The 53933-nt window shown below is 69.5% G+C and carries 54 protein-coding genes, 1 tRNA gene and 2 riboswitches (1 of these 57 only partly in view); of the genes, 37 read left to right on the plus strand and 18 right to left on the minus strand.

The genetic code is table 11. The features are described 5' to 3' along the window. From Mth01_RS14025 to Mth01_RS14065, 9 genes are all read left to right on the plus strand, one after another. Positions 1–435: the 3' portion of an acyl-CoA mutase large subunit family protein gene (locus Mth01_RS14025; RefSeq protein WP_204016278.1), read on the plus strand. The gene continues 1260 nt to the left of window position 1, outside the view; the window shows 435 of its 1695 coding nt (coding positions 1261–1695); its start codon lies off the left edge, out of view; it ends in the stop codon at positions 433–435. A 106-nt stretch (positions 436–541) separates the two neighbouring features. Then, positions 542–1474, plus strand: a complete 933-nt coding sequence (locus tag Mth01_RS14030) for a tetratricopeptide repeat protein (protein WP_204016279.1) — start codon at positions 542–544, stop codon at positions 1472–1474. 115 nt (positions 1475–1589) lie between these two features. Then, positions 1590–2999, plus strand: a complete 1410-nt coding sequence (locus Mth01_RS14035; RefSeq protein ID WP_204016280.1) for an NAD-dependent malic enzyme — start codon at positions 1590–1592, stop codon at positions 2997–2999. 128 nt (positions 3000–3127) lie between these two features. Further along, positions 3128–3703 carry a YqgE/AlgH family protein gene (locus tag Mth01_RS14040; protein WP_204016281.1) on the plus strand — a complete coding sequence of 192 codons (576 nt, stop codon included), beginning with the start codon at positions 3128–3130 and terminating at the stop codon, positions 3701–3703. Between the two features lie 446 nt (positions 3704–4149). Continuing rightward, the gene (locus Mth01_RS14045; protein WP_407695944.1) at positions 4150–5721 is read left to right on the plus strand and encodes a DHA2 family efflux MFS transporter permease subunit; all 1572 of its coding nucleotides are present in this window, start codon (positions 4150–4152) and stop codon (positions 5719–5721) included. A 33-nt stretch (positions 5722–5754) separates the two neighbouring features. Further along, the gene (locus tag Mth01_RS14050) at positions 5755–6012 is read left to right on the plus strand and encodes a DUF3039 domain-containing protein (RefSeq protein ID WP_204016283.1); all 258 of its coding nucleotides are present in this window, start codon (positions 5755–5757) and stop codon (positions 6010–6012) included. An 83-nt stretch (positions 6013–6095) separates the two neighbouring features. Continuing rightward, positions 6096–7124, plus strand: a complete 1029-nt coding sequence (locus tag Mth01_RS14055) for a zinc metalloprotease (RefSeq protein ID WP_204016284.1) — start codon at positions 6096–6098, stop codon at positions 7122–7124. Between the two features lie 357 nt (positions 7125–7481). After that, positions 7482–8117 (plus strand): hypothetical protein, encoded by a 636-nt coding sequence (locus tag Mth01_RS14060; protein ID WP_204016285.1) that lies wholly within the window; start codon positions 7482–7484, stop codon positions 8115–8117. A 268-nt stretch (positions 8118–8385) separates the two neighbouring features. Beyond that, complete coding sequence (locus Mth01_RS14065; RefSeq protein ID WP_204016286.1) at positions 8386–10140, plus strand: DEAD/DEAH box helicase; 1755 nt, start codon at positions 8386–8388, stop codon at positions 10138–10140. 7 nt (positions 10141–10147) lie between these two features. Here the strand turns inward: Mth01_RS14065 and Mth01_RS14070 are convergent, their stop codons facing one another. The 3 genes from Mth01_RS14070 to Mth01_RS14080 all read right to left on the minus strand — a co-directional run bounded on the left by Mth01_RS14070 (position 10148) and on the right by Mth01_RS14080 (position 12846). Then, positions 10148–10753, minus strand: a complete 606-nt coding sequence (locus Mth01_RS14070) for a hypothetical protein (RefSeq protein WP_204016287.1) — start codon at positions 10751–10753, stop codon at positions 10148–10150. A gap of 115 nt (positions 10754–10868) precedes the next feature. Further along, positions 10869–11456, minus strand: a complete 588-nt coding sequence (locus tag Mth01_RS14075) for an isochorismatase family protein (RefSeq protein ID WP_204016288.1) — start codon at positions 11454–11456, stop codon at positions 10869–10871. 100 nt (positions 11457–11556) lie between these two features. After that, positions 11557–12846 (minus strand): nicotinate phosphoribosyltransferase, encoded by a 1290-nt coding sequence (locus Mth01_RS14080; protein ID WP_204016328.1) that lies wholly within the window; start codon positions 12844–12846, stop codon positions 11557–11559. A gap of 45 nt (positions 12847–12891) precedes the next feature. On the opposite strand from Mth01_RS14080, the gene clpS reads away from it, so the two are divergent. The 5 genes from clpS (at position 12892) to Mth01_RS14105 (ending at position 15780) form a co-directional block, all read left to right on the plus strand. After that, positions 12892–13179 (plus strand): ATP-dependent Clp protease adapter ClpS, encoded by a 288-nt coding sequence (gene clpS / locus Mth01_RS14085; RefSeq protein ID WP_239089645.1) that lies wholly within the window; start codon positions 12892–12894, stop codon positions 13177–13179. 75 nt (positions 13180–13254) lie between these two features. Continuing rightward, positions 13255–13779 (plus strand): DUF2017 domain-containing protein, encoded by a 525-nt coding sequence (locus tag Mth01_RS14090; protein WP_204016290.1) that lies wholly within the window; start codon positions 13255–13257, stop codon positions 13777–13779. A 21-nt stretch (positions 13780–13800) separates the two neighbouring features. Next, positions 13801–14214, plus strand: a complete 414-nt coding sequence (locus Mth01_RS14095; RefSeq protein ID WP_204016291.1) for a Mov34/MPN/PAD-1 family protein — start codon at positions 13801–13803, stop codon at positions 14212–14214. A 321-nt stretch (positions 14215–14535) separates the two neighbouring features. Beyond that, on the plus strand, positions 14536–14832 hold the full coding sequence (locus Mth01_RS14100; RefSeq protein WP_204016292.1) for a MoaD/ThiS family protein: 297 nt from the start codon (positions 14536–14538) through the stop codon (positions 14830–14832). After that, positions 14833–15780, plus strand: a complete 948-nt coding sequence (locus Mth01_RS14105; RefSeq protein ID WP_204016293.1) for a PLP-dependent cysteine synthase family protein — start codon at positions 14833–14835, stop codon at positions 15778–15780. 57 nt (positions 15781–15837) lie between these two features. On the opposite strand, the gene Mth01_RS14110 is transcribed toward Mth01_RS14105, so the two are convergent. Further along, entirely contained in the window at positions 15838–17253 is a 1416-nt protein-coding gene (locus tag Mth01_RS14110; RefSeq protein ID WP_239089646.1) for a DUF3352 domain-containing protein, read from the minus strand. Positions 17254–17600: 347 nt separating this feature from the next. On the opposite strand from Mth01_RS14110, the gene Mth01_RS14115 reads away from it, so the two are divergent. The 7 genes from Mth01_RS14115 (at position 17601) to Mth01_RS29695 (ending at position 23876) form a co-directional block, all read left to right on the plus strand. Continuing rightward, positions 17601–18413, plus strand: a complete 813-nt coding sequence (locus Mth01_RS14115; RefSeq protein ID WP_308440797.1) for a thioesterase family protein — start codon at positions 17601–17603, stop codon at positions 18411–18413. A gap of 29 nt (positions 18414–18442) precedes the next feature. Continuing rightward, entirely contained in the window at positions 18443–19321 is an 879-nt protein-coding gene (murI, locus tag Mth01_RS14120) for a glutamate racemase (RefSeq protein WP_239089647.1), read from the plus strand. Beyond that, positions 19318–20076, plus strand: a complete 759-nt coding sequence (locus tag Mth01_RS14125; RefSeq protein WP_204016296.1) for an MBL fold metallo-hydrolase — start codon at positions 19318–19320, stop codon at positions 20074–20076. Before murI ends, Mth01_RS14125 begins: the two co-directional genes overlap by 4 nt. A 10-nt stretch (positions 20077–20086) precedes the next feature. Beyond that, positions 20087–20803, plus strand: coding sequence for a ribonuclease PH (gene rph / locus Mth01_RS14130; protein ID WP_204016297.1), 717 nt, complete (start codon positions 20087–20089; stop codon positions 20801–20803). Between the two features lie 20 nt (positions 20804–20823). After that, on the plus strand, positions 20824–21426 hold the full coding sequence (rdgB, locus tag Mth01_RS14135; RefSeq protein WP_204016298.1) for an RdgB/HAM1 family non-canonical purine NTP pyrophosphatase: 603 nt from the start codon (positions 20824–20826) through the stop codon (positions 21424–21426). Positions 21427–21889: 463 nt separating this feature from the next. Beyond that, positions 21890–22393 carry an ATP-binding protein gene (locus tag Mth01_RS14140; RefSeq protein ID WP_204016299.1) on the plus strand — a complete coding sequence of 168 codons (504 nt, stop codon included), beginning with the start codon at positions 21890–21892 and terminating at the stop codon, positions 22391–22393. A gap of 193 nt (positions 22394–22586) precedes the next feature. Continuing rightward, a complete protein-coding gene (locus tag Mth01_RS29695; protein ID WP_239089648.1) occupies positions 22587–23876 on the plus strand; it encodes a toxin glutamine deamidase domain-containing protein in 1290 nt (429 codons plus the stop codon). A gap of 61 nt (positions 23877–23937) precedes the next feature. Here the strand turns inward: Mth01_RS29695 and Mth01_RS14150 are convergent, their stop codons facing one another. The 6 genes from Mth01_RS14150 to bcp form a co-directional block, all read right to left on the minus strand. After that, entirely contained in the window at positions 23938–26430 is a 2493-nt protein-coding gene (locus tag Mth01_RS14150) for an ABC transporter permease (protein ID WP_204016300.1), read from the minus strand. Between the two features lie 3 nt (positions 26431–26433). Next, positions 26434–27180: an ABC transporter ATP-binding protein gene (locus tag Mth01_RS14155; protein ID WP_204016301.1), complete on the minus strand. Its 747-nt coding sequence runs from the start codon at positions 27178–27180 to the stop codon at positions 26434–26436. A gap of 114 nt (positions 27181–27294) precedes the next feature. Beyond that, on the minus strand, positions 27295–27981 hold the full coding sequence (locus Mth01_RS14160; protein ID WP_204016302.1) for a response regulator: 687 nt from the start codon (positions 27979–27981) through the stop codon (positions 27295–27297). A 36-nt stretch (positions 27982–28017) separates the two neighbouring features. Beyond that, positions 28018–29202 (minus strand): sensor histidine kinase, encoded by a 1185-nt coding sequence (locus Mth01_RS14165; protein ID WP_204016303.1) that lies wholly within the window; start codon positions 29200–29202, stop codon positions 28018–28020. Between the two features lie 107 nt (positions 29203–29309). Then, positions 29310–29383 (minus strand) — tRNA-Leu (locus tag Mth01_RS14170). Positions 29384–29535: 152 nt separating this feature from the next. Continuing rightward, a complete protein-coding gene (gene bcp / locus Mth01_RS14175) occupies positions 29536–30006 on the minus strand; it encodes a thioredoxin-dependent thiol peroxidase (RefSeq protein ID WP_204016304.1) in 471 nt (156 codons plus the stop codon). Between the two features lie 142 nt (positions 30007–30148). On the opposite strand from bcp, the gene Mth01_RS14180 reads away from it, so the two are divergent. Further along, entirely contained in the window at positions 30149–30475 is a 327-nt protein-coding gene (locus Mth01_RS14180; protein ID WP_204016305.1) for a DUF3618 domain-containing protein, read from the plus strand. Between the two features lie 21 nt (positions 30476–30496). On the opposite strand, the gene Mth01_RS14185 is transcribed toward Mth01_RS14180, so the two are convergent. Next, complete coding sequence (locus Mth01_RS14185; RefSeq protein WP_204016306.1) at positions 30497–31699, minus strand: amino acid deaminase/aldolase; 1203 nt, start codon at positions 31697–31699, stop codon at positions 30497–30499. Positions 31700–31890: 191 nt separating this feature from the next. On the opposite strand from Mth01_RS14185, the gene Mth01_RS14190 reads away from it, so the two are divergent. Together Mth01_RS14190 and Mth01_RS14195 are read left to right on the plus strand one after the other, a co-directional pair. After that, a complete protein-coding gene (locus Mth01_RS14190) occupies positions 31891–32508 on the plus strand; it encodes a DUF6286 domain-containing protein (RefSeq protein ID WP_204016307.1) in 618 nt (205 codons plus the stop codon). 2 nt (positions 32509–32510) lie between these two features. Continuing rightward, positions 32511–33014 carry a hypothetical protein gene (locus Mth01_RS14195; RefSeq protein WP_204016308.1) on the plus strand — a complete coding sequence of 168 codons (504 nt, stop codon included), beginning with the start codon at positions 32511–32513 and terminating at the stop codon, positions 33012–33014. On the opposite strand, the gene Mth01_RS14200 is transcribed toward Mth01_RS14195, so the two are convergent. The 7 genes from Mth01_RS14200 to Mth01_RS14230 all read right to left on the minus strand — a co-directional run bounded on the left by Mth01_RS14200 (position 32943) and on the right by Mth01_RS14230 (position 41159). Beyond that, positions 32943–34358 carry a hypothetical protein gene (locus tag Mth01_RS14200; protein WP_204016309.1) on the minus strand — a complete coding sequence of 472 codons (1416 nt, stop codon included), beginning with the start codon at positions 34356–34358 and terminating at the stop codon, positions 32943–32945. The genes Mth01_RS14195 and Mth01_RS14200 overlap by 72 nt on opposite strands. A gap of 61 nt (positions 34359–34419) precedes the next feature. After that, positions 34420–35790: an L-serine ammonia-lyase gene (locus tag Mth01_RS14205; RefSeq protein WP_204016310.1), complete on the minus strand. Its 1371-nt coding sequence runs from the start codon at positions 35788–35790 to the stop codon at positions 34420–34422. 25 nt (positions 35791–35815) lie between these two features. Next, positions 35816–36205: a glycine cleavage system protein GcvH gene (gene gcvH, locus Mth01_RS14210; RefSeq protein ID WP_204016311.1), complete on the minus strand. Its 390-nt coding sequence runs from the start codon at positions 36203–36205 to the stop codon at positions 35816–35818. After that, positions 36202–37344 carry a glycine cleavage system aminomethyltransferase GcvT gene (gcvT, locus tag Mth01_RS14215; RefSeq protein WP_204016312.1) on the minus strand — a complete coding sequence of 381 codons (1143 nt, stop codon included), beginning with the start codon at positions 37342–37344 and terminating at the stop codon, positions 36202–36204. Before gcvT ends, gcvH begins: the two co-directional genes overlap by 4 nt. Before the next feature lie 37 nt (positions 37345–37381). Then, a riboswitch (glycine riboswitch) is annotated at positions 37382–37485 on the minus strand. Further along, a riboswitch (glycine riboswitch) is annotated at positions 37486–37583 on the minus strand. A 46-nt stretch (positions 37584–37629) separates the two neighbouring features. Continuing rightward, positions 37630–38394 carry a 3-oxoacyl-ACP reductase gene (locus tag Mth01_RS14220; RefSeq protein WP_204016313.1) on the minus strand — a complete coding sequence of 255 codons (765 nt, stop codon included), beginning with the start codon at positions 38392–38394 and terminating at the stop codon, positions 37630–37632. Positions 38395–38413: 19 nt separating this feature from the next. Continuing rightward, positions 38414–39805 (minus strand): aldehyde dehydrogenase family protein, encoded by a 1392-nt coding sequence (locus tag Mth01_RS14225; RefSeq protein ID WP_204016314.1) that lies wholly within the window; start codon positions 39803–39805, stop codon positions 38414–38416. Between the two features lie 10 nt (positions 39806–39815). Further along, positions 39816–41159 (minus strand): glutamine synthetase family protein, encoded by a 1344-nt coding sequence (locus tag Mth01_RS14230; RefSeq protein WP_275408941.1) that lies wholly within the window; start codon positions 41157–41159, stop codon positions 39816–39818. 171 nt (positions 41160–41330) lie between these two features. Here Mth01_RS14230 and Mth01_RS14235 point away from each other — a divergent pair, with 171 nt between their 5' ends. The 13 genes from Mth01_RS14235 to Mth01_RS14295 form a co-directional block, all read left to right on the plus strand. Then, complete coding sequence (locus Mth01_RS14235) at positions 41331–41480, plus strand: FCD domain-containing protein (protein WP_407695945.1); 150 nt, start codon at positions 41331–41333, stop codon at positions 41478–41480. A 118-nt stretch (positions 41481–41598) separates the two neighbouring features. After that, complete coding sequence (locus Mth01_RS14240; RefSeq protein ID WP_204016315.1) at positions 41599–42381, plus strand: hypothetical protein; 783 nt, start codon at positions 41599–41601, stop codon at positions 42379–42381. Positions 42382–42442: 61 nt separating this feature from the next. After that, entirely contained in the window at positions 42443–43201 is a 759-nt protein-coding gene (locus Mth01_RS14245; protein WP_204016316.1) for an aminoglycoside adenylyltransferase family protein, read from the plus strand. A gap of 134 nt (positions 43202–43335) precedes the next feature. Next, positions 43336–43530, plus strand: a complete 195-nt coding sequence (locus tag Mth01_RS14250; protein ID WP_204016317.1) for a hypothetical protein — start codon at positions 43336–43338, stop codon at positions 43528–43530. A 78-nt stretch (positions 43531–43608) separates the two neighbouring features. Then, entirely contained in the window at positions 43609–44307 is a 699-nt protein-coding gene (locus Mth01_RS14255; protein ID WP_239089650.1) for a hypothetical protein, read from the plus strand. 95 nt (positions 44308–44402) lie between these two features. Next, positions 44403–44678: a hypothetical protein gene (locus Mth01_RS14260; protein WP_204016318.1), complete on the plus strand. Its 276-nt coding sequence runs from the start codon at positions 44403–44405 to the stop codon at positions 44676–44678. A gap of 61 nt (positions 44679–44739) precedes the next feature. Then, entirely contained in the window at positions 44740–45438 is a 699-nt protein-coding gene (locus tag Mth01_RS14265) for an SDR family oxidoreductase (protein ID WP_239089651.1), read from the plus strand. Positions 45439–45641: 203 nt separating this feature from the next. Beyond that, positions 45642–46577: a sigma-70 family RNA polymerase sigma factor gene (locus Mth01_RS14270; RefSeq protein WP_204016319.1), complete on the plus strand. Its 936-nt coding sequence runs from the start codon at positions 45642–45644 to the stop codon at positions 46575–46577. A gap of 467 nt (positions 46578–47044) precedes the next feature. Further along, positions 47045–50122 (plus strand): sensor histidine kinase, encoded by a 3078-nt coding sequence (locus Mth01_RS30130; protein ID WP_275408942.1) that lies wholly within the window; start codon positions 47045–47047, stop codon positions 50120–50122. After that, complete coding sequence (locus Mth01_RS14280) at positions 50119–50538, plus strand: roadblock/LC7 domain-containing protein (RefSeq protein WP_204016321.1); 420 nt, start codon at positions 50119–50121, stop codon at positions 50536–50538. Before Mth01_RS30130 ends, Mth01_RS14280 begins: the two co-directional genes overlap by 4 nt. Before the next feature lie 18 nt (positions 50539–50556). Then, complete coding sequence (locus Mth01_RS14285; RefSeq protein ID WP_204016322.1) at positions 50557–50916, plus strand: DUF742 domain-containing protein; 360 nt, start codon at positions 50557–50559, stop codon at positions 50914–50916. Positions 50917–50923: 7 nt separating this feature from the next. Next, on the plus strand, positions 50924–51481 hold the full coding sequence (locus Mth01_RS14290) for a GTP-binding protein (RefSeq protein ID WP_204016334.1): 558 nt from the start codon (positions 50924–50926) through the stop codon (positions 51479–51481). 306 nt (positions 51482–51787) lie between these two features. Further along, a partial coding sequence (locus Mth01_RS14295; RefSeq protein ID WP_239089652.1) for a nitrate- and nitrite sensing domain-containing protein occupies positions 51788–53933 on the plus strand: 2146 nt, incomplete at its 3' end.

Raw genomic sequence — 53933 nt, forward strand, 5'->3', positions numbered from 1 at the left:
GAGGCCGTCTTCTCGCGGATCCGTGAGATGGGCGCCGGGGACATGACCTCCGGGATCCTGCGCGGCATCGAGGACGGCTGGTTCACCTCGCAGATCGCCGAGGCCGCCTTCGAATACCAGCGGAAGCTGGAGAAAGGCGACAAGCGGATCGTCGGTGTGAACTGCCACACCGCGACCGTCGAGGAGCCGCTGGAGATCCTCCGCATCGGCCACGAGATCGAGCTGGAGCAGCGCCGCACGCTGGCCGAGCGCCGCGCCGCGCGGGACGTGAGGGCGGTGGACACCGCGCTCGCCGGGCTCGCGAGCGCGTCCAGGACCGAGGAGAACATGATTCCGCCCATGCTGGAGGCCGTCCGGGTGGAGGCGACGCTGGGCGAGATCTGCGACGTGCTGCGCGCGGAATGGGGCACCTACGCCGAGCCCGCCCGCTTCTGAGGTCCCGAGGTCCTGGGCCCGTCCCGATGTCATGAGCCGCCGGGCAGAGCTCCGACGACGGAGGGATGGCACGGATCAGCCGTGAGCGTGCGGCAGGATGGGGACTATGGCAGCGGAGTTCTCTCGACCTGGATCGCTCTACGGAGCGATCGACCTAGGCGCTCGCAAGCAGGCACTGGAGGCGCAGGCACGACGCGAGGCGGCCGGGCCCGCCGGAGCCGGACCCGGCGCCGGAGGAGTGGCCTCGACGGTCGTCGAGGTCACCTCGGCCACCTTCAACGCCGATGTCCTGGAGCGGTCGCTGACCGTTCCCGTCATCGTCGAGGCGACGGTGCGCAGAGCGGAGCAGGCACAGCAGTTCAGCGGCACCCTGGAGAAGCTGGCCGCCGAGGCGGGGGGCGCCTGGGCGCTGGCCAGAGTGGATGTGGAGGCGGATCCCCAGCTCGCCCAGGCCCTGCGGATGCGCGCGATCCCCACCGTCTACCTGGCCCTCCAGGGGCAGCTCATGCCCCTGTTCGAGGGGCCGCTACCGGAGGCGCAGCTCCGGCAGGCGCTGGCGCAGGTGTTCGAGCAGCTCGGCGTCGAGCCGGCCGCCCCCGCGGAGGCGGCCGAGGCGGAGCCGCCCGCCGATCCCGATCTCGTCGCGGCAGAGACGGCCATGGAGCAGGGGGACCTGGACGCGGCGGCCGCCGCCTATGAACGACTGCTGGCGCGCTCGCCCGCCGACGAGGCGGCCAGGATCGGCCTCGCCGGTGTCGGCCTGCTGCGCCGGACCCAGCACCTCGACGAGGCGGACGTGCTCCGCCGGGCCGCCGCGGACACGGCCGATGTGGACCTGCAGTTGCAGGCGGCCGACCTGGAGATGCTGAACGGGAAGGTGGACGAGGCCTTCGAACGGCTGATCGGGTTCGTCCGGCGGACGCGGGACGGCGATCGCGACCGGGCGAGGGTCCACCTGCTCGGGCTCTTCGACGCGCTGCCCTCGGACGACCCATCGGTGTCCAAGTCCAGGCGGGCCCTGTCCAGCGCGCTCTTCTAGACGCGGCCACATGTGAGCATGGGGAAGGCTGAAACACCCGGCCGGGGGTGGCAGGATGGATAGGTTTCAACGCGGCGCCGTCAAGCCGGAAGCACCCGCAAAGGAGCGGATTAACGTGGCCACCGTGCCCAGCGTTTCCTATTCGATCACTGTTCGTCTCGAAGTGCCGGCGGGCGGTAAGGCCGTCAGCCTGCTCACCCACGCCGTCGAGACCGCCGGCGGCGTGGTCACCGCCCTCGACGTCACGAATGCGGGCCACGAGAAGCTCCGCATCGACGTCACCTGCGCGGCCAAGGACACCGATCACGTGCAGGCGATCGTCGACAGCCTCGGCGCGGTCGAGGACGTGACCATCCACAAGGTCTCCGACCGTACCTTCCTGATGCACCTCGGCGGAAAGATCGAGATGCAGTCGAAGGTCCCGCTGCGCAACCGTGACGAGCTGTCCATGGCGTACACGCCGGGCGTGGCACGGGTGAGCCTCGCGATCGCGCGCAACCCCGAGGACGCGCGCCGGCTGACGGTCAAGCGGAACTCGGTGGCCGTGGTGACCGACGGCTCGGCAGTTCTGGGCCTCGGCAACATCGGCCCCGCCGCGGCGCTGCCGGTCATGGAGGGCAAGGCCGCGCTGTTCAAGCGGTTCGCCGGCATCGACGCCTGGCCGATCTGCCTCGACACGCAGGACGTCGACGAGATCGTACGGACCGTCCAGGTGATCGCGCCGGGCTTCGGCGGCATCAACCTGGAGGACATCTCCGCGCCGCGCTGCTTCGAGGTGGAGCGGCGGCTGCGCGGGCTGCTGGACATCCCGGTGTTCCATGACGACCAGCACGGCACCGCGATCTGTGTGCTCGCCGCGTTGACGAACGCGCTGAAGGTCGTGGGCAAGGACCTCGCGCACGTGCGGATCACCCTGGCCGGGGCGGGCGCGGCCGGCACCGCCGTACTGCGACTGCTGCTCGCCGCCGGCGCGCAGCACGTGATCGTCTGCGACTACCTCGGTGCCGTCCACCTGGGACGTGAGGACCTGGACGACTCGCTGCGCTGGGTCGCCGAGCACACCAACGCCGGCGGGTACGCGGGTGATCTGCGCGGCGCGGTGAAGGGCGCCGACGTCTTCATCGGCGTGTCAGCGCCCGGCATCCTCACCGGCGAGGACGTCGCGGCCATGGCGGACGGGTCCGTCGTGTTCGCCCTGGCCAACCCCGAGCCCGAGATCACGCCGGACGACGCCCGCGAACACGCGGCGGTCGTGGCCACCGGCCGCTCCGACTACCCGAACCAGATCAACAACGTGCTCGCGTTCCCGGGTGTCTTCCGCGGCCTGCTGGACGCGCAGGCGACCGTCGTCACGCCGGAGATGCTGATCGCCGCGGCCCGGGCGCTCGCCGCCGTGGTGACGGCGGAGGAACTGGGTCCCAACTACATCATCCCCAGCGTCTTCCACCCCGACGCGGCGAACGCGGTGGCGGCGGCGGTGCGGGAGTCGGCCGGCGGAAAGGCCCGGGGTTTCACCGAAGCCTGAGAGACCGAAGCCGGTGATCGACCGGAGGCCGAACACATTTCGCACATGTCCTGACGCGAAAAGTAATCTGGTGCGTCGAGCAGGGGGCGACGTGCATGATTCGGCATTCCTCCCTCATCATGGGAGGTATGGCGGAGGCGATCTACGTCGGCGGTTTGCTTGTGGCGACGCCACTGCTCGACGACCCCAACTTCCGGCGTAGCGTCGTGCTCGTGCTGGAGCACGACGAGGACGGCGGCACGCTTGGAGTGGTTCTCAACCGGCCCAGCGAGGTCGAGGTGACCCAGGTGCTGCCCTCATGGGACGCCCTGGTCACCGGTCCTCCGGTGCTGTTCGAGGGCGGACCGGTGCAGACCGACAGCGCGCTGGCCCTGGCCGTCGTGCTGAGCGGGGAGGAGCCGCTGGGCTGGCGGCGGCTCCAGGGCAGGTCGGCGGTGTCCCGTCTGGGCACGGTAGATCTCGACGCGCCGCCCGAGATCCTGGCGGGGGAGATCTCGCAGATGCGGATCTTCGCCGGCTATGCCGGATGGACGGCGGGTCAGCTCGAGAACGAGTTGCGAGAGGGCGCCTGGTACGTCGTGGATTCGGAGCCGGGGGACACCTTCCACTCCGACCCGGCCTCGCTGTGGCGTTCGGTGCTGCGCCGCCAGCGCGGCGATCTCGCGCTCGTCGCCACCTTCCCCGACGATCCCATGTTGAACTGACAGATGTGGCCGGACACGGCGTGCGCGCCCGGCCACGGGGATGGGGAGGGATCAGTTCGAGGCGGAGAGTGCCGCGCCCGCGGCGATGAAGCGTGTTTTCATGAGCTACCTCGGTATGGGGGGTCACGCAGTCTGCGGAAGCGCTCGCGCGAACGCTAGGCGCGCCATGAAGCGGCGTACGGACTTAACCGGTCTGGTCGGGTGTCCTCGCCGACCAGACATTGCCTGAGCTGCGGGATCCGGTCTCCGGGCTGAACCGGGTGGGCGGTGTTTCATGAAACGTTCAACAGGCGGCGGCCGGGGCGACGGCCCGGCCGCGACGTTGCGGGGCACCCGAACCCGGAGAAAACCGGTGGGCTTGATGTCGGTCGGCTCCCATAGGATGCCGAAGGTCGCGAGAGCGGCTCGATTGTTTTTTCGAATCACACATCCAAGGGGGACCGTCAATGATGACTCAAGCGGTAGCCGAGCGTGCCGAGGCGCCGCCGCCCGGGCGCGGACAGGGGTCCGCGTGGCTGACGCTGTTCGCGGTCTCCCTCGGTGTGATCATGGTCATGCTCGACGGCACGGTCGTCGCGATCGCCAACCCGGTCATCGCCATGGATCTCCAGGCGTCACTGGCGGACCTGCAGTGGGTCACCAGCGGTTATCTGCTCGCGCTCGCGGTCTTCCTCATCACCGCGGGCAAGCTGGGCGACCTCTTCGGCCACAAGCGGATCTTCCTGATCGGCGTGGTCGGGTTCACCCTGGTCTCGCTCGCGATCGGTTTGTCGTCCTCGGTGGCCATGCTGATCGCCCTGCGCGTACTGCAGGGCCTGTTCGGCGCGTTGCTCCAGCCGGCCGCGCTGGCGCTGCTGCGCATGGCCTTCCCAGGCGAGCGGCTCAACATGGCGATGGGAGCGTGGGGTGCGATCATCGGCCTGTCGAGCGCGGCCGGTCCGATCGTCGGCGGCGTGCTCGTGGAGAACGTGAGCTGGCAGTCGGTCTTCTTCATCAACGTGCCCGTCGGTGCGGCCGCGCTGGTCTTCGGCCTGTGGGCGCTCAGGGAAAGCCGGGCACAGACGCTGTCACGGGTGGACTGGCCGGGTGTGCTGCTCCTGTCGGTCACCATGTTCGCGCTGGTCTGGTCCATCATCAAGGCGCCCGACTGGGGCTGGGGCGACCTCAAGACGATCGGCTTCCTCGCCGTCGCCGTGGTGGTCGGAGCGATGTTCCTGTTCTGGCAGGCCAAGGCGCGCGAGCCGCTGCTGCCGCTGTCCCTCTTCGCCAACGCCTCTGTCTCCATCGGCACCGCACTCATGATCCTCGTGGCGTTCTCGATGATGGGCGCGATGTTCTTTCTCACGTTCTTCTTCCAGGGCGTGCACGGGTTGAGCCCGCTCGATTCCGGCCTGCGCATGCTGCCGATGAGCGCCGGCATGATCGTCGCGTCGCCCATCGCCGGTGTCCTCATCGGCAAGCTCGGCCCGAAGATCACTATCGCGGGCGGCATGCTGGTCACCGCCGTCGCGATGTTCCTGATGTCGCGGCTCAGCGTCGACGCGGCGTTCGTCGACAGCGCGATCCCGTTCGTGTTGCTGGCGTTCGGTCTGTCGCCGGTCTTCGTGGGCGCCACCGAGATCATCGTCGGCAATGCCCCGGAGGAGCTCAGCGGCGTCGCCGGCGGTGTGCAGAACTCCGCCATGCAGGTGGGCGGCGCGCTCGGCACCGCCATCCTCGGGGCGATCGTGGCCGCCAAGGTGGCGAGCGTGCTCCCCGGTCACCTCGGGGAGGCGGCCGCCGCCATCCCGCCCGAGCAGATGGAGGGCCTGAAGCAACTCGCCACCGTGGGCGCGGCCCCGCCCGGGCTCACCGGGCCGGCGGCCGAGGTCATCACGAACGCGGCGCACATGTCCTTCATGGACGGTCTGCACCTGGGCTTCCAGATGAGCACCGGCGTCGCCGTCCTGGCCGCGGTCCTCGCGCTGTTCGTCAGGGCCGGCCGCAAGACCGAGGGCGGTGCCGTCCATGTCGGCTGACGGCCCGGACGGCTCTCGCGCTAAGTAGACTCGATGACCGTGAGCAGCACGAAGATTCTTCCCGAGAGCGAAGTCGCGCCGCGGCTCTCCCATGGCGATGGCGACCACGAGCGGTTCTCTCACTACGCCGACAAGAACAAGATCACAGAGAGTTATGTGACCGGCAGTCCGGTCCGAGCTCTCTGCGGCAAAGTGTGGGTGCCCAGTCGCGATCCGAAGAAGTACCCCGTCTGCCCGGAGTGCAAGGAGATCTACGAGGGCCTGCCGAAGGGCGAACCTTCCGGCGAGTGAGTGTCGATACGGGATCATGACCCCCGGGACGGCTAACGTCGACCTCCTGACCAGCCGTAACGGGGGAACGTATGGCCCGGGGCGTGATCGCCGTCTGCCTTGCTTGTCTCTTCGTGGTGGGCGGCGACCCCGCCGTGGCCCGTGCGTCCATGGCCCGTGCGTCCGCCGCTGCTCCGAGCGAATGCCAGAAACAGGAACGCCAGGCCGGCGGCGGTCGCGTCCGCGGAGTCGTGGCTCCCCACGGAGTGCGCGGCCGTGCCCGCACCCGCGATCGTGGCCGCGCGCTCAGGCTCAGCCATGCCCTGGAGCCGCGTCTGCCGGGTCCCGCGGCGGTCGCCCGGATGAACGCCGACCTGCGCCGTCGGCTCGGCGTACTGTTCGGGGCGCACGCGGCCCGGCATGGCGGCGGATCGGGCTCGCACGCTCCCGAACCGGGTGAGATCCGGGTGCCGTTGTGGGTGCACATCATCAAAGACGGCATGCTCGGCCTCCCGGACAGCGCGGTCGACCGGCAGGTGCAGGCGCTCAACGAGGCCTATGGCGGCAAGTTCGGCGGTGTCGACACCCGCGTCCGGTTCGATCTGAAGGGCGTGACCCACACCGAGAACCACGCATGGTTCCGCGACCCACTGGGCAACGAGGCGGCCTTGAAGGACAAATTGCGCGTCGGCGGTCCAGAGACGCTGAATCTCTACATGGCGCAACTCGGGGAGCTCGTGCTCGGCTACTCCACCTATCCCTACTGGTATGGGGATAAGCCGGGCCTGGACGGCGTGGTGATCGATTGGCGCAGCGTGCCGGGCGGCCCGCTGCGGAACTTCAACAGGGGCTTCACGGCAGTCCACGAGATCGGCCACTGGCTGGGCCTGTTGCACACGTTCGAGAACGGCTGTGACGCCCCCGGCGACTCGGTGGACGACACGCCGCCGGAGGCGCACGCCACGATGGGTTGCCCCAAGCGCAAGGACACCTGCCCGGCGCCGGGAGACGACCCGGTGCACAACTTCATGGACTACTCGCACGACCGCTGCATGCGCGAGTTCACCACCGGTCAGGCCGCGCGGATCCGGAAGATGTGGGCGGCCTACCGCGATCCCGACCGGGCCAGGTAGGTGCCGCGGGAGCCGTCCGAGGCCGTGGCTCGAGGAGCAATCTCCCGTCGCCCGTTGACGAGGCACCGCCGTTGTGACTAACTCCACAACAGCGTTCGTGCGGGAGGTTGCGTGGAGGATCAGTGGACCCGACGGGTCTGGCCACCCCCAAGGCAGGAGGGCTCGGCGCGGGAGACTCCGGCGCTGGAGACGTCGGCGCGAGAGCTCCCGGCACGACGCGCTGTGCCCGCATCGCCCGGTGTTTCCGCATCGCCCGGTGTTTCCGTGTCGCCTGGGATGGCCGCATCGCCTGCTGATCCCGTATGGCACGGTGAACCCGCCTGGCCCGCTGATCCTGTACGGCCTGATGGTCCCGCCTTGTCCGGTGATCCGGCCTTGCCGGACAAGCCGCCCGCGGCGGAGAGGTACGGCATGCCGGTCCGGCCGCCGCGTCGCATGCCGCGCCGGCTGAGCCGCCTGCTCGTCGTCGTCCTCGCGTTCCTATCCGCCGGGACCGTGATCGGTGCGGTGGTGCTGACGGTCCTGGGCCGCGCCGAAAGCGAGCCGCCCAGGGTGGTCGACGATCTGCTCGCCGGAGTCTCGTACGCGCTGCCGCCGGGCTGGAGCGAGGGTGTCGTCGCACCGGTGACCGGTTTCACCTCCGTCGCCGCTCACAGGGATCTGGCAACGGTCATGGCGAGACCGGGGGACCCCGTCGACCCGCCGAACCTCCGGTCCACGGTCATCGACCTGACCGACCTCTACGCCCGGTTGCTGCTTCACGGCGATGACGTCGAGGTGGTGGACGACCACGCCGTCACGGTCAACGGGCGCCCCGGCCACACGCGGGCGGTCCGGGCCGAGTACCACGACGTGGTGAACGAGCCCGCGTTCATGCGCGTGACGTTGCTCACCCGGCCCGACGGCAAGAGCACGGTCATGCTCGCGCTCGCCCATCCCGACGCGCCCGCGACGCGTGCGGAGATCGACGCCCTGATCTCCGGCGTTCACTGAGCCGGCGCCCATCGAGGCGGGCCTCGTGGAGCCGGGGTCGTACGTCGTGCGACTCCCGAATCGGGACCTTTCACCGCAGCCCAGGTTCGTGGTCTTCTTCGGCCCGAACGGCACGTGCTGTCGGTCCGTCCGGCTAATCTGGGGGCACTGTGAGGGAGCGAACCGAGAGCGACAAGCGAACCGGCAGAGGCCGACCAACTCGCGGAGACAGGCGAGACAGGCGAACCGACAGGGACAGCGGTGTCCCGACGAGCTACGGGAGGCGTCGTTGAGCGTTTCTGCCGCATCCCATCTCTCCCCCTCCTATCCCAACCGAGCAGCCTGGGGCACCGCGCCGAAGCTGCGCGCCTGGCAGCAGGAGGCGTTCGAGCTCTACTTCCGGCGTGAGCCGCGAGACTTCCTGGCCGTGGCGACGCCGGGCGCCGGCAAGACCACCTACGCGCTGCGGATCGCCAGCGAACTGCTCAGCCGCGGGATCGTGCGCGCCCTGACGATCGTGACGCCGACCGAGCATCTCAAGCGGCAGTGGGCCGACGCGGCGGCCAGGGTGGGCATCGGCATCGACCCTGAGTTCAAGAACAGCCAGGGCGCCACCTCGCGCGACTACACCGGTGTGGCGATCACCTATGCCCAGGTCGCGATGCACCCGGCGCTTCACCGCGCGCGCACGGAGGCGCGCAGAACCCTGGTGATCTTCGATGAGATCCACCATGCCGGCGACGCCAAGTCGTGGGGCGACGCCGTACGCGAGGCGTTCGAGCCCGCGACCAGGCGGCTCGCGTTGACCGGCACGCCGTTCCGGTCCGACGACAGCCCGATCCCGTTCGTCTCCTATGTGGAGGACGGCGAGGGCGCGCTGCGGAGCGTCTCCGACTACTCCTACGGGTACGGCCCGGCCCTGGCCGACGGCGTGGTCCGGCCCGTGATCTTCCTTGCGTACTCGGGGGAGATGACCTGGCGGACGCGCGCGGGCGACGAGATCAGCGCGACGCTCGGCACTCCGCTCACGAAGGACCAGCTCTCCCAGGCGTGGCGGGCCGCGCTCGACCCCAAGGGTGACTGGATCCGCCAGGTCATCCAGGCGGCGGACCGACGGCTCAGCGAGGTGCGGCACGGCGTGCCGGACGCCGGCGGCCTGGTGATCGCCTCCGACCACGAGTCGGCCCGCGCCTACGCCCGGCACATCCGGACCGTCACGGGTCAGGGAGCCGAGGTGGTGCTCTCGGATGACCCGGGCGCGTCCCAGAAGATCAAGGACTTCGCCACGTCCGACAGGCGGTGGCTGGTGGCGGTCCGGATGGTCTCCGAGGGGGTGGACATCCCACGCCTGGCCGTGGGCGTCTACGCGACGAGCACCTCGACGCCGCTGTTCTTCGCCCAGGCCGTCGGGCGATTCGTCCGGGCGCGCAAGCGTGGCGAGACCGCGTCGGTGTTCCTGCCGTCCGTGCCCGTGCTGATGGGACTGGCGGGCGAGATGGAGGCCGAGCGCGATCACGTGCTCGGCCGCCGCCGCGACGACGACGGTCTGGACGACCTGCTGCTGGAGCAGGCCCGGCAGGAGAAGAAGCAGCCGGACGCCGTCGGCGACGAGTTGCCGTTCCAGACGCTGGAGGCGTCGGCGACCTTCGACCGGGTGCTGTTCGACGGCGGCGAGTTCGGCACGGCCGCCGCGCCCGGCTCGCCTGAGGAGGAGGACTTCCTCGGCCTGCCCGGGCTGCTGGAGCCCCACCAGGTGGCGACGCTGCTGCGCAAGCGCCAGGCCGACCAGCAGGCGGCGAAGCGGAAGACCCAGGCCGATCCGGAGGACGTGCCGGCCCTGGCCCCGCACGAGCAGGTGCACGAGCTGCGCAAGGAGCTCAACGGGCTGGTCGGTGCGTGGAACCACCGCACCGGCCAGCCGCACGGCGTGATCCACGCCGAGTTGCGCCGGGCCTGCGGGGGGCCGGCGATCGCACAGGCGACCGCCGAGCAGATCCGCGAGCGCATCGCGCTGATCCGTAAGTGGGCCACGCAGCGGAAGTGAAGACCGCTCAGCGGTACTGCCCAGGCCGGGCGCTGGGGATCCGACGGCCGGTGTGGACGTTGACGGCGACGTAGTTCTTGTGATGTCCCCGCCGAGGCGTGAAGCGCAGGCGCAGGGAGGCCATGCCCTGTGCGACGTGCACCGGCGCCGTGCGCGTTTCCCCCGGCAGGGGCTCCCCGGCGGCGCCTCCCTCGCGCAGCAGGATGCCCAGCCGCTTCCCGGAGGGGTGCAGCGCCACCGCCGCCTCGTCGCACTGGGAAGTGCCCGCCTTCCAGAAGACGGTCACGTTCAGTGCTTCACCGCTGCGGTGCAGCCGTACGGCCTCGGGCGACAGAATCCGCGGGGGACAGGACGAGGTGGCCCCATCGATGACACCGGCGCCGCCCGCGCCGCCCCCCGTGATCGGCGCCTCCGCGATCGGGGCTTGCCCGGCCGGGCCCGTCGAGGTCGGATGCCGGTTGGCGAAGCCGATGACCATCGTCGCCACCTGCAGCGTTCCCAGGGTGACCACCGCGGCGGCGCGTACGGACCCCGAGCGGTCACGGCCGAAGAGCAGCCAGACGCAGACCGGGGTCAGGATCAGCCAGGCGAGGCCGAGCAGGAGCGCGAACATCCGAGCCGCCTATCCGTGAGGGTTTCGTCACCCTCAGTAATATAAGCATCGCGGCTCGGGTTCCGCGTGTCCTCGGCACGGATCGTCGTGGCGTTCTCAGCCGCTCGGCGGGGGATCAGGGGCGGACCACCGGAGTCCCGACCAGTTCCACCCCTGCTGCATCGAGTTGGCCGAGGGCGGTGTCGGTGGTCTCCCTCGCCACCCCGGCGGTCAGGTCCAGCAGGACCCGTACGGCGAAGCCGGCGTGGGCGCCGTCCAGGGCGGTGGCCCGCACGCAGTGGTCGGTGGCGATGCCGACGACGTCGATGGCGGAGACATCGCGCTCATGGAGCCAGTCGGCGAGGCCGACGCCGTCGGCGGTGGCTCCCTCGAACCCGCTGTAGGCCGCCTCGTGAGCGCCCTTGCTGAAGACCTCCTCCACCTTCCCCCTGTCGAAGGCCGGGTGGAAGTCGGCGCCGGAGGTGCCGACCACGCAGTGGGCCGGCCAGGTGGACACATAGTCGGGTTCGTCGGCGAAATGCGTGCCGGGGTCGATGTGATAGTCGCGGGTGGCCACCACATGGTCGTAGGCACGGGTTGTGGAAGCGCGGTCGGTGACGTGTCGGCTGATGGCCGCCGCCACCGCGGCGCCGCCGCTCACGGCCAGGCTGCCGCCCTCGCAGAAGTCATTTTGGACGTCGACGATGACGAGTGCGGTTTTCACTGCACCACCTTTTCTCCGCGACCATCTCCGCGACCATCTCCGCGACCATCTCTGCGATCGCGGGAGACCGGCGTCGTCCTCATGCGCCGGTCTCCCGCGATCACTTGAAAATAGTAGGGACTGCCGGGTCTCCGGGGGAGAGGCTGTGCGCAATCAGTGGCAATTCGGTCAAAGTTGTTCGGTGTCGCCGCCGGGCGGCGTCCAGGGATTCGCGGCCGACGATCTCGCCGTCGCGGACGAGCTCGGCCAGCAGCGGCCGGTCCTCGCTCTGCTCCGGCTGACGGCTTTCGATCGGGGCGCCGGTGATGATCTCGGCGGTGGCGGTCCCGCCGACGGTGCGCCGGTAGGCCCACTTGCGGCCACCCTTGCTGGGCTTGCCCACCGACCGCTTCGCCACCGGCCGCATCGCGCCCGTGGCGTCCTGTCTGGCCACCAACTTGTAGACGAGGCTGGCCGTCGGGTGGCCCGATCCGGTGACGAGCGCGGTGCCCACGCCGTACCCGTCGACCGGGGCGGCGGCGAGCGCGGCGATGGCGAACTCGTCCAGGTCGCCGGTGACGATGATCTTCGTCTCCTTGGCCCCGAGTCCGTCGAGTGTCTGCCGCACGTCCTCGGCCATCGCCGCGAGGTCTCCGGAGTCGATCCGCACCGCGCCGAGATCCGGTCCCGCGAGTTCGACGGCGATTCGTACGGCCTCCGCCACGTCGTAGGTGTCGACGAGCAGGGTCGTCCCGCGTCCCAGCGAGTCGAGCTGTGCCCGGAACGCGTCCTCCTCCGAGTCGTGGAGCAGGACGAACGCGTGCGCCGCCGTGCCGGCGGTCGGAACGCCGTACCGTTGCCCGGCCATCAGGTTGGAGGTCGAGGCGAAGCCGCACAGGTAGGCCGACCTGGCCGCGGCGACGGCGGCGATCTCGTGCGTGCGGCGGGAGCCCATCTCGATCAGCGGCCGGGCACCGGCGGCGTGCGCCATGCGCGAGGCGGCGGAGGCGATGGCGCAGTCGTGGTTGAGGATCGACAGGATGACGGTCTCCAGCAGCACGGCCTCGGCGAACGTGCTCTCCACCACCATGATCGGCGAGCCGGGGAAGAACGCCTCGCCCTCGCGGTAGCCGTACACGTTTCCGGAAAACCGGTAATCGCGGAGAAACGCCAGGGTCCGTTCGTCGACCACCTGCCGCAGGAAGTCGAGGTCGGCGTCGTCGAACCGGAAACCCTCCAGCGCGTCGAGCACCCGGGCGGTCCCCGCGACCACTCCATAGCGCCGTCCCCCCGGCAACCTGCGGGCGAAGACCTCGAAGACGGCTCGCCGCTGCGCCGCGCCGCTCGCCAGCGCCGCCTCGAGCATGGTCAACTCGTAATGGTCGGTCAACAGGGCCGTGCCCATGGGCATCCGCACGTGTCGAAGACTACGACTCGCTTGGTGCAGGATGGTTACGTGGGTAGTACAGCTCCAGCCGAGGTCGAGCGCCCGTCGGCGGACGTCCGTCCGGATCGGCCGTGGCTCGCCATCGTGTGGAACGACCCGGTCAACCTGATGTCCTACGTGACGTACGTCTTCCAGACCGTGTTCGGTTATCCCCGGCAGAAGGCCGAGAAGCTGATGATGGACGTGCACTACAAGGGCAAGGCCGTGGTCGCCAGTGGCACGCGCGAGGAGATGGAGCGGGATGTCCAGATCCTCCACTCCTACGGCCTGTGGGCAACCGTCCAGCAGGACAAATAAGGCGCTGCCCAGCAGGAAACATGAGCACGCGTCCGAGGGGGACGTGTGGCGGACCAGACCAACGAGAATGGCGGCATGAGCACCGGTTTCCGATCGACGAGCGAAGGCGTCTCGATCCACCTCGACCCGGGCGAGGTGTCGATCCTGCGGTCGCTGGCAGTGCAGATCCTCGGCCTGATCGAGCCCGGCGCCACGGGGGACGACCCGCTGGAGCGGGCGCTCGGCATCGGCTCCCCGGCCGCGCCGTCCGATCCCGTGCTCGCCCGCCTGTTCCCCTCGGCGTACGGCGACGACGAGGAGGCGTCGGCCGAGTTTCGCCGCTACACCGAGGCGACCTTACGGGACGCCAAGCGCGCGGACGCGACGACGCTGCTCGAGACCCTGGCGCCCGGCCAGTTGGAGCTCACGGTGGAGCAGGGCCAGGCGTGGCTGCGTGCCATCAACGATGTACGGCTCGCGCTGGGCGTGCGACTGGAGGTGACCGAGGAGGTCCACGAGGAGATCGCGGAGATGCCCGAGGACGATCCCCGTTATCCGGCCTACGTGACCTATGACTGGCTGACGTACCTGCAGGACACCCTGGTCCGCGCTCTCTGGTAGTCCCTTTGGTAGGTTTCCCGCATGCTGACGATCTCACGCGAGCTGGTCGACAAGATCGTGGCCCATGCCCGGGCCGACCATCCCGACGAGGCGTGCGGCGTGGTGGCCGGGCCGGCGGGGTCGGACCGTCCCGAACGGTTCATCCCGATGGAGAACGCCGAGCGCTCGCCGACGTTCTACCGGTTCGACTCGATGGAGCAGTTCCGCGTCTGGCGGGACATGGACGATCGGGACGAGGCGCCCGTGGTGATCTACCACTCGCACACCGCCACCGAGGCGTACCCGTCGCGTACGGACATCAGCTACGCGTCCGAGCCGGACGCCCACTATGTCCTGGTCTCCACCGCTTCGGACGAACCAGAGTTCCGCTCCTACCGCATCCTCGAAGGTGTCGTCACCGAGGAGGAAGTCAAGATCGTAGAGGCGTACGGTTAGACTTCGTCTTATGGCTAACGATGACGATCGCCCCATGTCGTCACCGGCTGTCCTTTCTCGCCGGGTGCGCCCGGAGTCCCCTGTTCAGAATTTCCTTTTCGGGCATACGCCCTGGGCCGTCGTCTACGACTGTCGCTGACGCCTTTAGCTGACCCTTTAGCCGCCCCTTTCGCTGACCCTTCGCTGAACACGGTCGCTGAGCCCGGAATCCCCGGCGGCCCGACCATGTTCCAGTCAAGTGGAGCCTGCCTGTCATGATGCCGAGCGGATCATGACGCCCGACCGAACCATGATGACCACCGAACGAGGAGATTGACTGCGATGGCCGTCGAGGTCCGTATTCCGACCATCCTGCGTAACTACACCGATGGGGCCAAGGCGGTCCACGCCACGGGCTCCACGCTCGAGGAGCTCATCGGCGACCTGGAGTCGCACCACCCCGGCCTGAAAGAGCGCCTGGTGGACGCGAGCGGCCTGCGCCGCTTCGTGAACGTCTACCTGAACGACGAGGACGTGCGCTTCCTCGGCGGCCTGGGCACCCCGGTCGCCGACGGCGACACCGTGACCGTGCTGCCGGCCGTCGCCGGCGGAGCGGGTGCAGCCGGTGGGGCCCGCTAGATGCGCTTCGACTCGCTGATCGACTCGGTCGGGAACACCCCTCTGGTCGGCCTGCCGCGCCTTTCGCCATCCGAAAAGGTGCGGATCTGGGCGAAGCTGGAGGACCGGAACCCGACCGGGTCGGTCAAGGACCGGCCCGCGCTGTGGATGATCGAGCAGGCCGAGAAGGACGGCCTGCTCACTCCCGGCTGCACGATTCTGGAGCCGACCTCCGGCAACACCGGCATCTCGCTGGCCATGTCGGCCCGGCTCAAGGGATACCGCCTGATCTGCGTGATGCCCGAGAACACCTCGGAGGAGCGCCGCCAACTCCTGCGCATGTACGGCGCGGAGATCATCTCCTCGCCCGCGGCGGGCGGCTCGAACGAGGCCGTGCGGGTGGCCAAGCGACTGGCCGAGGAGCACCCTGACTGGGTGATGCTGTACCAGTACGGCAACCCGGCCAACTGGCGATCGCACTACGAGTCCACCGGGCCGGAGATCCTCGCCGACCTGCCGACCGTCACCCACTTCGTGGCGGGTCTCGGCACCACCGGCACGCTCATGGGCGTCGGGCGCCACCTGCGCGAGCACGTGCCGGATGTGAAGATCGTGGCCGCTGAGCCGCGCTACGGCGAACTCGTGTACGGCCTGCGCAACGTGGACGAGGGCTTCATCCCGGAGCTGTACGACTCCTCGGTGTTGACCACGCGTTACTCGGTCACCTCGGCCGACGCCCTGCGGCGTACCCGTGAGTTGCTGGCGACCGAGGGCATCTTCGCCGGCATCTCGACCGGCTGTGCTCTGCACGCGGCCCTGGGCATGGCGGCCAAGGCCGTACGGGCGGACGAGCGGGCCGACATCGTGTTCATCGTCGCCGACGGCGGCTGGAAGTACCTGTCCACCGGCGCGTACGAGGGCACCCTCGATGAGGCCGAAAGCCGCCTCGAAGGACAGCTCTGGGCCTGACGCGAGCCGGTGACGTGATCACACGGGCTCGTGTGATCACGTCCGCTCCTCGTCGGATCAGTTGAACACCACGCGGAGGGTGAATCCGGCCGCACCTTCGGTGATCGTGCCGCTCAACCCTACGGCGCGCAGCACCGCCACGTTCGCCTTCGCCTCGCCCTCCAGATCGTTGATGTAGAGAGTCTCCAGCTTGTCCAGGTCGGCGTAGAGGGCGAAGCCCGCGTCATCGGCGCCGGGGACGGCCTTCTGGAAGCTCTCGCTGTCGCGGAGCGTGCCCGCCGTGGCGAGCTTGTCGGCGTAGTCCTGAGACGTCGCGAAGATCAGCTTTCCGTCGCCGTGCGCCTTGCCCGGCGCGGCCTGTCCGGCGTCGGCGCCTGCGGCTTCCAGCTTGGCGAGCACGGACTCGGCCTTGGCCGGGTCGGTCTCCAGAATGGTGCCGACCTTGGGCCCGGTACCCCCCAGGGGCGTGGCGAGGTTCAGGTCCTCACCGTCGAGTGCGAGCGTGAAGCTCTTGCCGAGCAGCGTGACCAGGTCGTCCGGCATCGTGAGGCCGTACTGCTCGGGCGCCCTGCTCTGTGAACCCAACGCCTTCTCAATATCGGCCCATTTGTCCTGCAGTATCGTGCCCAGTCCGGTGACGCCCAGGGCGGCGGCGGTGGAGGAGGGCAGGTCACCGAGCTTGACGGCTTCGGTCTGGCCGGTCTTCACGTCAGTGCCGCGGGCGGTGCCGGTCAACTCGGCGTAGTCGTCGCCGAACCTGAGCGCCCCGGCGAAACGCGCGTCCTTCAGCAACTCCAGCGCCGCCGGAGTGGCCTCGCGCGGAGTGCTCAGCTGGGCTATCTGGGCGAGATCCCCCCAGAAGGACAGCACGCCCTGCTCGCCGAGCGCGTCCATGTCGCCGGTGAACCGGCTGTCCTCCGACAGTGGCGGCGTCGCGGCGTACCGGTCGGCCGCGCTCTGGTCCGGCGCGACGATCGCGTATCCGTCGCGGAACGCGATGCCCATCGGCTCCCGCTCAGCAGCCCCCGAGCTCATCCTCGTCAGGCCCGCGCGGGCCGCTTCCTCGTCCTTCACCTGGACGGCCAGCACCGGACCAGGATCCGCACCCTTCTGGGCCGGCGGGAGCACGGCGAAGCCGATCCGGTCGCCCAGCCAGGGCTCGATGTCCTTGGCGTAGTCCACGTGGGAGAGCTTCGGGTCGTTGCCGCGCAGCGCCTCGAAGGCCGCCTTACGGGGATCGTCACCGGAGAAGGTCTCCTTGGTGGCGGAGAACTTGCGGGCGATGTCGAACATAGCGATCTTCTGGTTGGCGGCCGGGTCGAGGTCGATCCGCACGTAGGCGATCGCGTTGCCGGGCAGCACCTCGTGGGGCTGGGTGCCGCCGCCGCTGAGCTTCGCGGCGGCCCACACGCCGCCGCCCCCGACCACGCCCACGACGATCGCCGCGACCAGCGCGACGATCCAGCCGCGCATGCCCTTGCGGGTGGGGGGTGACGGAGCGGCGGGGCCGAACTCCTCGGAAATCGGCCATCCGGCGGTATGCGCGGAGCCCTGCTGCGGAGGCCCCTGCTGCGGAAGGCCCTGCTGCGGAGGACGCGGTGTCCGGTACGCGACCGTCCGATCGGGGTCCTGATCTCCCGGGAAGGGAGTACCGGGGGGCATATTGCCTGACATATCTCACTTCCGGAGTAGATAGCAGTGATCGTCTAGACCTTATGGGCTTCGAATCACAAAGCGCTTGCACATCACTTGATTCCGGTGGAATCCGGTCATGGGGGAGCGGCTAAAGTAGCTCTAGAACAACATTCGGGAGATTGTTCGTGGCGGAAGGGCGCGCGGTGACGAAGTTCGACGAGGCGACGCAGGCGATCCGGGTCGACGACGCGACCTATGACGTGTGTCTCGATGACGCGTACTCGATCGGCGGCCCGCTGAACGGCGGCTATCTCATGGCCACCGTCCTGCGGGCCGTCGTGGACGCCTCGCCGCACGCGCACCCGGTGTCCACGAGTGCCCAGTTCCTCCGGGTGCCCCGGCCCGGCCCGGCCACTGTGCGGCTGGCCCGGCTCAAGTCCGGCCGGACGGCCACGATGACGCGGGCGACCCTCGTCCAGGACGGCGAGTCGTTCATCGAGGCCCTGGTGACGACGGCGACGCTCGATCCCGCGGCGGTCCCGGACTGGTCGGACGCGCCGTCGACGACGATGCCCGACCCCGCTCACTGCGTACCCCTGCCCGTGCCCAAGGCCGAGTCGAACATGAACCTCAGCGCTCAGGTGGAGATGCTGTTCGATCCCCCGACGGTCGGGTGGCTCGCCGGGGAGCCGACCGGGCGGCCGGAGTCCCGGGCGTACTTCCGGATGGCCGAACCGCAGGACCCGGATCCCTACGTGATCGCGCTGGCCGTCGACGCGCTGCCGCCCGTGGTGTTCTCGGCCGGCGCGCGCGGCTGGGCCCCGACGGTCGAGTTGACCTGGCACCTGCGTGCCCTGCCCGCGCCCGGATGGCTCACGGTCATCGGCGGCGGGCGGTTGATCAGCGACGGCTGGTTCGACGAGGACGTCGAGGTGTGGGACTCGGCGGGCCGGCTGGTCGCCCAATCCCGTCAGATCGCCCGCGTCGGCCGCGGCTGACCGCGGGGTTTCCCCTAATCTTGGGAAGCGTGCCGGACAACAGCAGCGCGATCGGGATCTTCGACAGCGGAGTGGGCGGACTCACCGTCGCTCGGTCGATCATCGACCAGTTGCCCCATGAGTCGATCTTCTACGTCGCCGACACGGCGCGTCAGCCGTACGGGCCCAAGAGCATCGCCGAACTGCGCGCCTACGCGCTCGAGGTGATGGACCACCTCGTCGAGCACGACGTCAAGATGCTGGTGATCGCGTGTAACAGCGCCAGCTCCGCCGTGCTCAGGGACGCCAGGGAGCGGTACGACGTCCCGGTCGTCGAGGTCATCCAGCCCGCCACCCGCCGTGCCGTACGGGCGACCAGGAACGGCCGGGTCGGTGTGATCGGCACGCGGGCGACGATCGAGTCGATGGCCTATCACGACGCCTTCACCGCCGCCCCCGACGTCGAGTTGGTCGCGGTCGCCACGCCGCTGCTCGTCGAATTCGTCGAACGCGGTGAGACGATGAGCGACGAGCTGATCGAGGTCATCCGCGGCTACCTCAAGCCGATCCAGCACTCCGGCTGCGACACGCTGATCCTGGGCTGCACGCACTATCCGCTGCTGACCGGCGCGCTGTCGTACGTCGCGGGCGACGGGGTGACGCTGGTGTCCAGTGCCGAGGAGACCGCGAAGGACGTCTACCGGCTCCTGCACGACCACGGACTGTCCGACGGGACCACCGAGCCCGTCCACCGCTTCCGGGCCACGGGCGACACCGACCTGTTCGAGCAACTCGGGCGGCGGTTCCTCGGGCCGGAGATCCAGGCCGTCGAGATCGCGACGTTGGGTCAGCCGGTGCGGGGTGAGTCAGTGCGGGGTGAAGCGGCGCCGGGTGAATCGAGCGAATCCGATATGGGGAGCTCGCTGTGAAATTGACCGTCATCGGATGCTCGGGCAGCTTTCCCGGGCCGGACAGCCCGTCGTCCTGTTATCTGCTGGAGGCCGAGGGCTTCCGGCTGCTGCTCGATTTCGGCAGCGGGGCGCTCGGCGCGCTGCAACGGCACATCGGCCTCTACGACGTCGACGCGATCTGCCTGTCCCACCTGCACGCGGATCACTGCCTCGACGTCTGCGCGTACCACGTCGTGCGCACCTACACCCCGGACGGCCCGCTGCCCAAGGTGCCGCTGCACGCTCCCGCCGGGGCCGGCCGCAGGCTCAACGCCGCGTACGGGATGCCGGACGAGCCGGTGCTGGAGAGCTCCTTCGATTTCGTGCCGCTGACCCCCGGGGTGACAGGGATCGGCCCATTCGAGGTGGCCACCGCGCCGATGAACCACCCCATCGAGACGTACGGCTTCCGCGTGTCCCATGGCGGCCGCCGCGTGGTGTACTCCGCCGACACGGGCGAGTGCCCGGAGTTGGTCGATCTCGCGCGCGAGGCCGATGTGCTGCTGTGCGAGGCGTCGTTTCTCGACGTTCCCGGAATGCCGCCCGGACTCCACCTCAACGGGCGGCAGGCCGCCGAGCACGCCGCTCGGGCCGAGGTGGGCACGCTCGTCCTCACGCACCTCGTGCCCTGGCACGACCCGGCCAGGATCCTCGACGACGCCTCGCGGGGCGGATTCGGCGGCCGGATGGAGCTCGCGCGCAGCGGGGCCGTCTACGACCTCACGGGGAGCTAAGGTGACCACTATGACTCGTGCAGACGGTCGTCGACCCGATCAACTTCGTCCCGTGACCATCACCCGGAACTGGCTCGCGCACGCGGAGGGTTCCGTGCTTGTGGAGTTCGGGGCGACCAAGGTGCTGTGCGCCGCGACCGTCGAGGCCGGCGTGCCCCGATGGCGCAAGGGCAGCGGCCTGGGCTGGGTGACGGGCGAGTACGCCATGCTGCCTCGCTCCACCAACACGCGCAGCGACCGGGAGTCGGTCCGGGGCAGGATCGGCGGCCGGACGCACGAGATCTCCCGGCTGATCGGCCGGTCGTTGCGGGCCTGCGTGGACTACAAGGCGCTGGGGGAGAACTCGATCCTCCTGGACTGCGACGTGCTGCAGGCCGACGGCGGCACCCGGACCGCCGCGATCACCGGGGCGTACGTCGCCCTCGCCGACGCGGTGGCCTGGATGCGCAAGCGGCGGATGTGTCCCGGCGACCCGCTGGTGAACTCGGTCGCCGCCGTCTCGGTCGGCGTCATCGGCACCGAGCCGCTGCTCGACCTGTGCTACACCGAGGACGTCAAGGCCGAGACCGACATGAACGTCGTGATGACCGGCGGCGGCGACTTCGTGGAGGTGCAGGGCACGGCCGAAGGCACGCCGTTCGACCGGGCCCTGCTGAACGGGCTGCTCGATCTCGCCACCGCCGGCTGTGCCGAGCTGACCCGCCTGCAGGCCGAGACGCTCGCCTGATCCCCGAAAGGACAGAAGCGATGACGAGGGTGGTCCTGGCCACGCGCAACGCCGGGAAGCTCGTCGAGCTGCGCCGGATCCTGGCCGAGTCCGGCGTGCCGGTCGAACTCGTGGGGCTTGACGGCTTTCCCGAGATCGGCGAGGTGGCCGAGACCGGTAGCACGTTCGCCGAGAACGCCCTGCTCAAGGCGCACGCCGTGGCGGCCGGGAGCGGGCTGCTCGCGATCGCCGACGACTCCGGGCTCTGCGTCGACGCCCTGAACGGCATGCCCGGCATCTTCTCGGCCCGATGGTCGGGCGGCCACGGTGACGACAAGGCCAACCTCAACCTGCTGCTGGCCCAGATCTCCGACGTGCCCGACGGCCGCCGCCAGGCCCATTTCGCCTGCAGCGCCGCCCTCGCGCTCCCGTCGGGCGAGGAGCACGTGGCCGAGGGGGCGGTGCACGGTGTCCTGATCCGTGAGCCTCGGGGGACGGGCGGCTTCGGCTACGACCCGATCTTCGTGCCGGAGGGCGACAGCCGTACGACCGCCGAGATGTCCGCCGTGGAGAAGGACGCCATCAGCCACCGGGGCCGCGCCTTCCGCGCCCTGGTCCCCCTCATCGCCCAAGCCGTTCCGTAACATCAGTGGCCGATTGCATACATTCGAGAAAACGGCTCATGCGTCGATAAAGTGCTCGGCCCAGAATTTCGAGTAGAGCGCCCGCCCGCGGTCCGGTTGTGGCGCAGCATGGTGTCGAACGGCAGTCGTACGGCTGCCGCGACGTCGTCCCGGTCGCTGGTCGTAAGCCGCGAACGGCCGTTTCCAGATAGGCGATCTCGCTTCCGTCCTCCAGCGTGGCGATCGAGAATCCGGCCAGGAGGCCGGATCTGACCCGGCCGGGCGGCACGATCTACACGCCCTGTCCTATATCGCCTGCGGTGAGTGGGCGTGACCGCAATGGCACTCCCTGTCGGAGTTCAAGCGCGTCCAGCCGACCGTCAAACGTCGGCCTTGGTAATCAAATCCGTACAGAGAGTAGTGGGGTCTCGGCACGCTGGGGGAGTAACCCAATGACGAGGCGGTTTCAAGCTGGGAGAAGCCGATGATCGAGGCAGCCGAGGCCGTTGAGACGGTCGAGGGGCTCAAGTCAGTCAAGCCGCGAACACCACCTGTGGCCGTCCGCGGTGCGCCGGAACGGGACGGCCCGGTGCTGGGGGAGAAGTGGATTCCGCGTGACCCGCAGTGCCTGGCCTCGGTCCGCCGGTTCGTACGCGATGTGGCCGCCGACTGGGGCGCCGGCGAGGATGTCCCGGAGATCGCCGAGCTCCTGGCCTCGGAACTCGTCACGAACGCGATCATCCATGGGTCGGTGGGCGTTCCCGAGACGAGCAGGATCAGGGTGACGATCAGCCGGGAGTGCAGGCTGCTCGTGGTCGACGTCCACGACTCGTGCAGCGCGCTGCCCCAGCCTCGCCAGGCCCGCGATTACGACCTGCGCGGCCGGGGCCTGGCCATCGTCCAGATGTTCTCCCACCGCTGGGGCTGGGAGCTCACCCCGTACGGAAAGTCCGTCTGGTTCCAGCTCGTCGCCTGGCCCGCACTCTGAGCTGCTTTTTGGTAATTCCGCCTGGCTTGGGCATCACTCCATAACGCTGCGGGTGGGCTGAGCCGAGCTGCGTTTTTACCGAATGCAGGACAAGTTCAGCGGCGGGTCTGGAGTTGGGAAAATCAGCCGCGGCTTCCGAGCGGTCCGCCCTAGCATCGCACCCTGATGTGCGCCAAGGAGGGGGCCGCAGCACATGAGTCAGGAGAAGTTCCGTCGGTCTGCCCGGTGGCGGTTGCCGTCCGGCATGTACGACCCCGTGGTGAGCGCGGACGGCCGCAGGTGGCGTGATTACGAGCGGGCCGCTGAGGCGTCCGGGCCAATGGCTGAGCGTCGTCTGGAGGAGCGTAGGCCGCAGGGCCGGATCCCCGCCCTGCTGAACGGCGCCGCCAACGGGTTGAGCAGCTCGCACGGCTTGAACGGCACGGATGGGATGGGGGGTTCACGGTGCGACGACCTGTTCGCAGGCAAGATCAAGACAGCGGACGTGGCCGCCGGGGAGACGCACGGCACAGGTGGGATCGTCCCCGGCGATGAGCCGGTCCATGAGCCCGCCGATGCGTGTGAGCTCTCCACGGGTCAACCGGACGGACGGCACGAGCCTGCCGTGGATCGGGCCGAGGACCGGGTAGAGAATCAGATCGAGGCTCTCGACTCCGATGAGGCGGTTGTTGACCATCGAGCCGCCGAGGCCAGTGAGCCGGCCAGCGAGATGGATGGTGCCTTCGGATCCGACAGTCAGGCTGTCCTGCCGGGCTCCGGAGTCGTGGACGCTTCGCCCGCCGCCGAGCCCGTCCCTACCGAAGATTTCCACATGGCGGGAGCGACCTCGAACGGTCTGAGGGATTGGGCGCCGGCTCTTGAGGAGGAGGACGACTGGCTCGACCGGCCGGGCCGTCCGCCGAGTCTCGAGGAGACCCGGCCGTACGGCAGGCCCGGCGGACTGGCGGAGCCGGACCCGCAGTCGCAGGTGCGCCTGGCTCAGGCGGTCGGTGGGCGCTTCCCCGACCCGCGCGGCACGTGGATCAGGCTGATCAACGCGGAGGGACCCACGGAGGACCCGTTCCGGGCCACCAACGCGCTCGACTGCTCGCTCGCGGTGATGTCGACCTGGCATGGCGAGCCCGTCGTGGCGGCGCGCCGGTACCCGGAGTACGACACGGTCGGCCGGCCGCTGCTGACCGGGGAGATCGGGGGAGTGGCCCGGGCGGAGGAGTGGCTGGGGCACCGGTTCGAATACGTGGGGCACGGCCGCCGCGCCTACGTCGCGATCGCCCAGCGGCTGGTCTTCGGTGGTCACGGCGCGTCCGCCGTCCTGATCACTCGCTGGCCCACCGGCGGCAGCCATGCATGGAACGCCGTCAACTGCAACGGTGAGGTGCTGTGGATCGACGCTCAGCGTGGTCACATGGCCGTCGAACCGCCGTATGAGGAGGTCACCGGCGTGTTCAGCGTGGTCATCGACCGGCACGGGCAGCGCCTGTGATCGGGCCTGTGATCGGGCCTGTGATCGGCCCTTCGATCGGCGCTGCCCGTGCCGGGCGGCGTCAGGAGGCGACCAGCGAACCCACGATCGAGGTCCGGGCCGCCCGCCGGGCGGGCAGCAGCGCCGCCAGCACCCCGGCCAGTCCCGACAGCACGACGAAGATCAGGATCTGACCGATCGGGAGCTGGAAGTAGACGCGGTCCGCCATCGTCTGCGTCGCGGCCCAGCCGTACGCGATGCCGAGCACCACGCCGACGATCGCGCCCACCAACCCGAGGACCAGGGCCTCGACCGAGAGCATGCCCCGAAGCTGGGCCCGGGTCAGCCCGAGGGCGCGCAGCAGCGCCGACTCGCGGGTCCGTTCGTGCACCGACAGCGACAGCGTGTTGGCGATGCCCAGCAGCGAGATGACGACGGCGAGCCCCAGCAGGCCGATGACGATCATCAGCAACATGTCGATCGCCTCGTCGAACTGGCCGCGCATCGCGGTGGTGCTGTCGATCTTGATCGCCGGATGGGCCGCCGTGACCTCGTCGAGGGCTCGTCGCGCCAGGTCGGCGTGCACCCCCTCGGCGGCATCGACCAGGACGACCCGCTGGGTCACCGTGTCGAAGTGCTGCACGAAGGCCTGCTCCGGGATGGTGATCGGGGGCAGCAGGGTGACACCCGACTTCAGCACCGCGCTCAACTGGAGCCGCAGGTCCCCCTTGGGCGACGCGATCGTGACCGTGTCGCCGACCTTGAGACCGAGATCCTCGGCGACGGAGTCGTTCATCGCGACCTTGCCCGGGCCGAACCCGTCCATCGATCCCGAGGCCGCCTCCGGCTTGATCGAGATGCCGAAGGCCGCCTGGGTCACCGTGCCCACGCCGAATTCGCGGCCTTTCACCGTGGTCTCCGCCTCGCGCACATCGGTCACGTCGGTCAACTCAGACCGCCCGCGTAGCGCGTCCACCACCGAGTCCGGCACTGTGCCGGCCTGGGCCGAGACCAGGTAGTCGATCGGGAACTGCTGGTCGAGCTCCTTGCTGGTCGTCAACCGTACGGTCGCGGTCAGCACAGACATGAACGTGATCAGCGTGACGCCGATGGTGAGCGCGACCGTCGTGGTGGCCGCCCGTCTGGGGTTGCGCCGCGCGTTGGCGAGGGCCAGCCGTCCGGGCACGCCGAACAGCCGCGCAGGCAGCCAGCCCGCCAGCCCGCTCAGCGGTTTGACGATCACCGGGCCCAGGATGAGCACGGCGAAGAAGACCAGCACGCCGCCGCCCATCACCGTGAACAGCGCGCTCTCGCTGGGCTCCATGCTCACGCCCAGCGCGGTCAGGGCGGCGCCGGCCACCGTGAAGAGGGCGGCGAAGATCATCCGGGCGACCCCGGTGCGGAACGTCTGCTCCTCGAGCTGGGTGCGCAGCGCCGCGATCGGGGCGACCCTGGTCGCGTGGCGGGCGGGCAGCAGCGCCGCCGCCATGGTCACCACGAGCCCGGTCACGAGCCCGATGACGATCGTCTGTGCGGTCAGGCTGACCGAGCCCGTGGGGAGATCGGTCTCGACGCCCTGCAGTACGGCCACCGCGCCCGCGCCGAGGCCGTAGCCGACCAGCAGTCCGAGCACGGCCGAGACCAGCCCGACCACCGCCGACTCCAGCACGATCGAGCCGAACACCTGGCGCCGGGTCGCGCCGATGCAGCGCAGCAGCGCCATCTCACGGATCCGCTGGGCCACCAGGATGTTGAACGTGTTGTAGATGACCAGGCCGGCGACGAGCAGTGCGATCACGCCGAACAGCAGCAGCCCCACCTTCATGAAGGTCATGCTCACGCCGTTCTTCTCGGCCAGGTCGGCGGCACGCTGCTGCCCTGTCTGGACGATTGTCGTCGACTTCGGGGCGTCGGATCCGAGGGCCGCCTCGACGGCCGTACGGAGACCCTCGGGGGAGGGGCCGGCGCTGACGACGGCGATCTCACGGAAGCCCTTCTCCCCGGTCATGCGCAGGGCGTCGGCGGGAGTGAAGGCGACCGCGCCGAACCGGGCGAGATCCGCGTCGAGGCCCACGTCGAAGGTGCCGACGAGCCGGAAGTCGTGCCGGGCGCCGCGGTGATCGAGCACGGAGATCGTGTCGCCGGGCTGGAATCCCTCGGTCCTGGCGATGTTCTTCTCGAGGACGGCCTGGCCGTCCGCCTCGGGACCGTGGCCGCCCGTGACCTTGAGCCGGCTCGCCGGGATCGACACGCCCATGGTGGGATAGTCACCGGCGGTCCTGCCGTCCTTGCCGATCAGCGGAGCATCGCCGCGGACCACGGGCTGCGCGTCCCGCACGCCCGTGACGGCACTGACCTTGGCCAGCGTTTCCCGGGACAGATCGCCTTCGGTCGGGAGCACGACCACGTCGACCGCGGCGGCGTCGTCGGCGAAGGCCCGGTTGAACCCCGCGTCGATGGTGTCGGTCAGCACGAACGTGCCGGCGATGAAGCCCACCCCCAGCGTGATCGCCAGGGAGGTGAGCAGCAGGCGCAGCTTGTGCGCGAGCAGGCCGGCGAGGGTGGTCTTGAACACGGCTCAGGCCTCCAGCGCCATCAGCGTGTCGAGGACCCGCTGCGGCGTCGGCTCGGCCAGTTCGCTGACCAGCAGCCCGTCGCGGAGGAAGACCACGTGGTCGGCGTAGGACGCGGCCACCGGGTCGTGGGTCACCATCACGATCGTCTGACCGAGCTCGCGGACCGACCGGCGCAGGAACGCCAGCACCTCGGCGCCGCTGCGCGAGTCGAGGTTGCCGGTGGGCTCGTCCGCGAAGATCACCTGTGGCTTGCTGATCAGTGCCCGTGCCACGGCGACCCGCTGCTGCTGGCCGCCGGACAGCTCGCTGGGCTTGTGCTTGAGGCGGTCCCGCAGGCCGACTGTGTCGATCACCTGGTCGAACAGGATCTGGTCGGCCTGCCGCCCCGCGATCTCCAGGGGCAGCCGGATGTTCTGCTCGGCCGTCAGCGTCGGCAGCAGGTTGAACGCCTGGAAGATGAACCCCACGCGCTCGCGCCGAAGCAGCGTGAGCTGCTTGTCGTTCAGCCGGGTGATGTCGACGTCGCCGATCATGATCTGGCCGTCGGTCACCGAGTCGAGTCCGGCCAGGCAGTGCATGAGCGTGGACTTGCCGGATCCCGACGGCCCCATGATGGCCGTGAACGCCCCCGTGGCGAAGCCGACGTCGATCCCCCGCAGCGCGTGCACCGCCGCGTCGCCCTCGCCGTACACCTTGGTCAGTCCTCTCGCTGTGACGGCGGTACGGACATCGGTCGTTGTTGTGGTCATGTCAGTCACGCTATGGCCGGGATCTCGCCGTTTCCTCGGTCTCCGGGACGGACTTGAGCCGCACTGCCGCGGTGACGTGTGCGCCCGATGTGCGACTTGTGATGTAGTCCGCGGTCACCCATTGGGGTGATCAGGCTGGACCAATCCCGTTTCGTACGCGTAGACGACGGCCTGGGCGCGGTCGCGCAGGTTCAGCTTGGCGAGGACCCGGCCGAGGTGGGTCTTCACGGTCGCCTCGGCGAGGTGCAGCCGCCCGGCGATCTCGGTGTTCGACAGCCCCCGGGCCACGAGGAGGAGGACCTCGCGCTCGCGTGCCGTCAGCACGTCCGCGTCCCGCTTCCCCCGGGCCTCGCCATCCGGGAGGTGCGTGGCGAAGCGGTCGAGCAGACGGCGGGTCGTGCTGGGCGCGACCACCGCGTCACCGGAGTGGACCGAGTGGATCGCGCTGATCAGTTCGGCCGGCGGCACGTCCTTGAGCAGGAACCCCGACGCGCCGGCCTTGATGGCCGCGAACGCGTACTCGTCAAGGTCGAAAGTGGTCAGGATGAGCACCTTCGGCCCATCCGACGTCGCGCAGATGCGGCGGGCCGCCTCGACGCCGTCCATCCGCGGCATGCGCACGTCCATCAGCACCACGTCGGCCTCGACGGCGCCGTCGAGGCCGACTCCCTTGAGGGCCTCGACGGCCGCCTGCCCGTCCGGAGCCTCGCCGACGACCTCGATGTCCGGCTGAGCGCCCAGAACCATCCGGAAGCCGGCCCGCACCAGCTCCTGATCATCGACCAGCATCACCCGAATCATCGCCGTCCCGTTCTCTCGTCTCCACCGGTCTCTCGGCTACACCGGCACACCGAGCGGGATCCGGGCGACGACCTGGAAGCCTCCGCCCGGGTGAGGGCCCGCCTCGACGCTCCCGCCGTACATCGAGGCCCGCTCCCGCATGCCGATCAGCCCGTGGCCGCCCTCGGCGCGCGGGGCCGCCGCGCCCCGGCCGTCATCGACGATCCGCAGCACGGCCTCGCCCGCGCCGTACGTGATCTCGACCCTGGCCCGGACATCGGGGCCGCCATGCTTGAGGGTATTGGTCAGCGCCTCCTGGACGATCCGGTAGATCGTGAGTTGCTCACCCTCGGGCAGGTCGCGCGGGGTGCCCGAGACCTCGATCTCGACCGGCAGCCCCGAGTCGCGGACCTGCCGGACCAGTTCGCCGAGCTGGGCGACGCCCGGCTGCGGCGCGTACTCCTCGGCCGGACTGCCCGCGTTCTGCCTGAGCACCCCGACCAGCCGCCGCATCTCCGCCAGCGCCTGCCGCCCGGTCCCGGAGATCGCCCGCAGTGCGTGGCGGGTCTGCTCGGGGTCGCTGTCGAGGGCGTACGCCGCGCCGTCGGCCTGCACGACCATCACGCTGACGTTGTGCGCGACCACGTCATGCAACTCCCGGGCGATGCGGGCCCGTTCGGCGGCGGCCGCGATGCGCGCCTGCTGGTCCCGCTCCAGCTCCGCCCGCTCGGCCCGCTCCAGCAAGCTGTCGACGTAGCGTCGCCGCGTGTTGGAGTAGATCCCGGTGATCCAGATGGTGACCACGAACACCGACGTGGTCAGGAACGGCTGGGTGACCTCGTTTCCCCACCGGAGCATGGCGAGCAGCAACCCGAGTTCGGCGACCAGGCCGGCGGCCACCGCCCAGGCGGTCGCGCACCGGGCGGCCACGCCGTACATCGCGACCAGGACGGCCAGGTTCGCCGGCGCGATGGTGATGTTGGCCAGCCACTGGCCGAAACAGATGAGCGCGATGATCGCGAACACCTCGCGGGGGCGGCTCCGCCGCCAGGTCAGCGGCAGGAGCAGGGCGACCGTGAGTGGCAGCAGACCGGCTACGCCGATGTGCGTGAAGTGTTCCCGTGGATAGGCATTGGCGTAGATCTCCAGGGTGAGCAGGGAGAGCAGCCACAGGGGTGAGACCGTGAGGACGTCCACCACCTTCGTGTGGCGCCGACCCCACGCGCGCAATCTGCCGAACACGGGTTCAACTGTACGTATCCCCAGCTCAGCCAGGGTCCACCTGAAGTCGGATCCCCGCCTACGACTCAGGTCGCAGCCGTGCGCTTCTCACGGAGGGTGGAGCTGAGTGGGGTCGACGAGATTCGAACTCGCACTGGACGGCACCTAAAACCGTTGCCTCGACCGATTGGGCTACGACCCCTCTTCCTTTTCCTTTGCCCGCGAAATTCTCTGTTTGAGAATGGCAGTTCGGGCAGAGGAGTCGGAGTTTTATTTTCTCTTGTAGAGCCGATTCGGCTGCGCCCATCCTACCGCGTGCCCGGAGGTCGGAGATCCGCGCCGGCCGCGGGCGGATCAGGAAAGGGCGAGGTCTTTCAGGAGGCGGGCGACGTGGCCGGTGGCCTTCACGTTGTAGAGGGCCTTCTCCACCTTGCCGTCGGCGTCGATGACGAAAGTCGAGCGGATGACACCCATGATCTTCTTGCCGTAGTTCAGCTTCTCGCCGTACGCGCCGTAGGCCTTGTGCACCTCGAGATCCGGGTCGGACAGCAGCGGGAAGGTGAGCGCGTCACGCTCGCGGAACTGCTGGAGCTTGGCGGGCTTGTCCTTGGACACGCCGAGCACGACCACGTCCTTGCCCGTCAGCGCGTCCAGGTTGTCGCGGAAGTCGCAGGCCTGCTTGGTGCAGCCGGGCGTCATCGCGGCCGGGTAGAAGTACAGGATGACCCGCCTGCCGCGGAACGACTCCAGCGAGACCTCGTTCTCGTCGGCGTCGGTGAGGGTGAAATCCGGCGCGGCGTCGCCGATCTCGAGCCTGCTCATCATGGCCTCCTTCAGGAACCCGGGAAACCCCGGCTTTCAGGGCACGCGGTGGGCGTCTGATCCACGCTACCGGTTCCACCGCTGCGCGCGGCGCACACGAGACCTGGCAGACTGATCGCAGACGAGTACACAGGAGGGGGATCGCATGGCGGACACCGATCCCGATGCGCTGGAGCGGCAGATCGAGCGCACCAGGGCGGAGCTCGCGCGCACGGTGGACGCCATCGCCGACCGGGTGAGCCCGAAGCGGGTGGCGGAGCGAGAAGTGGCCAAGGCGAAGGCCAACGCCAAGCAGTTCGTCACGTCCTTCGAGGATCTCCTGCGCGGCCATCCCCGCAGGTTCACCACCTACGCCCCGATCGACGAAGTGGGACCGCCGCGGACTCCGAGCATGGGGCCGCTGCTCATCGGCATCGGCGCGGCCGTGGCGATCGGTGCGGCGGTCGTGCTGCTGCGCCGTCGCGCTCGCTGAGCAGGACCGCCCAGCCGGGAGTCAGAGGAAGGTCCTGCCCTCGCCGCGGTAGGTGGGGAGCTCGCCGACGACCCGGTCGCCCTCGATCAGGTGGAGGCTCGCGAACCGCTCGCTGAGCTCGCCCGCCTTCGCGTGCCGGAACCAGACGCGGTCGCCCACGCGCAGATCGGCCGCGGCCTCGCCCAGCAGCGGTGTCTGCACCTCGCCCGCGCCCTCGTTCGGGTCGTACCGCAGCCCGTCCGGCAGGTACGGCTGGGGCAGGCGCGTGGGACCGGGCGGCCCTGAGGCGTGATAGCCTCCGCCGAGCACGGTCGCCACGTGCGGGCCGGGCCGGCGCACCACGGGCAGCGCGAACAGCGCGGCGGGACGGCCGGTGAAGTTCCGATAGAAGTCGAACAGCCGGGGGTGGAACAGCCCGGAACCCGCCGCCACCTCGGTGATCGCCCGTTCCCGCACCGTCTTCTCGATGCTCCCCGTGCCGCCGCCGTTGACGAACTCCAGGTCGGCGATCCGCCGTACGGCCTGCACGATCCGGCCGCGCCGCCTGACCAGCTCCCGCTGCGACCTGCCCTGCATCCAGCGCACCAGAGCGCCGTACGCCCCCGGGACGTCGTCGCCGACGCCGGCGATCTGCCCCTCGTACGACATGAGTCCGACAAGCCGCAGACCGGGACGTTTGGTGATGTCGGCGGCGAGGGCCGCGGCCTGCTCCGGCGAGCGTACGGGCGAGCGCAGCGCGCCGGCCCGGAGTTTCCCGGCGAAGGCCACGAAGGCGGCGTCGATGTCCAGGCACACCCGGATCGGGTGGGCGAGCCCGAGACCGCCGACGACGCCGTCGATCAGATCCAGGTGCTCGGGGGAGTCGACCATCACGGTGATCTCGCGGGCGGCGCGCTCGTCGGAGCCGAGGGCGCGCAGGGCGTCCCGATCCACGGTGGGATAGGCGACCAGCACGTCGCGCAGCCCGGTGGAGACCAGCCAGAGGGCCTCGGACAGGGTGAACGCCATGATCCCGGAGAAGCCTTCCATGGCGAGGACCCGTTCCAGGATCGCCCGGCAGCGGATCGACTTGCTGGCCACCCGGATCGGCTTGCCGTGCGCCCGCCGGACCATGTCCGCGGCGTTGGCCAGCAGGGCGTCCATGTCCAGGACGGCGAAGGGGGGTTCCAGCGCGGCGGTGGCGATGTCCAGGCGTTCACGCGCGAGGTGCCGATGGTCGTGCATGCCCGCAGCTTAGTACCGGCGCGGCCGATTTTCATGAGCCGAGTTCATGTTATCTCCATCCCAAACTCCGGCTGCGCAAAGTCCACGCCATCTGTCCCCCAAGATCGCCCAGTCCCGGCGGGTGACCGGACGCCTCGCGCCCCGCCCGCGTGTACCTATTCATGACCAGGTAAGAGAGGGGTGAGGGACGGGTGAGTGTCGTCCAAGATCTTGTCACGGGCTTTCCGCCCGAGGACGCGGCCGGCTCCGACCCGGCCGCGCGGGCGCTGTGGCCGGGCCGCACGCCGGCGGGGATCACGGTGGCCGCCGTGCTCTCCCTGCTCGCCTGGGCGGTGCTCGCCGAGATCGTCGCCGCCATGGCAGGCCTCGCCGTACGGCCGTCGGCGCTGTGGCCGCCGGTGCGGCGGGTGCTGTCGGTGACCTTCGGCGATCCCGTCGTCCCGGCCGTCGCGATGGCCGTGATCGTATGCGGGGCAGGGCTGACGGCCCTGGCCGTCATTCCCGGACGGCCCAGGCTGGTGCCGCTGGAGGGCGACGATCCGCTGCTCGTCATCGGCCTCACCCGGTCCGGCCTGCGCCGTACGCTCGCCGCCGCCGCATGGGAAGCGGTGGACGGCGAGGGTTTCTCCGTCGAGCACGTCGGCGTGCGCGTCCTGCGCAGGCAGATCGAGGTCACCGTGGAGACCGACGCGGACCGGGCCGGGGAGCTGCTCCGCGAGGTCGGCGCCGCCGTCGGCGACCGGCTCTCCGGCCTCGGCGCGCAGGGCCACCACGAGGTGGTCGTACGGCTGCGCGGAAGGAGGACGTGACGATGCGCTCACATCTGCGCGCACATCTGCGTTCGCATTTGGGGAACCGGGTCGGGATCGGGCTGGTGGGCCTGGCCCTCGTCGGCGGGGGCGGTTATGTGATGTCCGTCCGGCTCGACCGGCCGCACGACCCGGTCATGGACCTCGCCTCGCTCACCGCAGGCAGGCCCTGGGCGTGGCCGTTGGCCGCCGGGGTCGCCCTGCTGCTCGCGCTGGCCGCGACCCGCTGGCTCCTTTCCGCGCTGGGCTGGCGGCGCTGCGGAAGCCGTACGGCATCGGGCATCGCGATGCTGGGCGTGGCGCTGAGGGGCGTCGACGGCATCGCCGGGATCAAGGTCAGGATCGTGGGCGAGCGCAGGATGCGGGTGTCGCTGTCGCTGCGGCCGGAGGCCGATCTGCCCGAGGTGGTCGCCCGCCTCGACCGCTCGGCGATCTCACGGGCGCGCGGCGCGGTCGGCCTGCCGGACCTTCCCGCCGTCGCCCGCCTGCACGTCCGCCGCCGCTGACCGCGCTGCTCGCCGGACTCCCAGGGCGAGACCGGCGGCCAGGCAGGCGAGGGGCACGACGGGCACCACATAGCGGTGATCGAAGGCCGCGATGAGCGGCGGCAGCATCAGCAGGGCCGTCGCGGCGGCCAACGGCAGCAGTGCGGCCCACCGTCGGGCGATCACGCCGCAGAGCCCGGCCAGCAGGATCGCGGCCAGCACCGGCCCGCGCACGAACCCGGCCTGCTGGTAGGCGCGCAGCCAGCCGGCGTACGGCTCCACGACGCGGGTCGCGCCGGACGAACCCTGATAGGCCGTGGTCAGCTCCGTCGCGGTACGGCCCGCCGAGGCGATCTTCTCGTTGAACGGCTTGATCGTCTCGGGGAAGACGTAGGCGCTCTGCGGGCCCGGCGAGGGATAGACCCTCCGGTCCCACTCGAACGCCCACAGCGCGTCGCGCAGCCCGGTGAGCAGGAAGTCGACCGGCTGGCTGCGGATCGCGAGTGAGGCGAACTCCCCGGCGAGGCGTTCCCGGTCCTTGCCCGCACGCTGAAGGGGAGAGCCGGCGTCCCAGATGTAGGCGGGGGCGGCCATCCGGGGCCCCGGCGGCGGGCACAGCACGGCGAGCTCCTTCGCCGGCCGCATCACCGCGCAGTCGGCGAATGTCATCGTGCGCGACCACAACCAGGCGTTGCTGCCGCCCATGCCGTACGACCCGTGGGCGCTGTGGAACCAGATGGCGTAGCCGCCCAGCACGGCGGAGGCGGCGGCCAGCCCGGCGAGGGCGGCGCGCCATCGCGCCCGCCCGGGGAACAGCACGAGCAGGGCGAGCAGCGCTAGCACGATCAGCGGCAGCCCGATCGTCCGGGTGATCGTGGCGAGCCCCAGCAGGAGCAGCGCCGTGACGGCCGCCCACAGCGGCGGGCGCGGCCACCACAGCAGGAGCGTCACCGCCGCCACGACCAGGGCCGTGAAGAGCAGGTCGGCCATGACGAGGTGCTCGAGCTGGATCTGGTGCGCGTCCAGCAGCACCGGCGTCGCGGCCAGCGCCGCGCCCCAGCCCGGCAGCGCCGTACGGCGCCGCAGCACGGCGTAGACGCAGCCGGCGATGCCCAGGCCGAGCAGGTGCTGGGCGACCGTGACGGCTGTGAGACTGTGCAGCGGGCTCAGCGCCCACAAGAACAACGAGTAGCCCGAGGGCCTGGACCGCAGGGGTTGCAGGTCCAGGGCCGAGCTGAGATAGGCGAACGAGTCGGCCCAGAACCACAGGGCCGGGCGGTAGCCGAGGACGGCCGGCGCGCGCAGCGCGACGCCCAGGGTCAGCACGACCAGGAACGCCCGGTGTGCCCTCACTCGTGCACCCACCAAGGGATACTCCTCCTCGCCAGGCTGTCATCGGGGGCTGTGATGCGGGGAGTGGCGGAGATCAGCACTCGATGACGTTGACGGCGAGGCCGCCGCGCGAGGTCTCCTTGTATTTGTCGAGCATGTCCCTGCCGGTGTCCCGCATCGTCTTGATGGCCTTGTCGAGCGCCACGAAGTGCCGGCCGTCGCCTCGCAGCGCGATCCGGGAGGCGGCGATCGCCTTGATCGAGGCTACCGCGTTGCGCTCGATGCACGGGATCTGCACCAGACCGCCGATGGGATCGCAGGTGAGACCGAGGTTGTGCTCGATCCCGATCTCCGCGGCGTTCTCCACCTGCTCGGGGGTGCCGCCCAGCACCTCGGTCAGGCCGGCCGCCGCCATGGAGCAGGCCGAGCCGACCTCCCCCTGACAGCCGACCTCCGCCCCCGAGATGGAGGCGTTCTCCTTGAACAGCACGCCGATCGCCCCGGCGGTGAGGAGGAAGCGCACGATGCCGTCATCGCTCGCGCCGGGGACGAACCTCGTGTAGTAGGACAGCACGGCGGGCACGATCCCGGCGGCGCCGTTGGTCGGCGCGGTGACGATCCGGCCGCCCGCCGCGTTCTCCTCGTTCACGGCGAGAGCGAACAGCGTCACCCAGTCCATCGCGCGCAACGGATCGGCGTCGCCCTCGCTGCGTAGTCTGCGATAGAGCTGGTTGGCCCGGCGCCGGACCTTGAGACCGCCCGGCAGCACGCCCTCGCGGGTGCTGCCACGCTGCACGCACTCGGCCATGACCGACCACAGACGCAGCAGGCCGTCCTGGATCTCCTGCGGGCTCCGGCCGAAGGCCTGCTCGTTCTCCAGCATCACGCCGGAGATCGAAAGACCCGTGTCGGCGCACCGCTCCAGCAACTGGACCCCTGTCGTGAACGGGTGCGGCAGGACCGTGTCGTCGGGCTTGATCCGGTCGGCGCCCGTCGCGTTCTCGTCCACCACGAAGCCGCCGCCGACCGAGTAGTAGATCTTCTCGCGCAGCACGGTGTCGCCCAGGAAGGCGGTGAAGCGCATGCCGTTGGGGTGGTGCGGCAGCGACACCTTCCGCTCGAAGACGAGGTCCTCGCCGACGACGAACGGGATCTCGTGCGTGCCGTACACCCTGACCGTGCCGCTCGCCCGGATCGCGGCGAGCCTGTCCTCGACGGTGTCCACGTCGACGAGCTCGGGCTTCTCACCAGACAGGCCGAGCAGGACGGCCTTGTCGCTGCCGTGGCCCTTGCCGGTCAGCCCGAGTGAGCCGTACAGGACGGCCTCGACGCGGGTGACCTTCTCCAGCAGCCCGTCGTCGTGCAGGCCCCTGGCGAATTTGTGCGCCGCGGCCATCGGGCCGCCCGTGTGCGAGCTGGACGGCCCGATCCCCACCTTGAACAGGTCGAAGACACTGATCGCCATTGATCTGGTCTCTATTCAGGATTTCTTAGGACTCGCCGGAGATGAACGCGCCGTACTCGGCGGCGGACAGCACCTCGTCCGGCTCGTGCTCGATGCGGACACGGAACAGCCAGCCCTCGCCGTACGGGTCGGAGTTGACCAGGGACGGATCGTCCACCACGGCGGGGTTGGTCTCCACGACCTCACCGTCCACAGGGGAGAAGATGTCGCTCACCGACTTGGTCGACTCGACCTCGCCCACCGCGTCACCGGCGGTGACGGTGGCCCCCACCTCGGGCACCTGAACGTAGACCACGTCACCGAGCTGTTCGGCCGCGTGCGCGGTGATGCCGACGGTCACGGTCATGCCGTCGTCCAGCCCGGCCAACCACTCGTGCTCCTTGGTGTAGCTCAGGTCCTCGGGAATGCTGCTCACTTGCTCCTCCTATAGAAAGGCAGGTCAACGATGTCGACCGGTTCCTGGGCGCCGCGGATGTCCACGGCGAGGCCGTCCCCGCTCTCGGCGGCGGTGCGGGAGATGTACGCCAGCGCGATCGGCCGGCCCAGCGAACGCGAGGGGGCGCCGCTGGTGACCTCGCCGACGACCTCACCGCCACGAGTCACCGGATAACCGTGGCGGGGCACCCGGCGGCCGCGCGCCACCAGCCCGACCAGCCGTCGGCTCGCGCCCGTCTCCTCCGCGCCCGTCTCCTCCGTGCCTGTCTCATGCTGGGCGATCTTGGCCAGGGCGGCCCGGCCGACGAAATCGCCGGGCTTGTCGAACCGCACCACCCGGCCGAGGCCCGCGTCGAACGGCGTCGTCTCGGTGGTCAGCTCGTTGCCGTAGAGCGGCATGCCGGCCTCCAGCCGCAGCGTGTCGCGGGACGACAGTCCGGCGGGCGTCAGGCCGGTCTCCTTGCCGGCCTCGCTCAACGCCTGCCAGAGCGGCGCCGCGTCCTGCGGACGTACGAACAGCTCGAACCCGTCCTCGCCCGTGTAGCCCGTGCGGGCGATCAGCGCGGACACGCCGGCGACCGTCCCGGGGATGATCGCGTAGTACTTCAGGCCGTCCAACTCGGCGGCGGCGCCGCCCTCGGTCAGGCCGCGTAGGATCTCGACGCTGCGCGGCCCCTGGACCGCGATCAGCGCGTAGTCGTCGGAACGGTCCTCGACGACGGCGCCGGACGGCTGGGCGCGTTCGGTCAGCTCACGGGCGACCATGGGCGCGTTGGCGGCGTTGGCGACGACCATGAACTCCTCGTCGCCGAGCCGGTAGACGATGAGGTCGTCGAGGATGCCGCCGACCTCGTTCACCATCATGGTGTAGCGGGCGCGGCCGGGACCGAGCGTGCTCAGCCGGCCGACCAGGGCGTAGTCGAGGGCCTCGCCGGCCCGCGGGCCGGTGACGAAGATCTCCCCCATGTGGGACAGATCGAACAGCCCTGCGGCCGTACGGACCGCGTCGTGCTCGGCCGACTCGCTGCCGTAGCGCAGCGGCATCAGCCATCCCGCGAAGTCGGTCAGGGTCGCGCCGAGGCTCTCGTGGACCTCGCGCAAAGGGGTAGATCGAGACATGATCGCACTCGCACCTCGGAAAGGACGGATGAGGGCATCCTCCCCCTCTGTCATCGGCGCCTGAGAGCTTCGTCCGTGTTTTGCCGGACTTTCACCTTCGGCGAGACCCCGATCCCTCGCGGTCCACTTTCCAGAGCACACCTGGCCCGTACGGTCCTTTGCCTTGAGAGGTTCGCGGGGAGGGCTTGCTCCTTCAGGGATCCTGACCGGCTGCCAGGATGCTCTCCCGCACGGGATCACTGGTGCAGGGCAAGCCTAACGGCTCAACCCGATCTCCGGAACCGTCTACGGCGGGGTGACGTACGCCCCGGAGATGCCCCCGTCGACCAGGAACTCTGAGGCGGTGATGAACGACGCGTCGTCGGAGGCGAGGAACGCCACGGCGGCGGCGATCTCCTCGGCCCGGGCGAACCTGCCGAGCGGCACGTGGACGAGACGGCGCTGCGCCCGTTCCGGGTCCTTGGCGAACAGCTCGCGCAGCAGCGGCGTGTCGACAGGACCGGGGCACAGCGCGTTCACCCTGATGCCCTCGCGGGCGAACTGCACGCCGAGCTCACGGCTCATCGCCAGCACCCCGCCCTTGGACGCGGTGTAGGAGATCTGTGACGTCGCCGACCCCAGGACCGCGACGAACGAGGCGGTGTTGATGATCGAGCCCTTGCCCTGCCGCCGCATGTACGGAATGACATGCTTGCAGCACAGGTAGACGCTGGTGAGGTTGACCTCCTGGACCCTGCGCCACGCCTCGATGCCGGTCTCCAGGATCGAGTCGTCCTCGGGCGGCGAGATCCCCGCGTTGTTGAAGGCGATGTCGATCCGGCCGTACGCGTCGAAGACGGTCTGGTACATCCGCGTGACGTCGTTCTCGTCGGCGACGTCGGCCTTGACGTACAGACCCCCGACCTCTTCTGCGACCTTGGCGCCGGTGACCTCGTCGAGGTCGACGGCGACGACCTTCGCGCCCTCATGGGCGAACCGGCGGGCCGTGGCCAGGCCGATGCCGCTGCCCGCCCCGGTGATGACGGCGACGCGGTCCTGCAAACGCTGCATGTGTCTACTCCGTGCTTGTCTAATCCGTGGCGATGAAGACGTTCTTGGTCTCGGTGAAGGCGGCCAGGGCGTCGGGGCCGAGTTCGCGGCCGAGCCCCGACTGCTTGAATCCGCCGAACGGCGTCCAGTAGCGGACGCTGGAGTGGGAGTTCACCGACAGGTTGCCCGCCTCCACGGCCCGGGCCACCCGCAGCGCCCGCCCGACGTCTCGTGTCCAGATCGACCCGGAAAGGCCGTACTGCGTGTTGTTGGCGATCTGTACGGCATGGGCCTCGTCCTCGAACGGGACGACGCAGACCACCGGCCCGAAGATCTCCTCGGTGAACGCGCGGCGGAACGCGGCGTGGCTCCCGCCGGGCTCGATGTCCACAGGATCGAACCCCTTGGGCGCGGTCAGCACCAACGGCGGGAACCAGTAGCCGGGTCCTCTCGGGCACGATCCGGTGGCGTACTCGGCCGGCCCGGGGACGAACGACGCGACCCGTCGCTGGTGCTCGGCGCTGATCAGCGGCCCCATCTGGCTGGCCGGATCCAGCGGGTCGCCGACTTTCACCTCCTGTACGGCCCGCCCGAGCCGCGGGAGGAAATCGTCGTAGACGGAACGCTCCACCAGGATGCGCGAGCGGGCGCAGCAGTCCTGCCCGGAGTTGTCGAAAACCGCCATCGGAGCCGTGGTGGCCGCCCGGTCCAGGTCGGCGTCGGCGAAGACGATGTTGGCGCTCTTGCCGCCCAGTTCAAGCGTGACCCGCTTGACCTGCTCGGCCGCCTTCGCCGCGATCAGCCTGCCCACCTCGGTCGACCCGGTGAAAACGATCTTCCGTACGTCCGGATGCCCGACCAGCCGGGCCCCGGCGACCTCGCCCTCGCCGGGCACGACCTGGAGGACTCCCTCCGGCAGCCCCGCCTCAAGGGCGAGCTCGGCCAGCCGCAGCGCGGTGAGCGGCGTCCACTCGGCGGGCTTCACGACGACCGTGTTGCCGGCGGCCAGCGCGGGGGCCGCCCCCCACATCATGATCACCATCGGGAAGTTCCACGGCACGATCACGCCGACGACGCCCAGCGGTTCGGCGAACGTGACGTCCACCCCGCCCGGCACGGGGATCTGCCTGCCATGATCGCGCTCGGGCGCACCCGAGTAGAAGTCGAGCACGTCGCGGACGTTCCCGGCCTCCCAACGGGCGTTGCCGACCGTGTGCCCCGCGTTGGCGATCTCCAGCCGGGCCAGTTCCTCGGCGTGCTCCTCGACCTTGCGGGCGAAGCCGCGCAGCAGCCGTGCCCGGTCACCGGGGCTGACGGATCGCCAGACGGGGAAGGCCTGCCGGGCACGTTCCACCGCCCGGTCCATCTCCGCGGCGTCCGCCATCTCCATCTCGGCGATCGTCTCCTCCGTCGCCGGATTGACTATCTTCACAGCGCTACCCTCACAGGCGTTCGAACCCCCGATAGAGCTCCCAGTCGGTGACCGCCGCGTCGAAGGCGGCCAGCTCGATCCGTGCGTTGTTGGCGTAGTGATCGACGACGTCCTTGCCGAAGGCGTCGCGCGCGATCTCCGAGCCCTCCCACAGCGTGAGCGCGTCACGCAGCGTGGCCGGCACGGTCTCGGCGCCGGCGGCGTACGCGTTGCCGGCGAACGGCTCCTCCAGCGGCAGTTCGAGATCGATGCCGCGCAGCCCGGCGGCGATCATCGCGGCCACCGCGAGATAGGGGTTGACGTCCCCGCCCGGCACCCGGTTCTCCAGCCGCAGCGAGCCGCCGTGCCCGACCAGGCGCAGCGCGCACGTCCGGTTGTCGACACCCCATTTCACCGCGGTGGGCGCGAAACTGCCGGGCACGAAGCGCTTGTAGGAGTTGATGTTGGGCGCGTAGGCCAGGGTGAGCTCGCGCAGGGCGGCGAGCTGACCCGCGACGAAGTGCCGCCCGGCCGCCGACAGGCCGTACGGCTCCCGCCCCGCCAGCAGCGGGGCGCCGCCTGCGTCCCGCAGCGAGATGTGAATGTGGCAGGAGTTGCCCTCGCGCTGGTCGGGCTTGGCCATGAACGTGATCGACCTGCCCTCCTGGGCGGCGATCTCCTTGGCGCCGTTCTTGTAGAAGACATGGTTGTCACAGGTCCTCAGCGCGTCGGCGTACCGGAAGGTGATCTCGTGCTGCCCGAGGTTGCACTCGCCCTTGGCGGACTCCACGTACAGTCCCGCGCCCTCCATGCCGAGCCTGATCCTGCGTAGCAACGGCTCGATCCTGGCGGTGCCGAGCAGCGAGTAGTCGACGTTGTAGAGGTTGACCGGGGTCATGTCGCGGTATCCCCGCCGCCAGGCCTGCTCGTAACTGTCCGCGTACACGCAGAACTCCAGTTCCGTCCCGACCAGCGCGGTCCATCCCCGCTCGGCCAGCCGGGCGATCTGCGCGCGCAGGATCTGCCGCGGCGAGGCGACGACGTCGGAGCCGTCCTCCCACGTCAGGTCGGCCAGCAGCAGGACCGTTCCCTCATGCCACGGCACCCGGCGCAGCGTGGACAGGTCCGGCTTCATCACGAAGTCGCCGTACCCCCGCTCCCACGACGACATGGCATAACCGTCGACCGTGTTCATGTCCACGTCTACGGCGAGCAGGTAGTTGCATCCCTCCGCCCCATGGTCGAGCACCTCTTCCAGGAAGTACCGCGCTGCCAGGCGCTTGCCCTGCAGCCGCCCCTGCATATCGGTCACGGCGAGCAGGACGGTGTCCACGCGGCCCGCCTCGACGTCGCCGCGAAGCTCCTCCACGCTCAGCACGGGCGCCTCCTGTTCGAGAGGTCTGGCTGCTCGAGAGATCTGGCTCGCGCCCGGCAACCCAGAAGTCTGGAACCAGACCATTGAGGGCATGCAAGCACTCAGGCGATCCCCTTACCCTCGTCGCAGCTTCATCCAGAGCAGCTTCATCCAGAGTAGATCGAGAGCACGTTGATTGAGAGCGCGTTGATCGAGAGCGCGGCGGCCCAGCACGACGCCATCGTCGCGGCGATCCTCGCCGGCGATCCGGAGACGGCCCGCCGCGCGGTGGCCGAGCATTTGGCGGGAACGGCCGCCCCGCTGCGCGGCTTCCTCTCCTGATTCGGGCCGCGTACCCGCTGAGGAGCGAGCACCTGGTGGGGGCGGCCAACTGCTTGAGCCGAGCACTTTGGGGTGCACCTTACTATCGGAAGCCGGGGTCTTTGTATGGGGTTTTCGCATGGATGACTGGTTTCATGATCGTGTCGTCGACGGCCACCAACTGCCGCTTTTCTGCTTCTTCGTCGCTCTGATCGTCGCTTTCGTGTTCACGAGGATCAACGTGCGGCTGATCCGGGCGCGGGTGCGGTGGTTCGGCAACGTCAACGTCGGAGAGATGCACATCCACCACGTTGTGTTCGGCGTGATCCTCATGCTGCTCGGTGGGGTGGCCGGCCTGATCCTGGCCGGGGTGTCCACGGCGTGGTACTCGTTCACGGCCGCGGTCTTCGGCGTCGGCGCCGCTCTCGTGCTCGATGAGTTCGCGCTCATCCTGCACCTGCGTGACGTGTACTGGCAGGAGGAGGGACGCACCTCGGTCGACGCGGTTTTCGTCGCGATCGCGGGCACCGGGTTGCTGCTGCTCGGCCTGCGGCCGCTCGCCTGGAGCGAGGCGAACGGAGCGGTGGCGGGGGCATGGCCTGCGGCGGCGTTCCTCGTCGTCAACCTCGTCTTCGCGGTCGTCACCCTGCTCAAGGGGAAGATCTGGAGCGGCCTGCTCGGGCTGTTCGTGCCGCCTTTCGTCTACGTCGGCGCGGTGCGCCTGGCCCGCCCCGGATCGCCATGGGCGCGCTGGTTCTACTCAGAGGTGGCCAGGCGGCCCAAACCGAGGCGGATGGCGAGGGCCGTTCGCCGGGAGGAACGCTGGCGACGCCCCGTCATCCGCGCGAAGATCGCGGTTCAGGAGTTCGTCTCCGGGCGCCACGACCTGCCATCGCCACCCAGACGCATGCAGCGTAGTTAGCCGATCGGCAGGGCCGGCAAACGCGGATGCGCGCGCCGGTCAGATGGCCGAGACTGGCGAGATGGATCAGATTCCGGAGATCGTGAGACTCGTCGGCGACGTTCTGGGACCCGCGGCCATCGGCGCCTACCTTCACGGATCCTCGGTGCTCGGCGGCCTCAAGCCGGCCAGTGACCTGGATGTCCTCGTCGTCTCCCGGCGCCCCATGGATGATCGGGAACGAGAGGCGCTGCTCGCCGGACTGTTCGAGATCTCCGGTTCCGCGGCCGGGGTCCGCCCGATCGAACTCACTGTCGTGGTCCAGTCCGAGGTCCGTCCCTGGCGGTTCCCGCCGATCGGTGACTTCCTGTACGGCGAGTGGCTACGTGACGAGTTCGAGGCTGCCGGAGTGCGCCGGCCGGAGCCGATGCCGGATCTGGCCCTGCTGATCGCAATGGTGCTGGCCTGCGATCATCCCCTCACCGGCCCGCCTCCGGCTCAGGTCCTGGACCCGGTCCCGCATGCGGACCTGGTCCGCGCGAGCGTGGCGGGCATCCCCGGTCTGCTCGACGACCTGGACGGTGACACCCGTAACGTCGTGCTGACCTTCGCTCGCATCTGGACCACGCTCGCGACCGGAGAGGTCACATCGAAGGACGCCGCCGCCGGCTGGGCCCTCGCCCAGCTCCCACCGGAGCACCGTCCCGTACTGCGCCATGCCAAGGAGCTGTATCTCAGCTGCCGGTACGCCGAGGAACGCTGGAGCGACGAGTTGAAGGCGCAGGTGCGTCCCCACATAGACCGGGTGCTCACTGAGATCGACCGGCTGTCGCCCCGCTGAGCGTTCTCCGGTCCGCTGACCGCGCAGCCGCCGTACGACTATCCGTACGACTACATGGAACGGTCGTGGCGAATTTTGAGCGGATATGAGGGTATTTCTGAGGGGAATAGTGGCTCTGCGGTGGAAGGTGGCGAATGGAATCCCGTGAGCAGTTCGTGTTCCAGAAGATGGCGGCCGAACTGAAACAGGAGGCTGCCCGCCTGATCGGTGACCGTCTGCTCGCCGCCGAGGCCCGCACCGAGGAGGCCGAGGCCAGGCTGTGCCTGACGTGGTACGACATCCTCGACACCACCTGGCGCATTCGCCTGCTCTACGACGTTTCCGGATAGCCCGTGCCGCGAAGGGACGGGTGGCCCGGCCATACTGCTGAGCTGACCAGTCGTGATCCAGCCTGAAGTGATGAAGCGATGACCACGGTCGAATTGTCCCCCTTCCATCTTCGTCTCGTCGAGGATGCCGGCGCCGTCATCGGCCGCTACGGTCTGCTGCTCGCCGGCGGTTACGCGCTGCGCGCGCATGGCCGTACGGATCGGCCCGTCGACGGGCTGACGTTCGTGACCGGGGACGAGGCGCAGCTGGCCGAGGTCACCCACGCGGTGGCCGCCGCCTTCCGGATGACGGGATTGTCGGCCAAGCCGGGGGAGACCGGCCCGCGAATGGGTCACGTGGCCGTCACCGACGAGATCACCGGGCAGGTGTGCGAGGTGAAGTTGCTCCACGAAGCCCTGCGGGACCGGCCTTTCGCCGTCGAACCATGCCCCGTGGTGGGTCTCGACGACGCGGTCGGTCTCAGGGTCAGGGCGCTGCACGACCGCGGCCTGGCACGAGACTTCGTCGATGTGGCCTCGGTTTCCGGCCTGTACGGCTTCCGCACGCTCGAACGGCTCGGCGCCCGGCACGACGACGACTGGCGTACGGAGGACCTGGTCGAACGGCTGGAAACAGTCGATCACCTGGCGGACGAGGCGTTCGCCGAATGCGGCCTCGACGAGGAGCGGATCGCCGAAGTGCGTCGTTTCGCCTACGCATGGGTGGAGGACATCAAGCTCCGCCGCGTCGACGACGGCGACGCCGAGTTCGACGTGGACATCCCCGAGGTGGATTGAACCTCCCGGTCGGGCTGACCTGCCCGTGGGAGCGCCGTGATCAGGGCTTATACCGATCCCCAGCTTGTCCCGACCGAGGACCGGGAAGTTCCGGAGTGCGTTACCTCTCCTTCACACCGCGGCGGGCGCGCGTGCGGGCGCGCCCGGACCCGTGGTCTGAGGCGGGGCGCTTCGTTGGTGTCACACCGGGGCGCCCCGCCGTTCTCCTTTCTTGGTTCTCCTGTGCGACGGCTCGGCTCTTCGAGGCCGCCTTCCACGCCGACCATCGTGCCGCGCTACGCGCGATCACTGTGTCCGTGCTCGTCGTACACGGCGCCGCGGACGCCTCGGCACGCGTCGATATCACCGTGCTCGTCTTCATCAAGGGCTGAGCCCGGCGATTTCCAGGGGACTAACCGGAGATCCTCCGGCCCGAGATCTAGAGTGAGGATCATGTCGCGACCCACAGCTTTGATCACGGGAGCCTCGCGGGGGGTGGGCGCCGCGATCGCCCGGACCCTGGCCCCCACACACGCCCTACTGCTCGGCGGGCGGGACCGCGCCGCGCTCGACCGGGTCTGCGCCGAACTGCCGGACGCCCGGCCCTGGGCGGTGGAGCTGTCCGGGTTGGCGCCGTCCGACGTCGCGGGGATCGAAGGGCTGGACCGGCTCGACCTGCTCGTGCACAGTGCGGGGATCGCCCGGCTCGGGCATCTCGCCGACACCCCGGCAGAGGTATGGCGGACGACCTTCGAGATCAACGTCGTAGCGGTGGCGGAGCTGACCCGGCTGCTGCTTCCCGCCCTGCGGGCGGCACGCGGCCATGTGGTGCTCATCAACTCGGGGTCCGGGCTGCGGGCCAACGCCGACTGGGGTTCGTACGCGGCGAGCAAGTTCGCGCTGCGAGCCTTCGCCGACGTGCTGCGGGAGGAGGAGCACCCCAACGGCGTACGGGTCACCACGATCTATCCCGGACGAGTGGACACCGACATGCAGCGGGACGTACGGGTCCAGGAGGGAGGTCCCTACCAGCCGGAGCGGTATCTCGATCCCGATTCGGTGGCGAGAGGGGTGCTCGCCGCAGTCACGGCGACGCCGGACGCCCACGTCACCGAGATCACGGTACGGCCGGCCGCCGGTCCAACGCGCTGATCCGCATCGTTTGGGCCGCGTCTGCTCGGGTAGTCGGGGGTTTTCCGGGGACCGCATCCTCCTTGGGGAGGAATCGAAAACCATTCCCCGGTCGTATTAATTTACGGAATCTTTGCCACGGAGAATTCGTTGGTCGGGTCAGGAGCCGGGGGAGCCGGATCCGCACAGTGCACATGGTCGCGCGGTGGAAGAGGTGCCAGCGAATGGCGACGGGGAATCGGACGCAGGATCGGCAAGTCTCGGACCGGGACCTGCTCGGGACCTACCTGATCGAGATCGGGCGGGTCCCCCTGCTGACCGCGGAGCAGGAGGTGGAGCTCGCCAAGCGCATCGAGGCCGGGCTCTTCGCGGAGCAGTTGCTCGACAGCGGCCGGGTCGAGCCGAAGATCAAGGATGCGACGGATGAGGAGTTGGAACGCATCGCGGTCTCGGGGCGCCGCGCCAAGGACGAGTTCATTCAGGCGAACCTGCGACTCGTGGTGGCGGTGGCCAGGAAATATTCAGGCCGGGGGATGCCGCTGATCGATCTGGTCCAGGAGGGCAACCTCGGTCTGGTCCGGGCGGTGGAGAAGTTCGACTACCGGCGGGGGTACAAGTTCTCCACCTATGCCACATGGTGGATCAGGCAGGCGGTCGGCCGCTCGATTCACGAGCAGGCGCGGCCGGTGCGGCTGCCCACGCACGCGGGGGAGCAGATGACCCGGTTGATGCGGGTCCGCAGGGACATGCTGGCCGAGTTCGACACCGAGCCGTCCGACGCGGAGTTGGCCGAGGTGCTCGACCTGCCGGTCGAGCGGGTGCAGGAGCTGCGCCGCTGGGCCAGCGACCCGGTATCGCTGCAGCTGGGAGTGGGTGATGAGGACGAGACCGAGCTCGGTGACATGCTCGCTGACGACACCTGGGCCGACCCCGAGGAGCAGGCGATGGCCACGCTCGACAAGGAATGCCTGGAGGACTGGCTGACCGGGCTGGAGGGTCAGGTCAGCGAGATGCTGCGCTGGCGTTACGGCCTGGTCGACGGCCGTGAGCACACTCTGACCGAGGTGGGGCAGCGTTACGGCATCGGTCGTGACCGTGCCAGGCGGCTGGAACGCGACGCGCTCTCGCGCCTGCGCAAAATGGCGACCGCCGCCGCCTGAGCCGCCGAGCTCGCTGAGTCGGATCGCGAGGACGCGCACCTGGGGGGTGCGCGTTTGCGCGTCTCAGCGGGCATGTGCCCGCGATCCTCAGAAAGAGCTTCGGAGGGTCCGACGCGCTCGGACCAAGCCCCGGGCAGCGCGGGCTTGACGTCGAGAGTCCATCCCGGGAGACTCTGGGCGCAAAGAAACAGAAATGTCACCTTGCATGGGGGATTGTACGGGGGGCCTGTCGTAGACAGGCATAGACGGGCAACTGCGGCCGCCGGACGCGGAGGCTGCTGTCGGCTGCTGTGAAGGCGGAACGGGCGAAGATCCTCTTACCGGTTCGTAACGATTACGTGGCGCAACCGGGGCAGGGGCACCTATCCGCGTGACCTTGTGGTCGAATTGTCCCGCTTATACAGCTATGTCACTCATGCTGTCAGAACGCGTGAAGGCAGGCCGAAAAGATGGCGGGGCCGGTGAGCATGGAGCAACCGAAGACCGACAATCAAGGGTGGCAGCGCCGTCTGGCGCTGCGTAACTGGCGGGTGCCCACCCGCCTGACCGCCCTGATCGTCGCTCCGACACTCGTCGCCGTGCTCGTCTCGGGCCTGCGTGTCTCCCAGTCGATCGACGACCTCGGCCGCTACCAGGTGGCCAGGTCCGCCGCGGAGTACTCCGTACACCTGCGCGACTTGGCCGAGCAGCTCGCGCTGGAGCGGGACATCGGAGCCTGGGGCGGTCCCCTTCGGCGCAAGTTCAACGTCGACGGGCAGACCGAGCTGACTCGGTCGCAGCAGCGGGCGGTCGTCGACCCGCTGGTCACCCAGGTGAAGGCCGATCTCGAGAAGATCGCCGAAGACTTCGGGCGGCGTGCCGCCGATCAGGCGCAGCAGGTCGACAGCCGGCTCGCGAGCCTTCCCGAAATGCGTGAGGACGGAGACCCAGGTAGCTACTCCACTCTGATCGACGGCATCCTCCGGCTGCAGGACGAGATCAGCGAGGCCGGCGTCGTGCTCGAGTTGACCGGCGGTATCCGCGCGCTGAACGCACTCGCCCACCTGAAGGAGGAGGTGGCCCTCCAGCGGTCGCTGCTGACCAAGGAGTTCAAGGAGCGAAGGCAGACCTTCACCGCCCCCGAGCTTCAAGGCATCCTCGCCTCCCAGGCGCGACAGCAGGGTTATCTCACCACGTTCAACCGAGAGGCGCCGCCAGAGGAGAGCCGCCGCCTGGCGGCGCTCCTCAACCAGAAGGACATCGTGGACGTCGACCTCACCAGGTCTTGGGCGGTGACACTGGGACTCCAGGGTCACTCCCTCGCCAGGTACGTCGGCAGGGAAAGGCTGCTCCAGCGCTGGTTCCAGCACAGCACCAAGGCGATCGAGCAGATGGCCACCGTCGAGCAGCGGGTCTCGTCCCTCGTGCTCGACCGAGCCCGGCAGCTGCAGTCCAGTGAGCAGCGCAACGCGGTGACCGCCGCGATCATGATTCTGGCCCTCCTCGTCCTGGTCGTCGTCACCACCGCGCTGATCGCGCGATCGATGGTGCGTCCGCTCCGGCGATTGCGGGCGGAGGCGCTCGACGTGGCCGGGCGGCGGCTGCCCGACGTGGTGCGGCGGATGCGGGAGTCGGACGAACCCGACCGTGAGCAGCCGATCCAGGGGATCGTCATGGACAGCGATGACGAGATCGGCGAGGTGGCGCAGGCCTTCGACGAAGTCCACGCCCAGGCGCTTCGCCTGGCCGCCGAGGAGTCCCGACTGCGTTCCAACGTGAACGCGATGTTCGTGAACCTGTCGCGTCGTACGCAGACGCTCGTGGAGCGGCAGATCTCGCTGATCGACGGTCTGGAGCGCGGCGAGGAGGACGGTCAGCGGCTGGCGGACCTCTTCAAGCTCGACCACCTGGCCACCCGCATGCGCCGCAACAGTGAGAACCTGCTGGTCCTCGCCGGACACGAGCCGCCGCGGAAGCGGAGCAGGCCCGCGCGCCTGGTCGACGTGGTCCGTGCCTCGCTCTCGGAGGTCGAGGACTACGAGCGCGTCACGGTCAAGGTGCACCGCAGTATCGCCGTTGCCGGTCACGCCGCCAACGACGTGATCCACTTGATCGCGGAGCTCGTGGAGAACGCGATCGCGTTCTCGCCGCGCAACACCAGGGTCGTCGTGTCGAGCAGCCCGGTGGAGGGAGGCGCGGTCATGCTGGGCGTCAGCGACGCCGGGATCGGCATGTCCCTCGAGGAGATCGCGGAGATCAACCGGCGCCTCGCGGAGCCGCCGACAGTCGATGTTTCCGTCGCCCGCCGGATGGGCCTGTTCGTGGTCGGACGTCTCGCGCTCCGGCACGGCATCCGCGTTCAGCTCCGGCGGGGTGACGGCGCCGGGGTCATCGCGATGGTGCTCTTCCCCGCCCAGCTCGTCTCGGACGCCGACCAGCCATCGCCCATGGCCCCCCCGGTCCCGGGCGGCCAGCTTGGAGGCGGCCCGTTCGGAGGCGGCCCGTTCGGAGGCGGCCCGGTCAGGGGGGACCAGAGCGGCACCGCCGGCCCACCCGTTCGGCAGCCGTTCGCCGAGCCGGTTCCCGGCGGCAACGCGTTCCAGCCCTGGGGGGCGGCGGGAGGCGGCAGCGGCACCACTGGCAGCGGAACCAGGGGCAGCGGCGGCATGGGTGGCGCCGGGGGGAACGCGCCAACAGGCATCGGGCGCAGGTCGTTCCAGACAGCTGAGAACGCCACGGGTGGCGACGCCGGGACGTTCGCGCCGTTCGGTGCGCCGACGCGGGACATCACCACGACTCCGCCCTTCGGCACGCCGGTCCCGCCGCCGTCCGCCGATCCGTACGGGACGCCCCCCGAACCGTTTTCGGCTCCACAGCTCGCCGAGCCCTTCGGGGCTCCGCCCTACCTGGGCACCCCGGCCTTCACCGAGCATTCGGGTGTCTTCCCGGTCGAGGATCCGGCCTCGGTCACCGGGCCTCTCCCGGCGGTGAACGACACGCCGCTGGAGCGTGGGGACGAGTTCCTGCCGATCTTCGCGTCGGTCGAGTCCGCATGGTTCCGGCGCCCGACGCCGAGCCAGGCCGCGCAGCCCGTGCAGCCCGAGCCCGTTCAGCCCGTTCAGCCCGTGCAGCCCGTTCAGCCCGCGCAGCACGTTCAGGCCGATCCGGTGGCGGGCCGGCGGGACGCGTCGCCGCAGGAACCCGCCGCGCAGGGTTCGCCGGTGCTGGGCTCGCCTATCTCCGGATCCGCGGATCCGCAGATGGACGAGCCGGAGGGAGGATGGTGGTCCCGGGCCGACAGCGGCTTCCAGGCGGCGGCCAGTGCACGGGATCCGCAGCTCGGCGGCGTCACGGCCGCTGGGTTGCCCAAGCGGACACCTCGGGCCAATCTGGTCCCCGGCTCCGTGGGTGCGGCGGAGAGCGCGTCACCGGCTCCGCGTCCCGCGGTGTCGGCCGAGGCGGTTCGCAGCCGCCTGTCCAGCTTCCAAAAGGGCGTACGGCGGGGCCGGGCCGAACTGGCCGACGGACCCGCCGATGGGTCGGGTAACGAGGAGGAGGGCTCGTGACTGAGCTGAGCGTGGAGGTACGCAGATTCGACTGGCTGATCACCGAGTTCGTCAGCTCGACGCCGGGCGTGGCGCACGCGGTGGTGGTGTCGGCGGACGGTCTGCGGCTGGCCCAATCGGACGGTTTTCCGCCCGACCGGGCCGACCAGCTCGCCGCCGTCGCCGCAGGGCTGCTCAGCCTCACCGCGGGTGCCGCGAGGGTGTTCGAGGGCGGACCGGTGACACAGACGGTCGTCGAGATGCAGCGCGGTCTGCTGCTCGTCATGGCGATCAGCGACGGGTCGTGTCTGTCGGTGCTGGCCTCGCCCGACTGCGACATGGGCCTGGTGGCCTACCAGATGACCCTGCTGGTCGAGCGTGCCGGTCAGGTGCTCACCCCGGCACTGCGCGCCGAACTCCAGACTTCTCGCCGGTAACGGGCAGGGGAGGCGGATATGCGCGCGGGTGACGGGGCGGAGGACGAGCCTCTGTTCCGTCCTTACGCCGTCACCGGTGGACGATCCGAGCCGCGTTACCACATGGCGATGGAAACCCTCGTATCATCGGTGACCTTGAAGAGCGATGATTATTCCCTGCTCACCCCAGAGCAGGAATCGATCATGATGCTATGTCGTTCCGTACGATCGGTCGCGGAGGTCTCGGCGCTGCTCCGGGTCCCCCTCGGCGTGGCCCGCGTGCTCATCGCCGACATGGCCGACGAGGGTCTGGTGCGCCTGCACATGCCGCAGCTCGAACAAGGGCAGCCAGACCTCAACCTGCTCGAAAGGGTGCTCAGTGGACTACGCAGGCTCTAGTCGTGGGCTGACCTCGACGAAGATCGTCGTGGCGGGTGGGTTCGGCGTCGGGAAGACGACCTTCGTGGGTGCCGTCTCCGAGATCCTCCCGCTGACCACCGAGGCCGTGATGACCGACGCCAGCGCCGGCATCGACGACCTGGGCCTCACGCCGAACAAGACGACGACCACGGTCGCGATGGACTTCGGCCGGCTCTCGCTGGATCAGGACCTGATCCTCTACCTGTTCGGGACGCCCGGCCAGCATCGGTTCTGGTTCATGTGGGACGACCTCGTTCGGGGTGCGATCGGCGCGGTGGTGCTGGTGGACAGCCGACGGCTGGCTGACTGCTTCCCCGCCATCGACTACTTCGAGGAGGCCCAACTGCCGTTCCTGGTCGCGCTGAACGGCTGGGACGGTCAGTACCTCCACTCGGAGGAGGAGGTGCGGGAAGCCCTGTCTCTGCCCCCGCACGTGCCGATCGTCCGTACGGACGCGCGCTCCCGGGATGCGGTGAAGTCGACCCTCATCAGCCTGGTGGAGTACGTGCTGACGGTAAGGGCGGCCTACGGCCGCGCCTACTGATGCGATCTTCTCGTCAGCCCGTGCGGAGAAGCGCGACCCCGCGGACCGCCGTGCCCGGATGACCCCCACAGGTGGCGGGCGTGGCCGACGAGGCACAATTTGCTAATCAAGCCTGTCCGAAATTTAGTTAATTAAGGTCATATACGTGCCCGGTTGGGCTGTTTGTGTACGGGTGTTCGGTTGGCCTCCCCGGTGTCGGTGTGCTGCAATTACCCTCGCCTGCAGGACGTCTCAACTGTCACGACTGCGCACTCGTCGAGAGACACTCCCCCCTGCGCGCACATACGGCGAGAGGTTGCTAAGCCTGTGAGGACACTAGACCCCCGGACTGACGAGAGCCCAGGGACCGGGGTTCCGGCTGAGCAGGAGCCAGATGAGGGAAGCCGGTTCCATCTGCGCAACTGGCGGGTGCGGTCCCGGCTGGTGGCGCTGATCCTCATCCCGACCCTGGCGGCCCTGCTGCTCGGTGGTCTCCGCGTGGTCGCCTCCCTCGACACCGCCGCCGGGTACCAGCGGGCGAACGACCTGGCCCGGCTCGTGGAGAGCGTGGCCGGGCTCACCCACGAACTGCAGGCAGAACGGGACCGGGCCGCCTGGAACGCTGCCATCGGCCGACCGGCGAAGGCCGTCGCGGCGGTGAACGTGCAGATCAAGCTGGCGGATACGGCGCTCGCCGATGTACGCAGGCTCGCCACGGACGTGCGTTCCAAGGTGGGCGATCACGCCGGCGACGAGGTCGAGCACATCCTCGCCAAGCTGGACAGCCTGGAGCCGTTGCGCAAGCAGGCGGTGGAAGAAAGCCTGCTTCCGAGTGCGGTCCTCGAGCAGTACTCCCTCGTCATCGAGAACCTTCTCGCGCTACAGGACGAGCTGGCCAAGGGGGCCCAGGACGACCGGCTCGCCGCCATGTCGGTCACCCTCTCCGCGCTCGCCAGGGCCAAGGAGAACGCCTCGGTGCAGCGCGGTCTCCTCACCACCGTGCTCCCGGCCAGGCGGTTCGAGCAGGCGCAACTGCAGGACTTCCTCGGCGTCATGTCCGCTCAGGACCGCGAGTTGCGGGACTTCCGCAAGAGCGCGTCCCGCGAAGAACGGGCCGACTACGACTCGATCGTCACCGGTGACAAGGTCGACGACGCCGAGTTCCTCCGTACGCTCGTGCTGGACCGGGCCAACGCCGGTTTCCCGCTCAACGGTCTCGACCTCACCGCACGCGACGACATCCGCAGATGGTTCGACGCGATGACCCAGCCGATCAACCGGATGCGCACGGTCGAGGCCAAGCTGAATTCGTCGATCGTCGCCAGGAGCCAGGTGCTCAAGGACGACGAGCAGCGGCGTGCCCTGATCGTCGCCGGGGCCGTGGCTCTCCTGCTGCTCATCGTGCTCGCCATCACCACGGGCGTCGCTCAGTCGCTGGTGCGGCCACTGCGCCGGTTGCGCGGCGAGGCGCTGGAGATCGCCGGACACCGGCTGCCCAGCGTCGTTCAGCGGCTCCGGGAGGCCGGCGACACCGGGGAGACCCCGCACATCGCGCCCATCGGGGTGGTGGCTCGCGACGAGATCGGTGAGGTCGCGCGGGCGTTCGACGAGGTCCACCGCGAGGCCGTACGGCTGGCGGGCGACGAGGCACGGCTGCGCAGCAACGTCAACGCGATGTTCGTGAACCTGTCGCGTCGTACGCAGACGCTGGTGGAGCGGCAGCTTTCGCTGATCGACGGTCTGGAGCAGAGCGAGCAGGACGAGCGGCGGCTGGGCGACCTGTTCAAGCTCGACCACCTCGCCACCCGCATGCGCCGCAACAGTGAGAACCTCCTGGTCCTCGCCGGCCAGGAACCCGCACGCCGCTGGGGTCAGCCGGTGCCGCTCGTCGATGTCGTCCGTGCCTCGCTGTCCGAGGTCGAGGGGTACGAACGAGTCGACGTTCAGGTCCAGCCCGGTGCCGCGGTCCTCGGACAGTCGGTCAACGACGTCGTCCACCTGGTGGCGGAGCTGGTCGAGAACGCCGTCTCGTTCTCCCCACGCGAGACCAAGGTCATCGTTTCGAGCAACCGCATCGACGGCGGTGGACTCATCATCTCCATCAGCGACCGCGGGATCGGCATGACCTCCGAGGAGTTGGCGCAGACGAACCACCGCCTCGCCAACCCTCCGGTCGTGGACGTGTCGGTGTCCCGCCGGATGGGCCTGTTCGTGGTCGGCCGACTGGCCCTGCGCCACGGCATCCGTGTTCAGCTTCGCCAGCAGGACGTCGGCGGGCTGACCGCGATGGTGCTGCTGCCCGAGTCCCTGCTCGCCCACCCGGGACCGGCGTTCCCGGGTATGGCGGGAATGCCGGGTGCCCTGGGCACGTCCGGTGACATGGGCATGCCCGGACAACTGGGCATGCCCGGACAACTGGCCATGCCCGGACAACTGGCCATGCCCGGACAACTGGCCATGCCCGGACAACTGG

The sequence above is a fragment of the Sphaerimonospora thailandensis genome, assembly GCF_016863115.1.
GTDB lineage: Bacteria > Actinomycetota > Actinomycetes > Streptosporangiales > Streptosporangiaceae > Sphaerimonospora > Sphaerimonospora cavernae.

Excerpts from the sequence above, each read along its gene's own strand:
- Mth01_RS14040 (WP_204016281.1), top strand. The coding sequence starts at position 3,128 with ATGGCGGAGGCGATCTACGTCGGCGGTTTGCTTGTGGCGACGCCACTG.
- Mth01_RS14155 (WP_204016301.1), bottom strand. The coding sequence starts at position 27,180 with ATGACCACAACAACGACCGATGTCCGTACCGCCGTCACAGCGAGAGGA.
- rdgB (WP_204016298.1), top strand. The coding sequence starts at position 20,824 with ATGACGAGGGTGGTCCTGGCCACGCGCAACGCCGGGAAGCTCGTCGAG.
- rph (WP_204016297.1), top strand. The coding sequence starts at position 20,087 with ATGACTCGTGCAGACGGTCGTCGACCCGATCAACTTCGTCCCGTGACC.
- Mth01_RS14160 (WP_204016302.1), bottom strand. The coding sequence starts at position 27,981 with ATGATTCGGGTGATGCTGGTCGATGATCAGGAGCTGGTGCGGGCCGGC.
- Mth01_RS14220 (WP_204016313.1), bottom strand. The coding sequence starts at position 38,394 with ATGCAGCGTTTGCAGGACCGCGTCGCCGTCATCACCGGGGCGGGCAGC.
- Mth01_RS14090 (WP_204016290.1), top strand. The coding sequence starts at position 13,255 with ATGAGCACCGGTTTCCGATCGACGAGCGAAGGCGTCTCGATCCACCTC.
- Mth01_RS14205 (WP_204016310.1), bottom strand. The coding sequence starts at position 35,790 with ATGGCGATCAGTGTCTTCGACCTGTTCAAGGTGGGGATCGGGCCGTCC.
- Mth01_RS14195 (WP_204016308.1), top strand. The coding sequence starts at position 32,511 with ATGCGCTCACATCTGCGCGCACATCTGCGTTCGCATTTGGGGAACCGG.
- Mth01_RS14080 (WP_204016328.1), bottom strand. The coding sequence starts at position 12,846 with ATGCCCATGGGCACGGCCCTGTTGACCGACCATTACGAGTTGACCATG.
- Mth01_RS29695 (WP_239089648.1), top strand. The coding sequence starts at position 22,587 with ATGAGTCAGGAGAAGTTCCGTCGGTCTGCCCGGTGGCGGTTGCCGTCC.
- Mth01_RS14140 (WP_204016299.1), top strand. The coding sequence starts at position 21,890 with ATGATCGAGGCAGCCGAGGCCGTTGAGACGGTCGAGGGGCTCAAGTCA.
- Mth01_RS14100 (WP_204016292.1), top strand. The coding sequence starts at position 14,536 with ATGGCCGTCGAGGTCCGTATTCCGACCATCCTGCGTAACTACACCGAT.
- Mth01_RS14110 (WP_239089646.1), bottom strand. The coding sequence starts at position 17,253 with ATGCGCGGCTGGATCGTCGCGCTGGTCGCGGCGATCGTCGTGGGCGTG.
- Mth01_RS14270 (WP_204016319.1), top strand. The coding sequence starts at position 45,642 with ATGGCGACGGGGAATCGGACGCAGGATCGGCAAGTCTCGGACCGGGAC.
- Mth01_RS14045 (WP_407695944.1), top strand. The coding sequence starts at position 4,150 with ATGATGACTCAAGCGGTAGCCGAGCGTGCCGAGGCGCCGCCGCCCGGG.
- Mth01_RS30130 (WP_275408942.1), top strand. The coding sequence starts at position 47,045 with ATGGAGCAACCGAAGACCGACAATCAAGGGTGGCAGCGCCGTCTGGCG.
- Mth01_RS14180 (WP_204016305.1), top strand. The coding sequence starts at position 30,149 with ATGGCGGACACCGATCCCGATGCGCTGGAGCGGCAGATCGAGCGCACC.
- Mth01_RS14185 (WP_204016306.1), bottom strand. The coding sequence starts at position 31,699 with ATGCACGACCATCGGCACCTCGCGCGTGAACGCCTGGACATCGCCACC.
- Mth01_RS14095 (WP_204016291.1), top strand. The coding sequence starts at position 13,801 with ATGCTGACGATCTCACGCGAGCTGGTCGACAAGATCGTGGCCCATGCC.
- Mth01_RS14240 (WP_204016315.1), top strand. The coding sequence starts at position 41,599 with ATGGATGACTGGTTTCATGATCGTGTCGTCGACGGCCACCAACTGCCG.
- Mth01_RS14050 (WP_204016283.1), top strand. The coding sequence starts at position 5,755 with ATGACCGTGAGCAGCACGAAGATTCTTCCCGAGAGCGAAGTCGCGCCG.
- Mth01_RS14265 (WP_239089651.1), top strand. The coding sequence starts at position 44,740 with ATGTCGCGACCCACAGCTTTGATCACGGGAGCCTCGCGGGGGGTGGGC.
- Mth01_RS14030 (WP_204016279.1), top strand. The coding sequence starts at position 542 with ATGGCAGCGGAGTTCTCTCGACCTGGATCGCTCTACGGAGCGATCGAC.
- gcvT (WP_204016312.1), bottom strand. The coding sequence starts at position 37,344 with ATGTCTCGATCTACCCCTTTGCGCGAGGTCCACGAGAGCCTCGGCGCG.
- bcp (WP_204016304.1), bottom strand. The coding sequence starts at position 30,006 with ATGATGAGCAGGCTCGAGATCGGCGACGCCGCGCCGGATTTCACCCTC.
- Mth01_RS14105 (WP_204016293.1), top strand. The coding sequence starts at position 14,833 with ATGCGCTTCGACTCGCTGATCGACTCGGTCGGGAACACCCCTCTGGTC.
- Mth01_RS14245 (WP_204016316.1), top strand. The coding sequence starts at position 42,443 with ATGGATCAGATTCCGGAGATCGTGAGACTCGTCGGCGACGTTCTGGGA.
- Mth01_RS14255 (WP_239089650.1), top strand. The coding sequence starts at position 43,609 with ATGACCACGGTCGAATTGTCCCCCTTCCATCTTCGTCTCGTCGAGGAT.
- Mth01_RS14070 (WP_204016287.1), bottom strand. The coding sequence starts at position 10,753 with ATGTTCGCGCTCCTGCTCGGCCTCGCCTGGCTGATCCTGACCCCGGTC.
- Mth01_RS14285 (WP_204016322.1), top strand. The coding sequence starts at position 50,557 with ATGCGCGCGGGTGACGGGGCGGAGGACGAGCCTCTGTTCCGTCCTTAC.
- Mth01_RS14250 (WP_204016317.1), top strand. The coding sequence starts at position 43,336 with ATGGAATCCCGTGAGCAGTTCGTGTTCCAGAAGATGGCGGCCGAACTG.